General features: G+C 41.0%; 61 protein-coding genes, 1 tRNA gene and 1 pseudogene. 35 read left to right on the top strand and 28 right to left on the bottom strand.

The annotated features are described in order from the left end of the window. Positions 1 to 52: 52 nt before the first annotated feature. The 4 genes from rplM to prfA all read left to right on the top strand — a co-directional run bounded on the left by rplM (position 53) and on the right by prfA (position 2,470). The gene (rplM, locus tag RMY00_RS13750) at positions 53 to 514 is read left to right on the top strand and encodes a 50S ribosomal protein L13 (protein ID WP_012410699.1); all 462 of its coding nucleotides are present in this window, start codon (positions 53 to 55) and stop codon (positions 512 to 514) included. Next, on the top strand, positions 514 to 930 hold the full coding sequence (gene rpsI, locus RMY00_RS13745; protein ID WP_104906415.1) for a 30S ribosomal protein S9: 417 nt from the start codon (positions 514 to 516) through the stop codon (positions 928 to 930). Before rplM ends, rpsI begins: the two co-directional genes overlap by 1 nt. Before the next feature lie 97 nt (positions 931 to 1,027). After that, positions 1,028 to 1,270 (top strand): 50S ribosomal protein L31, encoded by a 243-nt coding sequence (rpmE, locus tag RMY00_RS13740; protein WP_109011936.1) that lies wholly within the window; start codon positions 1,028 to 1,030, stop codon positions 1,268 to 1,270. A gap of 102 nt (positions 1,271 to 1,372) precedes the next feature. Continuing rightward, a complete protein-coding gene (gene prfA / locus RMY00_RS13735) occupies positions 1,373 to 2,470 on the top strand; it encodes a peptide chain release factor 1 (protein WP_322648075.1) in 1,098 nt (365 codons plus the stop codon). A gap of 14 nt (positions 2,471 to 2,484) precedes the next feature. Here the strand turns inward: prfA and RMY00_RS13730 are convergent, their stop codons facing one another. Then, entirely contained in the window at positions 2,485 to 2,931 is a 447-nt protein-coding gene (locus RMY00_RS13730) for a hypothetical protein (protein WP_322648074.1), read from the bottom strand. Between the two features lie 240 nt (positions 2,932 to 3,171). Here RMY00_RS13730 and RMY00_RS13725 point away from each other — a divergent pair, with 240 nt between their 5' ends. Beyond that, entirely contained in the window at positions 3,172 to 3,534 is a 363-nt protein-coding gene (locus tag RMY00_RS13725; RefSeq protein ID WP_012410694.1) for a helix-turn-helix domain-containing protein, read from the top strand. 102 nt (positions 3,535 to 3,636) lie between these two features. Beyond that, positions 3,637 to 4,095, top strand: coding sequence for a DUF29 domain-containing protein (locus RMY00_RS13720; protein WP_322648073.1), 459 nt, complete (start codon positions 3,637 to 3,639; stop codon positions 4,093 to 4,095). A 51-nt stretch (positions 4,096 to 4,146) separates the two neighbouring features. On the opposite strand, the gene RMY00_RS13715 is transcribed toward RMY00_RS13720, so the two are convergent. Together RMY00_RS13715 and RMY00_RS13710 are read right to left on the bottom strand one after the other, a co-directional pair. Then, entirely contained in the window at positions 4,147 to 4,884 is a 738-nt protein-coding gene (locus RMY00_RS13715; RefSeq protein ID WP_322648072.1) for a type I restriction enzyme HsdR N-terminal domain-containing protein, read from the bottom strand. 91 nt (positions 4,885 to 4,975) lie between these two features. Next, positions 4,976 to 6,979 (bottom strand): hypothetical protein, encoded by a 2,004-nt coding sequence (locus RMY00_RS13710; protein ID WP_322648071.1) that lies wholly within the window; start codon positions 6,977 to 6,979, stop codon positions 4,976 to 4,978. A gap of 311 nt (positions 6,980 to 7,290) precedes the next feature. Here RMY00_RS13710 and RMY00_RS13705 point away from each other — a divergent pair, with 311 nt between their 5' ends. The 6 genes from RMY00_RS13705 (at position 7,291) to RMY00_RS13680 (ending at position 13,471) form a co-directional block, all read left to right on the top strand. Then, a complete protein-coding gene (locus RMY00_RS13705) occupies positions 7,291 to 7,833 on the top strand; it encodes a hypothetical protein (RefSeq protein ID WP_322648070.1) in 543 nt (180 codons plus the stop codon). A gap of 31 nt (positions 7,834 to 7,864) precedes the next feature. Next, positions 7,865 to 8,659: an Rpn family recombination-promoting nuclease/putative transposase gene (locus tag RMY00_RS13700; protein ID WP_322648069.1), complete on the top strand. Its 795-nt coding sequence runs from the start codon at positions 7,865 to 7,867 to the stop codon at positions 8,657 to 8,659. Positions 8,660 to 8,814: 155 nt separating this feature from the next. Then, the gene (locus RMY00_RS13695; RefSeq protein WP_322648068.1) at positions 8,815 to 10,500 is read left to right on the top strand and encodes an ABC-F family ATP-binding cassette domain-containing protein; all 1,686 of its coding nucleotides are present in this window, start codon (positions 8,815 to 8,817) and stop codon (positions 10,498 to 10,500) included. A 221-nt stretch (positions 10,501 to 10,721) separates the two neighbouring features. Further along, on the top strand, positions 10,722 to 12,320 hold the full coding sequence (gene gpmI, locus RMY00_RS13690) for a 2,3-bisphosphoglycerate-independent phosphoglycerate mutase (protein ID WP_322648067.1): 1,599 nt from the start codon (positions 10,722 to 10,724) through the stop codon (positions 12,318 to 12,320). Positions 12,321 to 12,411: 91 nt separating this feature from the next. Continuing rightward, the gene (gene secG / locus RMY00_RS13685) at positions 12,412 to 12,645 is read left to right on the top strand and encodes a preprotein translocase subunit SecG (RefSeq protein ID WP_109011945.1); all 234 of its coding nucleotides are present in this window, start codon (positions 12,412 to 12,414) and stop codon (positions 12,643 to 12,645) included. Between the two features lie 10 nt (positions 12,646 to 12,655). Beyond that, positions 12,656 to 13,471 carry a peptidase gene (locus RMY00_RS13680; RefSeq protein WP_322648066.1) on the top strand — a complete coding sequence of 272 codons (816 nt, stop codon included), beginning with the start codon at positions 12,656 to 12,658 and terminating at the stop codon, positions 13,469 to 13,471. 71 nt (positions 13,472 to 13,542) lie between these two features. Here the strand turns inward: RMY00_RS13680 and RMY00_RS13675 are convergent, their stop codons facing one another. The 6 genes from RMY00_RS13675 to RMY00_RS13650 all read right to left on the bottom strand — a co-directional run bounded on the left by RMY00_RS13675 (position 13,543) and on the right by RMY00_RS13650 (position 20,482). Then, complete coding sequence (locus tag RMY00_RS13675; RefSeq protein WP_322648065.1) at positions 13,543 to 13,986, bottom strand: DUF29 domain-containing protein; 444 nt, start codon at positions 13,984 to 13,986, stop codon at positions 13,543 to 13,545. A gap of 248 nt (positions 13,987 to 14,234) precedes the next feature. Further along, positions 14,235 to 15,383 carry a glycosyltransferase family 4 protein gene (locus RMY00_RS13670; RefSeq protein ID WP_322648064.1) on the bottom strand — a complete coding sequence of 383 codons (1,149 nt, stop codon included), beginning with the start codon at positions 15,381 to 15,383 and terminating at the stop codon, positions 14,235 to 14,237. A gap of 353 nt (positions 15,384 to 15,736) precedes the next feature. After that, entirely contained in the window at positions 15,737 to 17,374 is a 1,638-nt protein-coding gene (locus RMY00_RS13665; protein WP_322648112.1) for an MFS transporter, read from the bottom strand. After that, positions 17,361 to 18,290: a DNA repair protein RecO gene (recO, locus tag RMY00_RS13660; protein WP_322648063.1), complete on the bottom strand. Its 930-nt coding sequence runs from the start codon at positions 18,288 to 18,290 to the stop codon at positions 17,361 to 17,363. Before recO ends, RMY00_RS13665 begins: the two co-directional genes overlap by 14 nt. Before the next feature lie 152 nt (positions 18,291 to 18,442). After that, positions 18,443 to 19,123, bottom strand: coding sequence for a deoxyribose-phosphate aldolase (gene deoC, locus RMY00_RS13655; RefSeq protein ID WP_322648062.1), 681 nt, complete (start codon positions 19,121 to 19,123; stop codon positions 18,443 to 18,445). Between the two features lie 180 nt (positions 19,124 to 19,303). Beyond that, entirely contained in the window at positions 19,304 to 20,482 is a 1,179-nt protein-coding gene (locus RMY00_RS13650) for a DNA cytosine methyltransferase (RefSeq protein WP_322648061.1), read from the bottom strand. Between the two features lie 288 nt (positions 20,483 to 20,770). Here RMY00_RS13650 and RMY00_RS13645 point away from each other — a divergent pair, with 288 nt between their 5' ends. The 6 genes from RMY00_RS13645 to RMY00_RS13620 all read left to right on the top strand — a co-directional run bounded on the left by RMY00_RS13645 (position 20,771) and on the right by RMY00_RS13620 (position 26,650). Next, a complete protein-coding gene (locus RMY00_RS13645; protein WP_322648060.1) occupies positions 20,771 to 22,042 on the top strand; it encodes a glycosyltransferase family 4 protein in 1,272 nt (423 codons plus the stop codon). 921 nt (positions 22,043 to 22,963) lie between these two features. Continuing rightward, complete coding sequence (gene rsfS / locus RMY00_RS13640; RefSeq protein ID WP_322648059.1) at positions 22,964 to 23,422, top strand: ribosome silencing factor; 459 nt, start codon at positions 22,964 to 22,966, stop codon at positions 23,420 to 23,422. Next, on the top strand, positions 23,419 to 23,919 hold the full coding sequence (locus RMY00_RS13635; RefSeq protein ID WP_322648058.1) for a CGLD27 family protein: 501 nt from the start codon (positions 23,419 to 23,421) through the stop codon (positions 23,917 to 23,919). The genes rsfS and RMY00_RS13635 overlap by 4 nt, the downstream gene beginning before the upstream one ends. 94 nt (positions 23,920 to 24,013) lie before the next feature. Continuing rightward, on the top strand, positions 24,014 to 24,967 hold the full coding sequence (locus RMY00_RS13630; protein WP_322648057.1) for an asparaginase: 954 nt from the start codon (positions 24,014 to 24,016) through the stop codon (positions 24,965 to 24,967). Between the two features lie 46 nt (positions 24,968 to 25,013). After that, a tRNA-Met gene (locus tag RMY00_RS13625) sits at positions 25,014 to 25,090 on the top strand. A 105-nt stretch (positions 25,091 to 25,195) separates the two neighbouring features. Continuing rightward, on the top strand, positions 25,196 to 26,650 hold the full coding sequence (locus RMY00_RS13620) for a YcjF family protein (RefSeq protein ID WP_322648056.1): 1,455 nt from the start codon (positions 25,196 to 25,198) through the stop codon (positions 26,648 to 26,650). A gap of 153 nt (positions 26,651 to 26,803) precedes the next feature. Here the strand turns inward: RMY00_RS13620 and RMY00_RS13615 are convergent, their stop codons facing one another. Further along, positions 26,804 to 27,853 (bottom strand): anti-sigma factor antagonist, encoded by a 1,050-nt coding sequence (locus tag RMY00_RS13615; RefSeq protein WP_322648055.1) that lies wholly within the window; start codon positions 27,851 to 27,853, stop codon positions 26,804 to 26,806. A gap of 198 nt (positions 27,854 to 28,051) precedes the next feature. Between RMY00_RS13615 and RMY00_RS13610 the strand changes: the two genes are divergently transcribed. After that, the gene (locus RMY00_RS13610; RefSeq protein ID WP_322648054.1) at positions 28,052 to 28,849 is read left to right on the top strand and encodes a 7-carboxy-7-deazaguanine synthase QueE; all 798 of its coding nucleotides are present in this window, start codon (positions 28,052 to 28,054) and stop codon (positions 28,847 to 28,849) included. A gap of 208 nt (positions 28,850 to 29,057) precedes the next feature. On the opposite strand, the gene RMY00_RS13605 is transcribed toward RMY00_RS13610, so the two are convergent. The 4 genes from RMY00_RS13605 to RMY00_RS13590 form a co-directional block, all read right to left on the bottom strand. Next, positions 29,058 to 29,702: a DUF3318 domain-containing protein gene (locus RMY00_RS13605; RefSeq protein ID WP_322648053.1), complete on the bottom strand. Its 645-nt coding sequence runs from the start codon at positions 29,700 to 29,702 to the stop codon at positions 29,058 to 29,060. Between the two features lie 77 nt (positions 29,703 to 29,779). Beyond that, the gene (locus RMY00_RS13600) at positions 29,780 to 30,337 is read right to left on the bottom strand and encodes a hypothetical protein (protein ID WP_322648052.1); all 558 of its coding nucleotides are present in this window, start codon (positions 30,335 to 30,337) and stop codon (positions 29,780 to 29,782) included. A 356-nt stretch (positions 30,338 to 30,693) separates the two neighbouring features. Then, entirely contained in the window at positions 30,694 to 30,903 is a 210-nt protein-coding gene (locus RMY00_RS13595) for a hypothetical protein (protein ID WP_322648051.1), read from the bottom strand. Beyond that, a complete protein-coding gene (locus RMY00_RS13590; protein ID WP_322648050.1) occupies positions 30,854 to 31,648 on the bottom strand; it encodes a methyltransferase domain-containing protein in 795 nt (264 codons plus the stop codon). Before RMY00_RS13590 ends, RMY00_RS13595 begins: the two co-directional genes overlap by 50 nt. A gap of 104 nt (positions 31,649 to 31,752) precedes the next feature. Here RMY00_RS13590 and RMY00_RS13585 point away from each other — a divergent pair, with 104 nt between their 5' ends. Continuing rightward, positions 31,753 to 32,637 (top strand): LysR family transcriptional regulator, encoded by an 885-nt coding sequence (locus tag RMY00_RS13585; protein WP_322648049.1) that lies wholly within the window; start codon positions 31,753 to 31,755, stop codon positions 32,635 to 32,637. 4 nt (positions 32,638 to 32,641) lie between these two features. Here RMY00_RS13585 and RMY00_RS13580 read toward each other — a convergent pair whose 3' ends face one another. Both RMY00_RS13580 and RMY00_RS13575 read right to left on the bottom strand, forming a co-directional pair. Continuing rightward, positions 32,642 to 33,268: a retropepsin-like domain-containing protein gene (locus RMY00_RS13580; protein ID WP_322648048.1), complete on the bottom strand. Its 627-nt coding sequence runs from the start codon at positions 33,266 to 33,268 to the stop codon at positions 32,642 to 32,644. 99 nt (positions 33,269 to 33,367) lie between these two features. Continuing rightward, complete coding sequence (locus tag RMY00_RS13575; protein ID WP_322648047.1) at positions 33,368 to 33,553, bottom strand: hypothetical protein; 186 nt, start codon at positions 33,551 to 33,553, stop codon at positions 33,368 to 33,370. 135 nt (positions 33,554 to 33,688) lie between these two features. Between RMY00_RS13575 and RMY00_RS13570 the strand changes: the two genes are divergently transcribed. Together RMY00_RS13570 and RMY00_RS13565 are read left to right on the top strand one after the other, a co-directional pair. Then, a complete protein-coding gene (locus RMY00_RS13570; RefSeq protein WP_322648046.1) occupies positions 33,689 to 34,102 on the top strand; it encodes a XisH family protein in 414 nt (137 codons plus the stop codon). Further along, on the top strand, positions 34,090 to 34,422 hold the full coding sequence (locus RMY00_RS13565; protein ID WP_322648045.1) for a XisI protein: 333 nt from the start codon (positions 34,090 to 34,092) through the stop codon (positions 34,420 to 34,422). Before RMY00_RS13570 ends, RMY00_RS13565 begins: the two co-directional genes overlap by 13 nt. Positions 34,423 to 34,595: 173 nt before the next feature. Here the strand turns inward: RMY00_RS13565 and RMY00_RS13560 are convergent, their stop codons facing one another. After that, positions 34,596 to 34,856, bottom strand: coding sequence for a Txe/YoeB family addiction module toxin (locus tag RMY00_RS13560; RefSeq protein ID WP_322648111.1), 261 nt, complete (start codon positions 34,854 to 34,856; stop codon positions 34,596 to 34,598). Beyond that, positions 34,837 to 35,088: a hypothetical protein gene (locus RMY00_RS13555; RefSeq protein ID WP_322648044.1), complete on the bottom strand. Its 252-nt coding sequence runs from the start codon at positions 35,086 to 35,088 to the stop codon at positions 34,837 to 34,839. Before RMY00_RS13555 ends, RMY00_RS13560 begins: the two co-directional genes overlap by 20 nt. 237 nt (positions 35,089 to 35,325) lie before the next feature. On the opposite strand from RMY00_RS13555, the gene RMY00_RS13550 reads away from it, so the two are divergent. Together RMY00_RS13550 and RMY00_RS13545 are read left to right on the top strand one after the other, a co-directional pair. Beyond that, on the top strand, positions 35,326 to 36,138 hold the full coding sequence (locus tag RMY00_RS13550) for a hypothetical protein (RefSeq protein ID WP_322648043.1): 813 nt from the start codon (positions 35,326 to 35,328) through the stop codon (positions 36,136 to 36,138). Further along, positions 36,102 to 36,431: a hypothetical protein gene (locus tag RMY00_RS13545; RefSeq protein ID WP_322648042.1), complete on the top strand. Its 330-nt coding sequence runs from the start codon at positions 36,102 to 36,104 to the stop codon at positions 36,429 to 36,431. The genes RMY00_RS13550 and RMY00_RS13545 overlap by 37 nt, the downstream gene beginning before the upstream one ends. A 36-nt stretch (positions 36,432 to 36,467) precedes the next feature. On the opposite strand, the gene RMY00_RS13540 is transcribed toward RMY00_RS13545, so the two are convergent. From RMY00_RS13540 to RMY00_RS13510, 7 genes are all read right to left on the bottom strand, one after another. Then, the gene (locus RMY00_RS13540; protein ID WP_322648041.1) at positions 36,468 to 36,884 is read right to left on the bottom strand and encodes a putative toxin-antitoxin system toxin component, PIN family; all 417 of its coding nucleotides are present in this window, start codon (positions 36,882 to 36,884) and stop codon (positions 36,468 to 36,470) included. Next, positions 36,874 to 37,101 carry a hypothetical protein gene (locus tag RMY00_RS13535; RefSeq protein ID WP_322648040.1) on the bottom strand — a complete coding sequence of 76 codons (228 nt, stop codon included), beginning with the start codon at positions 37,099 to 37,101 and terminating at the stop codon, positions 36,874 to 36,876. Before RMY00_RS13535 ends, RMY00_RS13540 begins: the two co-directional genes overlap by 11 nt. Before the next feature lie 257 nt (positions 37,102 to 37,358). Next, positions 37,359 to 38,762, bottom strand: coding sequence for a ferredoxin:protochlorophyllide reductase (ATP-dependent) subunit N (locus tag RMY00_RS13530; protein ID WP_322648039.1), 1,404 nt, complete (start codon positions 38,760 to 38,762; stop codon positions 37,359 to 37,361). Positions 38,763 to 38,938: 176 nt separating this feature from the next. Beyond that, positions 38,939 to 39,727, bottom strand: coding sequence for a DUF5331 domain-containing protein (locus tag RMY00_RS13525; protein ID WP_322648038.1), 789 nt, complete (start codon positions 39,725 to 39,727; stop codon positions 38,939 to 38,941). 32 nt (positions 39,728 to 39,759) lie between these two features. After that, a complete protein-coding gene (bchL, locus tag RMY00_RS13520; protein ID WP_012410753.1) occupies positions 39,760 to 40,626 on the bottom strand; it encodes a ferredoxin:protochlorophyllide reductase (ATP-dependent) iron-sulfur ATP-binding protein in 867 nt (288 codons plus the stop codon). A 673-nt stretch (positions 40,627 to 41,299) separates the two neighbouring features. Further along, complete coding sequence (locus RMY00_RS13515; RefSeq protein ID WP_322648037.1) at positions 41,300 to 41,554, bottom strand: TIGR02450 family Trp-rich protein; 255 nt, start codon at positions 41,552 to 41,554, stop codon at positions 41,300 to 41,302. Between the two features lie 99 nt (positions 41,555 to 41,653). Beyond that, positions 41,654 to 42,028 (bottom strand): hypothetical protein, encoded by a 375-nt coding sequence (locus tag RMY00_RS13510; protein WP_322648036.1) that lies wholly within the window; start codon positions 42,026 to 42,028, stop codon positions 41,654 to 41,656. Between the two features lie 144 nt (positions 42,029 to 42,172). Between RMY00_RS13510 and RMY00_RS13505 the strand changes: the two genes are divergently transcribed. From RMY00_RS13505 to clpB, 3 genes and pseudogenes are all read left to right on the top strand, one after another. Further along, on the top strand, positions 42,173 to 42,559 hold the full coding sequence (locus RMY00_RS13505; protein ID WP_322648035.1) for a DUF433 domain-containing protein: 387 nt from the start codon (positions 42,173 to 42,175) through the stop codon (positions 42,557 to 42,559). Next, positions 42,556 to 42,952: pseudogene (locus tag RMY00_RS13500) on the top strand (ACP S-malonyltransferase). Before RMY00_RS13505 ends, RMY00_RS13500 begins: the two are co-directional and overlap by 4 nt. A 350-nt stretch (positions 42,953 to 43,302) precedes the next feature. Next, positions 43,303 to 45,921, top strand: coding sequence for an ATP-dependent chaperone ClpB (gene clpB, locus RMY00_RS13495; RefSeq protein ID WP_322648034.1), 2,619 nt, complete (start codon positions 43,303 to 43,305; stop codon positions 45,919 to 45,921). Between the two features lie 250 nt (positions 45,922 to 46,171). Here the strand turns inward: clpB and RMY00_RS13490 are convergent, their stop codons facing one another. Further along, positions 46,172 to 46,738: an SRPBCC family protein gene (locus RMY00_RS13490; protein ID WP_322648033.1), complete on the bottom strand. Its 567-nt coding sequence runs from the start codon at positions 46,736 to 46,738 to the stop codon at positions 46,172 to 46,174. A gap of 422 nt (positions 46,739 to 47,160) precedes the next feature. Between RMY00_RS13490 and RMY00_RS13485 the strand changes: the two genes are divergently transcribed. From RMY00_RS13485 to lpxD, 4 genes are all read left to right on the top strand, one after another. Then, complete coding sequence (locus RMY00_RS13485; RefSeq protein ID WP_322648032.1) at positions 47,161 to 47,355, top strand: hypothetical protein; 195 nt, start codon at positions 47,161 to 47,163, stop codon at positions 47,353 to 47,355. 241 nt (positions 47,356 to 47,596) lie between these two features. After that, on the top strand, positions 47,597 to 47,758 hold the full coding sequence (rd, locus tag RMY00_RS13480) for a rubredoxin (RefSeq protein ID WP_322648031.1): 162 nt from the start codon (positions 47,597 to 47,599) through the stop codon (positions 47,756 to 47,758). Between the two features lie 52 nt (positions 47,759 to 47,810). Further along, the gene (locus tag RMY00_RS13475) at positions 47,811 to 49,043 is read left to right on the top strand and encodes an NAD(P)/FAD-dependent oxidoreductase (protein ID WP_322648030.1); all 1,233 of its coding nucleotides are present in this window, start codon (positions 47,811 to 47,813) and stop codon (positions 49,041 to 49,043) included. A gap of 347 nt (positions 49,044 to 49,390) precedes the next feature. Continuing rightward, positions 49,391 to 50,443: a UDP-3-O-(3-hydroxymyristoyl)glucosamine N-acyltransferase gene (gene lpxD, locus RMY00_RS13470; RefSeq protein ID WP_322648029.1), complete on the top strand. Its 1,053-nt coding sequence runs from the start codon at positions 49,391 to 49,393 to the stop codon at positions 50,441 to 50,443. Positions 50,444 to 50,467: 24 nt separating this feature from the next. On the opposite strand, the gene RMY00_RS13465 is transcribed toward lpxD, so the two are convergent. Next, on the bottom strand, positions 50,468 to 50,680 hold the full coding sequence (locus RMY00_RS13465) for an ATP-binding protein (RefSeq protein ID WP_322648028.1): 213 nt from the start codon (positions 50,678 to 50,680) through the stop codon (positions 50,468 to 50,470). 321 nt (positions 50,681 to 51,001) lie between these two features. On the opposite strand from RMY00_RS13465, the gene RMY00_RS13460 reads away from it, so the two are divergent. After that, positions 51,002 to 51,199: a hypothetical protein gene (locus RMY00_RS13460; RefSeq protein WP_322648027.1), complete on the top strand. Its 198-nt coding sequence runs from the start codon at positions 51,002 to 51,004 to the stop codon at positions 51,197 to 51,199. A gap of 20 nt (positions 51,200 to 51,219) precedes the next feature. Then, positions 51,220 to 52,875 (top strand): PRC-barrel domain-containing protein, encoded by a 1,656-nt coding sequence (locus RMY00_RS13455; protein WP_322648026.1) that lies wholly within the window; start codon positions 51,220 to 51,222, stop codon positions 52,873 to 52,875. Between the two features lie 297 nt (positions 52,876 to 53,172). Here RMY00_RS13455 and RMY00_RS13450 read toward each other — a convergent pair whose 3' ends face one another. Further along, positions 53,173 to 54,078, bottom strand: coding sequence for a CoB--CoM heterodisulfide reductase iron-sulfur subunit B family protein (locus RMY00_RS13450; protein WP_322648025.1), 906 nt, complete (start codon positions 54,076 to 54,078; stop codon positions 53,173 to 53,175). Between the two features lie 422 nt (positions 54,079 to 54,500). Between RMY00_RS13450 and acpP the strand changes: the two genes are divergently transcribed. Both acpP and fabF read left to right on the top strand, forming a co-directional pair. Then, positions 54,501 to 54,755, top strand: a complete 255-nt coding sequence (acpP, locus tag RMY00_RS13445) for an acyl carrier protein (RefSeq protein WP_322648024.1) — start codon at positions 54,501 to 54,503, stop codon at positions 54,753 to 54,755. A 261-nt stretch (positions 54,756 to 55,016) separates the two neighbouring features. Further along, positions 55,017 to 56,267 carry a beta-ketoacyl-ACP synthase II gene (fabF, locus tag RMY00_RS13440; RefSeq protein WP_322648023.1) on the top strand — a complete coding sequence of 417 codons (1,251 nt, stop codon included), beginning with the start codon at positions 55,017 to 55,019 and terminating at the stop codon, positions 56,265 to 56,267. The last annotated feature ends 11 nt before the right edge of the window (positions 56,268 to 56,278 follow it).

Genomic DNA, 56,278 nt, shown 5'->3' with positions numbered 1-56,278 from the left:
CAAAAGACAAATGACTAATGACAAATTAAAAATGACAAAGGACAAATGACAAATGACAACAGTTAAAACATACCTTCCTTCTCAAGCAACCCTTGAGCGTGAGTGGTACATAGTAGACGCCACCGATAAACGTCTTGGTCGCCTCGCCAGCGAAATCGCTCAGGTATTGAGAGGTAAAAAGAAACCCGAATATACACCTCATTTAGATACAGGTGACTTCGTAATCGTCATTAATGCCGAGAAAGTAGCAGTCACAGGCAAAAAGCGTACTCAAAAGCTTTACCGCCGCCATTCTGGTCGTCCCGGTGGGATGAAAACGGAAACTTTCGCTAAACTGCAAGATCGCATACCAGAGCGGATTTTAGAACAAGCTGTTAAAGGTATGCTACCTAAAAATAGCCTGGGTAAGCAGTTGTTCACCAAGCTGAAAGTCTATGCTGGGCCTACGCATCCTCATGATGCTCAAAAACCTAAAGAATTAAAAGTTAGTACAATTCCTGGAGAAGAAAATTAATGGTAGTAGCAGATGCTAATAGCGGTCGCGCCGTATACTGGGGTACTGGACGTCGTAAGAACGCAGTAGCACGGGTACGCTTGGTTCCAGGCACCGGTCAACTGATTGTGAACGGTAAAGATGGAACCTTGTATTTCCAATTTAACCCCAACTACCTGGGAGTGATCAAAGCACCCCTGGAAACTCTGGGACTAGAAAACGAATATGACATTTTGGTAAAAGCAGAAGGCGGCGGCTTGACCGGACAGGCTGATTCTGTTCGTTTGGGAGTTGCTCGTGCTTTGTGCCAACTAGACCCAGACAACCGCCCACCTTTGAAAACCGAAGGTTACTTGACTCGCGATCCGAGAGCAAAAGAGCGGAAGAAATATGGTTTACATAAAGCTCGAAAAGCGCCTCAGTACTCTAAGCGTTAGGGAATTGGACATGGGGCATCTCCCCCAGTCCCTAATTCCCTAGCTCCGATTGAAACCTGAAAGTTATAATTGATATAGATTCATCACAAAAGGAACAATGGCTAAAGCTGATATTCACCCCAAGTGGTATCCAGATGCTAAAGTTTACTGCAACGGTCAAGTTGTTATGACTATTGGCTCTACTAAGCCAGAATTGCATGTAGATGTTTGGTCTGGAAATCACCCATTTTACACCGGCACTCAGAAGATTATTGACACTGAGGGTCGAGTAGAGCGCTTCCTCCGCAAGTACGGCATGAGCAGCACTCAAACATCTGGCGACGATCAAAACAAAAAGTAGCGGGTTGGCTCTGCTGTTAAGACGGCCCTGCATCAGCTGGGTCGATTTTCATTTATATGCTCGAGCCAATTTGTTATTTTTTAAGGAGCGATCGCAATCGTCATGGCTGAATCATACTTACTGGACAAACTAAAATCCGTTGAACAAACTTTTAATGAATTAACACGTCGTCTTGGCGACCCCGATACCGCTAGCAATCCTGATGAGTATCAAGAAATTGCTAAGTCTCGTTCTTCTTTGGAAGAGGTCGTTAATACTTATGAAATTTGGAAAACAGCTCAAGAAGACTTGATCGGAGCGCGTGAGGTTTATAAAGAATCTGCGAGTGATCCAGAGTTGCAAGAAATGGCATCACTGGAAGTAAAAGAACTTGAAGAAAAAATAGAACATTTAGAGTCTCGCTTGAAAGTCTTACTGCTACCACGCGACCCCAATGATGAAAAGAATATCATGTTGGAAATTCGCGCTGGCACAGGTGGTGATGAAGCGAGTATTTGGGCTGGCGATTTGATGCAGATGTACACCCGCTATGCTCAGACTCAAGGTTGGAAAGTTTCTCTAGTGAGCGAATCTCGTGGAGAAATGGGTGGCTGGAAAGAAGTCATTCTCGAAATTAAAGGTAATAACGTTTACAGCCAGCTAAAGTTTGAAGCTGGAGTGCATCGTGTGCAGCGCGTGCCGGCAACTGAATCTGGGGGACGGGTTCATACTTCCACAGCTACGGTGGCGATTATGCCAGAGGTGGATGATGTGGAAATTCACATTGACCCGAAAGATATTGAAATGACTACAGCCCGTTCTGGTGGTGCTGGTGGACAAAACGTCAACAAGGTGGAAACAGCCGTTGACTTGATGCACAAACCGACGGGAATACGCATTTTCTGTACAGAAGAACGCAGTCAGTTGCAAAACAAAGAACGGGCAATGCAAATTCTGCGGGCGAAGTTGTATGAAATCAAGTTAAGCGAACAACAAGAAGCTGTAACTTCCATGCGGCGATCGCAGGTTGGTACTGGCTCGCGATCGGAAAAAATTCGCACCTATAATTATAAAGATAACCGCGCTACCGATCATCGGTTAGGTCAGAATTATTCCCTTACCCCAGTTTTGGATGGTGATTTAGAGACACTTATTCAATCTTGTATATCTCTAGACCAACAGGAACGTCTCGCGGAGTTAGCGACTTCTGCCGCTAACTAAACTAATTTTTGCTGTTAACGATCATGTAAAACCACTTGTTGTACTGTTGCTTTTAACACAGACAAGTGGTTTTGTAATATCGTGTGGAGTGTATCTTCTATTTCACTAGGATAATGGTAATAAGCAAATTCGTACTTCATAAGATAGTTTAGCTTCGCCCATTCCTTCAGCGTTTGACAAGTATAAATTAACTTTTCCGTTTCTTTTTGCCAACGCGCAAAAATCCGGTAGCTAAAAAAGCTGCTGCATATATTGCCTTTTGCATCCCAGTAGGAAATACATACTTGATGCTTCAAAAGGTGGATTTTTTTGATTTGCTTAACATCGTAGCCTTTAACTTTTAAAGCTTCTTTGGTTTCTGCGTCAGAAATGTTCCACTGTTCTGGTTTAATTTTATTAGTGGCTATAAGGTTTTTACCTTTGCGGCGATATTGGTTAATTTTGCGTGGCTTGCGAAACATGATGCACCTTCGATATTATTTCTTCGCAGCAAAGTCTAGCTACTAGCACAAGCGCCGTAGCAAACTAATTTTTTTGGGTTGGTTAAAGATAGATGGGTTAGTCTACTAGCTTGATGCCTTTAGTTGCCGATTTACAACCAGAGATATAGTTTAGTACTAAAACACAAGGCTGTCAATATAAAAGTAAACTTGTATTATTGAAAGTAAACTTGTAAATAAAGTTGGCTAGCTATATAAGCAGTGAAGATCGAAAGCAAACAAAAACTGATTGAAATCATTAAACTAGCTCGCGGTTCAATGAGTCAGCGAGCATTTGGTAAGCTTTTGGGGGTATCTGCTACTGCTGTTCAGATGTGGGAAAAAGGTGTGAAGGTTCCAGATACAGAAAATTTGGCTCGAATCGCATCTAAAGCAGGCTACACAATGGAAGAGTTAATCAGCTGCATTGATGGCAAACCAATTCCAGAAACCTCAGATTTGAGTCTGATTCTTAGACAAATCCAGCACATGCCTTTAGCTCAAGTGGCTCAAATTGTGCAAGCTGCGGCAGATAGATTGGCGGCTGTGGCTGAAGCGTCTGGAGATGAAGCCAAGGCCAGTTAAATAATTCCTAATTCGTAATTCGTAATTAAATTTTTTAAGGGCGATTTAGCGCAAAATCGGATCAAACTAGCTTGTGGTTTCTTGCTGTGAAGATTTAACTCTATGGACAAACCTTTTTTGTACGATCAAGACTTCTATGGCTGGACACAGCAGCAGGCTAAAGCGTTAGAGCAGAGGCTAGTTATGGAACTAGACTGGCAACACCTGCAAGAGGAAATTCAAGCTTTGGGGAGACAGGAATATCGGGAACTCGTAAGCCGTCTGAGTGTATTACTTGGTCATCTTTTGAAGTGGGAATATCAACCCGAACAACGCTCTCGCAGTTGGTTTTTAACGATTCGAGAACAGCGCCGCGCCATTCATAGGCATCTGCGGCAGAACCCTAGCTTAAAATCTCGAATAGAAGAAGCCTTGTTAGATGGCTTTGAAGCGGGTGTTGATTTGGCGCTACGAGAAACTAACTTACCACTACGAATTTTTCCAGAGCATTGCCTTTATTCGTTTGATGATGCGATCGCAGACAATTTCCTGTGCGATACTCGTCAAGACTGGGAAGGATAATTTCTACCATTTTTCTGACGTTCATGTGTTATTTGGATACACATTTATTTGTCAATAAGTAATAGAAATTAGCTTTTCAAAATCTTGAAAATCACAGCTTTGCTGTTGTTGAACATCTTGAATATATATCTTGTAGTACAGCTTGTTGTCTTGAAATCTGAAGAAAGATCCCACTATAGGTAACTGCTCACGTTTAAGCCTGAAAACTATTCTGTTAAGTTGATATTTACCATACTTATTAACAAGATAAATAAAGCTATCAAAACTTCCCCTGACAGCTTTTTCAAATTCCCCTATGTCTTTTTCTAATTTATTAGAACTTTGCAAAATTAAAGGTGGTATATCTTTAAGACTATTGAGATAATTACTCGTAAATACTGCGTTTTGTTTGGTATATAGAAGAATTTGATGATAGTTATATAAAATACCAATCTCTGAACAAGATTTTTTTAGGTATCTTTCAATTTGCTTCTCATGATTACGCAAATTTTCTTCTTCTCGCTTCACTTCTACAATCATTAAAGGAGGACAATATGGTTTAAAATATTCATTTATTACAGTTTTATATAATTCTATATCATGATAATCACATTCCACTTTTATATCAATTTTGCTTGGAAATAATCCACTTTCATTTACCAAAAAGTAGATAAACAATTGTCTAACTTTTTCTTCTGGCCGTCCATCTAGAACAATTTCCCTGCCTTTAATCAAACACTTTGTATATTCTGCATAGTTTCTCTTATATATATTCAGTTTTCTAGATATTTCTTCACTTAAGCTAGTCATAGATAGTTAGGTTGATTTATAAACTGGTTTTAGGGATGCAATAATATTGCATCCCTTCTTATTTTCCATGCAACTTAAAATTGCTTTTTGTCTATTTTTCTCCAAAAAAGCTTAATATTTTAGTAACTAATTCTGCCCAATACTGTCCTGCTTTAATCTCTAAAAATGTATTTAGGCTTTGCTCAGTTTCAAGCTCGTGCTTCAATGTCTGACATACATTATCTACATATTTTTCACCTTGAGGTCTTTCCCTACCTTTTTCATTAATTAAAGCTATCCAGAAATCAGAATTTTCGCTTTGAGGTGATAGTTTTTTGATAGCTTCATATTGAATTTCTACACCTACTTCATTAATAAAATTGTCATAAAATGAATTAAATTGTATGATTAATTCAGGGATAAGTGTTTTTAAAGATTCATTTGCAGATGTAAGCTCATTAAGGATATTTTCTAATTCTTGTTTTACTTGTTTGGTAAACTTTTTTAACATTTCATCTTCATTGATTCCCTCAGCAATAACCCTCATATCGTAATATATATCTATATTCCTTGGCTTATAGTAACCGAAGTTTCTATGAATAGCGTGTTTAGTGTTCCATGCCCGATAAACAGTACGATAATATTCAATATATTTCTCAATAAAATCCTTATAAACAAAACTAGGTACTCTTCTATTCAAATACCGTAAATCCTTGATATTATGAATAGCATTTTCTATTATCTCTATTTCCGATTTTGTCAAAGCATCACCATTTTTTATTCTCGTAAAGCTTTCTTTGATATCCTTGATTTCTTCTAACAAAATTTTTTGTCTACGTTTTACTACACTTGCGATAGCTTCAAGAAATTCATTTTTATCTGCTTGTACATCTTCTTCAGTATAAATGTCAGTATTTAGTTTGACTATATCATTACGATAGTATCTCAAAGCATCATAGAACAAAATATTTTCTAGGAAAAAATCTAGGTTCAAATGCCTGAATGTAGCTTGAATCTCTTCTTTTCTGATTTGAATTCCTGTATCATAATTGCCATTACATCCATGAACTTGTTCAGGTTCATTTTTGTGAGGTAATACCAAAGTTACAAATCTATGATGAAAATCTTTTGATTTAGATGTAAGATAATAGCCTATTAATTTACTAATATTAGCTTCAGGAGCAGCACTAAAGGGAGTTACAAAGAGACAAATGGTATCCTGATTCTCAATATATTTCTGTAAGTCTTTACGAATTGGATTTTCATCAAGCCCTTTTGTATCTACAACTGAGTCGAACTGAGACAAGTTTGAGCCAGATAAAACATCATAGCTCACATAAAGATATATTTTTCTTGGAATAGCAAACTCTTTCAACTCAACATTATTAATGGCAGCAAATGTATTTTTTATCCATTCTTGCTCGTTTCTTTGATTATCAAACTTAATTTTATTATTATTTCTAGATTCAAGCTGTGAATTATTCAAAGCCTTTTTTTTAAACTCATCTAATCCTAACTTATCAAATTCTTCCTTAGCTAGATCAATTTTTTTTACTTCATTGTTAATTGTTGGATAGCGTAACTTCATTTCTGTAACATTTCTAATAGCTCTTTCAATTTCTTGAGAAATAATTATCCTTTTATCCGGGTTAGTATTATCTTTGTCTGCAATATAGTCACAGAATTCAAAAATAAGATTTTCCATCTCATCAACTGTATAAGGCTCTATCTCTATGTAAGTTTTTTCCGCAGCTTTGATAATTACTTCACATATAGTAGTTTTACCTGCTCCAGTTGAGAGCAACTCTTTGGTTTCGACTACATTTCGAGACCTATTAGCAATAGTTTTAGAAACATTGAAGTCGCTTATTAAGTTAAAAAGATGGCAAATAGCTGTCGTCTTCCCTTGACCAATAGTACCTATAAAAGCAATTTTATATTTTTCTATACTAAGAATTTTTTCTATTTCATCTAATCGCTCTAACTTGGATTTCAGGTTATTAATGCAAATATGATTAGGTATATTAATTTCCGAATGTCCTGAAATTTTATTTATTTCCTTCCTCAAATCTTGTTTCAAAGATGCAATCTCTTCTTGCCACGTTATCGTCAACATACTGTTTACCCTGTTTCGATGCTTACTTACTTGATATTTACAGTATGCCCATTATCCTTAAATATCTAACAATAGCCTCATAACACTACCAACCCCTTCTCCAGTAAGCCTTTAGCCAGTTGGTGATCAAGAAGGCGATCGCTAATTTTACTTGATTTCAAGGTTCTGGTAGAAATACATAACAGCTACACAAACTAAGCCCCTCTGCGTGGACTCCACCAAGTTGAAACCCACGGAGGTGAGTTTTGTCTGTATAGCTGCGATTTATAATCGCCAAAGCTAGAGTATTTTTACTGGCAGTTAAGGAATAAATGGTTTTAAAATGGTGCAATCTTAAAATATTTAGGGGTGCAGCTATGTCTCTACGCAACGAACCGTTAGATTGGCATTTTGAATCAAATGAGCCTTATATACCAATTTACCATAAAGGTGATTTGGTGGGATTTTTTAAACCAGAATATGCTGGGGAAATTATTAAGTTTTTAAATGAAGAAGAAGTTTTAAAGAAAGCTCTAAAAATGGCTTGTACTGATTTAATTAAAAAACTAGGAGGCGATAACAGAAAAGTATATTATTTAATGGAGAAATATATAAAAACTAGTGAGCGTCCGAAGCATGGAACTAGAGCGATCGCAGTTTTACTTCAGGATCGGCAAAAAGAGCTTGACTTGAGTAACCAGGAGTTTACTAAATTCTGCGATACATTTAAATTATCTCCAACTGAACTGAATAATATTTATGCTGGAGAAGCATTTGATGATAGTTTATTAGCGCCTTTATCCCGTATATTAGGGATGGCAAAAGAGCAATTGCTGAAAGTGCGAGATGGTTTTGAAGAACAAAGTAATACATGAACAAATCAAAATTTTCAAATGATATAAAATTGTGAAAACAGACATCATCTTTTATCGGCTGTTTCAAGAATTTCCTGATATCTTCTTTGAAATTATTGGTAATTCTCCAGAAGAGGCTAGCCTTTATCAATTTTCATCAGTTGAAATCAAACAAACAGCCTTAAGAATCGATGGTGTGTTTTTGCCTACACAAGGAAGCGAAAACCAGATTTACTTTGTTGAAGTGCAATTTCAAGCGGATAGTGAAATTTATTCACGGCTAATTTCAGAAATATGTTTATACCTCCGTCAAAATCAACCATCAAATGACTGGGGTGCTGTGGTTTTATACCCAAACAGAAATGTAGATACAGGCGAAATCAAACATTACCGTGAGTTTTTCACAAGTGGGCGCATCCGGCGTATTTATTTGGATGAATTAGGTGAAGGTGCATCGCTTCCAATTGGCATTGCAACTGCTAAATTAGTAATTGCAACTGATGATGTAGCGATCGCTAAAGCTTGGGAGTTGATAGACAGAACCAAGTCAGAGATAATCCCACCATCAAAACAGCAACAATTATTACAATTTATCGAGACTATTTTGGCTTACAAGTTTCCTGCAATGAGTAGGGAGGAGATGGAGGAAATGTTTGGCTTAAGCGAGTTAAAGCAAACCAGATTTTATCAGGAAGCCTTTCAGGAAGGTGTTGAACAAGGTGAGATTAAAGGGAAATTAAAAGCAGTACCAGCAATGTTGGCAGCAGGGTTGACTTTAGAACAAGTAGCAGAGGCGTTAGATTTAAGTGTCGAAGAAGTCAGACAAGTAACACAAAGTCAGTCTTAAGATAGATGTGGTAAATTTTATCCGTGGCTCAAGTCAAATTTGGTTTGCGGCTTCCAGACTTTCTCACGACGAATTTATAGTTAATTTTTGTTAAAATTAGAGGCGGTGTTAGTACTTCGTCCTCAACCACCCACTCCCTACCTGAGAGAAACTTAATGCTGCGACTAGAACATATAAGTAAAATTTATCCCACAGGCGAAGTTCTCAAAGATATCAACTGGGAAGTTAAACCAGGCGATCGCATTGGCTTAGTCGGTGTCAACGGTGCTGGAAAATCTACCCAACTCAAAATCATCTCTGGGGAAATTGAACCCACCGCAGGCGAAATTATCCGTCCTAATAGCTTACATATAGCCTACCTCAACCAAGAGTTTGAAGTAGACCCCACCCGCACCGTTAGAGAAGAATTTTGGACTGTCTTCAAAGAAGCCAACGAAGTACAGTTATCTCTAGCGCACATACCACAAGAGATGGAAACGGCTAACTCAGAGGAACTGGAGCGACTGATCGATAAGTTGGATCGGTTGCAGCGCAAATTTGAAGCCTTAGACGGCTACAACTTAGATGCACGCATCGGGAAAATTTTACCAGAGATGGGGTTTGGGCTAGAAGATGGTGATCGCCTCGTTAGTGCCTTCAGTGGTGGTTGGCAAATGCGGATGAGTTTGGGTAAAATTCTGCTGCAAAAACCTGACTTGTTGCTGCTGGATGAACCGACTAACCACCTAGATTTAGAAACTATTGAGTGGTTGGAAAATTACCTCAGAGGGCTGATTACGCCGATGGTAATAGTCTCTCATGACCGGGAGTTCCTTGATCGCCTCTGCACCCAAATTGTGGAAACTGAACGTGGCGTTTCCAGTACTTACCTTGGTAACTACTCGGCATATTTGGAACAAAAAGCCGAAAGTCAATCAGCACAACTGAGTGCTTACGAACGTCAGCAGAAAGAATTAGAGAAACAACAAACCTTTGTTGATAGATTCCGCGCCAGTGCTACGCGCAGTACCCAGGCAAAAAGCCGGGAAAAGCAACTGGAAAAAATTGAACGCATTGAAGCACCAATTGCTGGGGTAAGAACTCTACACTTCCGTTTTCCCCCTGCACCCCGCAGTGGACGTGAAGTAGTAGAAATTAAAGATTTAACTCATCTTTATGGTGATAAAATCCTGTTTTTGGGAGCAAATCTCTTAATTGAAAGAGGCGATCGCATTGCTTTTCTTGGCCCCAACGGTGCTGGAAAATCTACCCTTCTGCGCGTAATTATGGGTATGGAACCACCCACAGAAGGTAGCGTTAAATTAGGGGATCATAACGTTATTCCCGGTTACTTTGAGCAAAATCAAGCTGAAGCTTTGGACTTGAAGAAAACTGTCATGGAAACTATCCATGATGAAGTTCCAGACTGGGATAATCAAGAAGTCCGCACGCTTTTGGGACGCTTCTTATTCACTGGTGATACTGTATTTAAGGCAGTTGGGGCATTAAGTGGAGGAGAAAAAGCTCGTCTGGCGTTGGCAAAAATGCTCTTACGCCCTGCGAACTTACTAATTTTAGATGAGCCGACAAACCACCTAGATATTCCGGCTAAAGAAATGCTGGAAGAAGCGCTTAAAAACTATGATGGGACGGCAATTGTAGTTTCCCATGACCGCTACTTTATTTCTCAAGTAGCTAACAAAATCGTCGAAATTCGTGATGGGGAATTCCGCGTTTACTTAGGAGACTATCATTACTATCTCCAGAAAATTGCCGAAGAAAAAGAACAAGCAAAGTTAGCTGCGATCGCTGCTGAAAAAGCTGCCAAAAAAGCTGCAAAAGCTTCTAGTAAAAAGAAATAAGAGATTGAATACGGACTTAGTAGTAGTGCTAAAATGCTACTACTAAGTAATTATTTATTATTAGCAATAACCGACGTTACATAAAAATTGCTACATTTTAAAAAATCATTCAAAAAACTGGAAGTCTTTCATAAAATAAATTAATAAGCAAAAATTCACTTGCGGCGTGGATTAGCAGTGGTATCATTCGGATATTACAAAAAGTAAAGGGCAATTTTACTATGACCAAAGCACCTGTTGCTCCTGTGGTGCTAGTCATTTTAGACGGATGGGGCTACTGCGAGGAAAAGCGAGGAAACGCTATTGTTGCTGCTAAAACTCCCATTGTGGAAAGTTTATGGGCAGCTTACCCGCATACCCTCATCCGCACATCAGGAAAAGCCGTAGGGTTGCCAGATGGTCAAATGGGCAACTCGGAAGTAGGTCATTTGAACATTGGTGCTGGGCGAGTTGTACCGCAAGAACTGGTACGCATCTCTGATGCGGTCGAAGACGGTTCTATTGCCTTAAACCCAGCACTCGTCAAAATCTGCCAGGAAGTGCGCTCTCGGAATAGCAAGCTGCATCTAGTCGGGCTTTGTTCTGAGGGAGGGGTACATTCGCATATCACCCATCTATTCGGACTACTTGACTTAGCCAAAAACCAGCGAATTCCAGAAGTTTGTATTCACGCCATTACCGATGGTCGTGACACCGCCCCAACTGACGGTATAAGAGCAATCACACTGCTGCAAAATTATATAGACCGCACAGGAATTGGACGCATAGTCACCCTTAGCGGTCGCTACTATGCGATGGATCGCGATCACCGTTGGGATCGGGTCAAACGCGCCTACGACATGATGATACAAGATAGTGTTGGTAATGGTCTCAAGGCTGTGGAAGTCTTGCAAGCATCTTACGACCAAGGGATAAAAGATGAATTTGTCAACCCAATCAGAATTGCTCCCGGCGCAATAGAACCAGGGGATGGGGTGATATTTTTCAACTTCCGCCCCGATCGCTCCAGACAACTGACTCAAGCTTTGGTCAGTCCCACATTTAACGGTTTTGAAAGACAGCAAATCACACCTCTGTCTTTTGTCACTTTTACACAGTATGATTCAGACTTACCCGTAAATGTAGCCTTTGAGCCTCAAAATCTCAGTAATATTCTGGGAGAAGTCATAGCTAATCATGGTCTGAATCAGTTCCGCACCGCCGAAACAGAAAAATATGCCCACGTCACCTATTTCTTTAATGGGGGTCTAGAGGAACCTTTTGCTGGAGAAGATCGGGAACTAGTAAGCAGTCCGATGGTAGCGACTTACGATCACGCCCCAGCAATGTCAGCAGTAGCAGTTACAGATGTAGCGATCGCTGCGATTCAAAAGGGTATATATTCTCTAGTTGTAATTAACTATGCCAACCCAGACATGGTAGGGCATACTGGTAAAATCGAAGCTACCATTACAGCAATCGAAACAGTTGATCGCTGTTTGGGACGCTTGTTAGAGAGCGTTATCAAAGCCGGTGGTACAACAATTATTACTGCCGATCACGGCAACGCTGAGTATATGCTAGATGAAGGGGGTAATCCCTGGACAGCTCATACCACTAACCCAGTCCCCTTCATCTTGGTGGAAGGAGAGAGAGTTAAAATCCCTGGATATGGTACAAATGTAGAACTGCGAAGCGATGGCAAGCTATCCGACATCGCCCCCACAATTCTAGAGATTTTACAGCTGCCTCAGCCACCAGAAATGACCGGGCGATCGCTGCTGAAAACAGCAGAATATGAGTTGCAACGCACTCGCACCCCCGTACAAGTCGGACTTTAAAAAAGTCCTGAATGCTGAGTTAGGAGTTTACTAAAAACTCCTAACTCCTGAATTCTGTTTTTTGAAACTTCTTATAAATGAGATTCCTACCATGACAGTTAGTAATATCGTGCAAGGCATTTGGGCATTTTCCGCCACTGGTTTGATTATTTTAGTTTTACTGCATAGCCCTAAAGGTGATGGCGTTGGCGCTATTGGCGGACAAGCCCAGCTATTTAGCAGCACCAAGAGTGCAGAAAATACCTTAAATAGAATTACTTGGGCATTGACAGTAATTTTTCTCGGTTTAACAGTAGTTTTAAGTGCTGGTTGGCTACCTAAATAAGGATAGGTAAATGGGGAGAAAAACCAAACATTCCATACTTAACACCTTAATAAATTTAATTTCACAACGGTTAATTACAGCTCCTGCCTTTTTTATTGGCACAGGGCTATTAATCATTTTTACTAATCTTCAGTCGAGTGATGGGTTTACAAGAATAGCAAAATCTGAATATTCAGAATTAATAATCTCTCTCCCTTCATCATCTCCCTTAAAACCCCATCCCCTACCGTCCACACTTGCACAGTGGCAAGATAACACTAACAGTGGTGACTACTTTTCCCAAGTCACAACAACCGAAGTGGGTTACTTAGTTTGGTCGCAATTTCCTGTTCGAGTTTACGTAGAACCACCAAAAACTGCTAACGAAAAACAAGCTCAAGCATGGGTTAATGCTGTCTTACAGGGTGTAGAGGAGTGGAGTAATTATTTACCTTTAAGAAGAGTCGAACAGCCGGAAATTGCTGATATTACAATTGTGCGAAAAGCGCCACCTCTACAAATTTCCCCTGGTAGTAATATAACTCGTGCGCGATCGGCACAAACTACTTACGAGTTATACACTAGCAACAAAGTTTTATACCACCGCTTCACCATCTTGTTAAGCCCCAGTCAAACAGGTGAGTATCTCATTGCAGCAGCCCGCCACGAATTTGGTCATGCACTAGGAATTTGGGGTCATAGTCCGCAACAAACTGATGCGCTATATTTTTCTCAAGTTCGTAACCCGTCGCCTATTTCTCATAGAGATGTAAATACTCTAAAGCGGGTTTATGAACAGCCAACTACTTTAGGATGGTCTTTAGTGGATAATTCAAAGATTAATTGATCGATAGGTATATCAATAAGTTCGTCACTACGGAAAAAATGCTACTAATAGCGAAGAATAAAAACTTAAGATTAAGGCAACCAATTTTTATCTAAAATTTGCTCTAAGGTATAAGGACATAATTCGGGTAAATTGGTTAAATTTGTTTTAGCCATAACATAATCTAAAGCATTGCTATAAATTATGCTTAAATTCTCTTCTAAATGATTGCGTAAATTGCCACTTAAGTCTTCATTTAGTTGGTTTCGAAAACTAATAATTTCCGCAGCCCAATGATTAGAATTTATTGGCTTTTCTAAATCCCAATATTGAGAAAGTAATAAATGTCTAATAATCTGTTCTAATAAACTTCTTACTCGCCTTTTTTCCTTCTTAGCCAAATCTTCCAATTCTTCTATTAAGTTTTCATAGTCAACATCTGCTAATTGTCGATTTTTGAGACATTTAATAGTCTCCTCTAACCATTGCAGGTAATTGGATTCATATAATGTTTTTATGTCGATGATTGTAGTCATTTGTTAATTTTTTAGCTTTAATTTACTATTATTTATTCTTTTATGCTAACTAATATATTAATTTTCGCCGATAATTATTTACATTTTAGCTTAGACGAAAAGTATCGTTAAAATCAAAAACTCCACAGATATAATCTGTAGAGCTTTATCGGATCTTGTAGGGGATTAAGAGCAATTTCACGATGCCAGTCTTTTCTTAAGCACTTTTCCGTTAACGCTGCGCTATCTGTTGTAACAACTGGCGTTCCCTACGCTCTACGACTTAGCGGTAGAGGTCGTTGTGCTAAAACTTCTTTATAAAGTTCTTCGAGCAGAGTAATATTTTTACTAAGGGTATAGCGTTCTAATACACGCACTCTAGCTTTTTGCCCCAGTAAGGTTGTTAACTCAGGATGGTCTTGCAATACTGGCAAGAGGGTTCTTAATTGCGATCGCGCTGTTTTAGTATTAATAACTATACCTGCGCCCTTTTCCAAAACTTCTCCATCTGCACCCACATCTGTTGCTAAACAAGCCAAGCCACATGACATTCCTTCTAACAAAGATAGAGACAAACCCTCTACCAATGAAGGCAAAATAAATACATCTGCGCCTCGCAAAATCTCAATGCGTCGGTCTTCATCAGCGACAAATCCCAACCAGATAATGCCGTATTCTGAACCATAAAATTGCTCTAAGGAAGACTTTAAAGGGCCGTCGCCAACAATTAGCAACTTAGTACCAGGCCCCATTGCCGACTGCTTCCAAGCCCGGAGGAGGGCTTCGACGTTTTTCTCTGGGGCTATTCGACCCTGATAGACAAACAAACGTTCGGCTTTAAATTCTGTTTTGACTTGAGAAAACCCTGGACAATACTTCGCGGTATCGACACCATTGGGGATTACGGCTATATTTTCTTTCCTTACACCCATCCCTGCCAATAATTCTCGCTGAATTTGAGAAAATACAATCACGCGATCGTAGTTAACCAAAAAAGGCGCGTAGAGTTGATAAGCCAAAAGTTGTGTTCCCGATATCAGCTTTGCTCCCTTGCCAGCAAAAGGTGTGTGAAAAGTGGCAATTAGGGGCAACCTCAGTTCCTCACAGATTTCCGGTAGAAAAAAGTCTAGAGGAGATAGCGTCAAGGAAGCATGGACTATATCTGGCTTAATTTTCCGCAGCGACTCCGTTAAAAGTTTGGTCGCTTTAAAAGTGGGAATTGTATAAACCTGGGACTTGTAAATGAAAGGGAGGGAAACCTCTCGAAGATTTGGCCAATTATCAGGTTCAGACTCTTCTTGAGCGAAGTGAAGAAAGCTAACTTGATGTCCCCTATCTAGCAAGGCATTTGTAATTTCTCGACTGTAGGTTACATTGCCGCAAAAGGGTGATTTTTTTCCAATCCAGGCTATACGCATTCTTTATTTAACTGTAAGAAAAGCGGGTTTGATCTATTACTTGTGTGTCCTTGGTGATTTTTATTTTATCTAGCTATACTTGCTGGTTTTTTTAGTTATTACAGATTTCCAACAGAATCTAGTTCAAAAAGCCTATTTTAAGCTGATTAAACCAGGGGATTTATGGCTTTATTTATTCTACTTATAAGTTGTTAATTTCTAATATTTAAACAACTTATTTTGACTAATGTCAGATTGATATCCCGCAAGTATGTGATAAATTTTCACTGACCATAGTTTACCATGAACAGAAAAGCTTTAAGTAAATATTAGTTACTTAAAAGTAATTAATAATAGCTCCTGTTAGCTGATAACTACTTGTGTGAGTTATACCAGGTTAAAATACCTCCTAAAAAGACGATCGCAGCTAATCCCAAAAAAACTGCCTCTAATCCTACAAAGGTTTCTGCCACACCTGCTAATGCCAAAGGTAAGGATAGAGCAATATTAATTACATTATTTTGTAGACCAAAAACTTTACCACGCATTTCTGGAGGTGTTTCTGTTTGAATCGCTGTTTGCATAGGAATACCCACTAGTGCCCCAAAGATACCTAATAGCGCTATCAGTAACAGGACTAGCCACAGTTGGGTTGTAAAAATTGATAGACCAATCAGGGATGCTGCCACGCCCATACAACCGTACAGACTTAGTTGGGTGTAGGAGAAGCGTTGACCAAATTGACCCAGAAGTGCTGCTCCCGCAGCGATGCCAACACCGCCAGCTGCTAGCAAAAAGCCAAACTGGGAGGCTTTCATGTTGGGAATGATTTCCGCCATGCGAACCGCTAGAACAGTTAATGCTGCAAAAACAGAAAATAAGATAATCAACTGAAGCAAAGCATTGCGGACACGATGATTTGCTTTAAGGTAGGCAAAACCATCTCGCAAATCAGAAAATACGTGAGGGAATTCTGTATCAGGGTGGTAGTGTTTTTCCTTAGTTGCTAGGAGGAATAAAATTATTCCTGCGATCGCATAACTACCACCTACTAAAAATTCTTTGCCCAAACTACCACTACCACCAATTTGCAGCCAAAGTCCATCGGCGATCGCTAACAATGGTTCCCCGACAGCAAACCCAACAATCACCGATGCCATCATCGTTGTCGTATAAAGCGAATTTGCCGAGAGTAAATCCTGTTCTTGTACTATTAAGGGAATTGCCGCCTGTTCTGCCGGTGCAAAAAACTGCGTCAGCGTAGAAACTAAAAAAGTTACACCCAGAATGATCAAAAAACCAACTGGCAAAACTCCTATGGGTTTCCAGTCATGAGTCAACCACAGCAGGAAGGGAATTGACAAAACCAGGATACCGCGCCAAATATTTGTTGCCACCAGCACAGCCTTTTTCGACCAGCGATCAACAAACACACCAGCAACTGAACCAAACAATACGGCGGGAATCGTAAAAGCCATCATCAAGGCTGATACCCAACCACTAATACTTTGATTACTAGCTTGAAACTGAGTATTAATCAAAGCAATCATCAGCACCAAATAAACTTTATCTGCTAGTTGCGAGAAAACTTGACCACCCCAAAGAGCCAGAAAATTAGGGTTTTTTAATACAGGCAAAAACCCTTGCCGTTTGATATTTCCTGAACCAGCTTCTCCACCAGAACCAGATCCATTTAATGTTGGTGATTCTTTTTCTGGGATAGTAGCTAATGGCAAATGCCCGTTGCTATTTTCTTGGGCAGTAGTTAATTTGTCCTCAGATTGTTTTTCTGATTGACTTAGAATATCAGCTTTTGGAATCTGGTCTGTGCAATTTTGCTCGTTTTTAGAAACGTCTTTTGGGGACATTTCTTGTCCATTTATTTGACTAGATGTACACTTTGAAACAGCACTCAAGTGATTCCTAACTGTAGGATCTGATACCCTATTTTGTTTTTTCGCGAGGCTTGGTGACAAAGGTAGGATTTTTTTATCCAAATCAGACGGTTGCATCATGGTTGGCAGCAAAATAAGAGTCGATCAAGGTAGCAGAGCGAATAGGGCGACCTAATTGATACTGAGCATACTGGCGCAAAATCTGTTCAACAGATAACCAGTCATGATCTCTAGCACCATCAATTTGCATTATCTCTGGTTGTGACAGATGTTGAAGCAAAGCCAGTTCCATAGCACCCGGACGACTAGAAATCACAGGTATTTCTTGCCGATGCACAACAACTGTTTGGGAGCCAGGTTTTGGAGGTAATGGGATAATGGGGTGATTGGGTGATGGAGAAAAAGATGAATTTCTTTGTATTTCCCTCTCCCTCTCACCCTCTCTTCGCAAACGTTCCCAAGCTTCTAAAGAAACCGTTCCACCCGCAGGGATACTAAATCCTACCTGCCAGTTTGGGTCTGTAAAATTTGGTTTGAGGAGGTGTCCAGATAGGCAGCAGACTTGTACTTGTGGCGTTACTCCTGCTAACGCTAAAAGGTGAAACACCCCATGAGCCAGATGAGCCAAAACCCCAGATGGATTTGCACTAGATAACGCCTCCAACCGATGGAGATGTTCATTGAACAACTCATAAAGTTCTTCTTGGGGTTGTTCGCTCAAAGCTTGACACAAGACTATTTCTGCTAAATACTGGCTGGCAGCTAATTTTCCCAAATCTTTAGCTAAACCAGGATAAGTTTTTAACGTCTGTGCTTGGGTAATTTTATCAAGCGATCGCCCTTTCGCAATCAATAGTTCATTCACAACAAACATACCACTCCTGCCGCCCAGGCTGGAGTTGTGCTTGCGTGCCCCTGGAGCCACTGCTCGAATCAGACCGAATTCTGGTGTCAAAATCGTCACTATTTTATCCGATTCTCCTAGCACTTGGGTTTTAAGATTAATTCCCGTTGCTTTATAGGTTCTACTCATTAGTCATTAGTCACTAGTCATTAGTAGTTATTAGTCATTAGTCATTGCTTAAGGGTCATTAGCTTAGGACAAATGACAAATGACAAAGCGCAAAGTCTGAGCGGAGGTTTCCTCCGATCAGAACTTTGTAAGAGAGGACAAAGGACAAATGACTATTCACCCTTTCCCAGGTTATCGCGCTGGCGGATCAAATCGATACCGCGAGATGTGCCTAATCTAGTAGCACCCGCTACGATTAAGTCTAGAGCTTGATTGATAGTGCGGATACCACCTGAGGCTTTAATTCCTACTTTTTCTTTGGCAAATTCTTGCAAAAGTCGTACATCTGCCACTGTTGCACCACCATTCCAACCTGTACTAGTTTTTAAGAAAGCCGCTCCCGCCTCCATAGCTATTTCAGCAGCTATTTTTTTTTCCGCATCTGTCAACAGGTTGGTTTCCAAAATTACCTTGACAGTTTGCCCAGTCTCTTCACAAATTTCGGCAATTTCCCGGTGGACTTGTTCAGTTTTACCAGCTTTCAACCAGCCCAAGTTCATTACCACATCTAATTCAGTAGCGCCATTATCCGCCGCTTCTTGAGCCTCATACAGTTTTACTGCTGAAGTCGTCGCACCAGAAGGAAAGCCAATTACCGTACAGACTTTCGGGTTCTTGCCGTGCAGGAGTTCGACTGCTTGTTTGACATAAACGGGAAATAGGCAAACCGCCGCAAAATTGAATCTGTATGCTTCTTCACACCACTGCTCAACCTGCTCTAGACTAGCAGTTGGCATTAAGAGGGAGTGATCGATAAATGGCGCAATATCAATGTTTGGATAGTCTGCTGCCATCGTGTCTTCTGCCAGGGATTGATTATTAAACTTTATAAAAAATTAAAACATTTCTTATATATATATTAAACCATATTTATGACAAGTTTATTCTGAAAAGAAGCTGCTGACTTTTTTAGGATGTCATAGGATGTCAGCTTTGTAGATGTCGCAGAGTTATTGTAAGTGTTTAAGTTGACATTAAAGATTAGTAAGCTTAGAAATATCAACAGCGTTTTTCACACCAGCTGCTAAGAAATCCAAAATAGTTTTAGCTAACGCCTTAGATGCTAAATATGGTACGCCATTACTAATAGTTTTAAACATATTCGTAAGCGACATATTTTCAGGAAGTACAAAATTCGTAGGCAAAGATTGTATTGCTAAAGCTTCCGCCACAGATATTCGCCGGATTTTATAGGGATGCAAATGTACTTCATTATTTCCATAGCAAGCTGTCGGAGAATAACGCCATCTATGCAGACGCTTGAAAGACTTTTTAGAATCATCTCCTTCATTAATAGCAGCAAATCGTGTGATACCTGCCCTTGGTTGAAAACAGTTTTCAGCATTGGGATGCTTTAGCACATTATTTTTTCTAAACCAGTATTCAACTGTTAATTCTTCAGGGATGTCGTCAGGGCAAGGCATGATGGAATTTTCTTGGAATGGTTCGCACTGACGCCAAGGGTAAGCAAAAACCTTTGCTTGAGGATATAAAATATGATTTTTCCAAGGAAAAGCCTCTTCATGTAGTAACTTTTCACTACCGACTTTTATTCCTATATCCTTAATAAAACTATTTCGGAAACCAATGAGAATAATTCTTTCTCTATCTTGGGGTACGCCATATTCGATAGCATTAATTAATCGCTCTGTTAATATATAGCCTGCTTCCAGTAATTGTTGCTTGAGCGATTCAAAAAATAAACGGTGCTTTTTTGTTCTCCACAATCCCTTAACGTTTTCAAATAAAAAGAAATCTGGAAGATTGCGACAAATTAATTCAACGTAAGAAGCGGAAAGCTTGCCATTATCTCCTAAATTCCCTCTATTTTTCCCGCCAATAGAAAAATCAGGGCAGGGAGGCCCGCCAATGAAGCCGACAATATTACTAGATTTACGGCAGTCTTGTACTAGCTCCCGGAGATGTTGTGTTTGTAACCCATAGAGAAGTTGGGTTACATCTCCTACTTCTCCATCATGATACCCGTATTCTGGTAACGGTAAATTGAGAATCTGCCGTGAATAGCGGTATGCAGTCATGAATGGCGGAAAGATTTCATTGACGTAAACAACCTTAAAACCGTTGGTTTCAAAACCTAAATCTAAAAAACCTGAACCAGCAAAAAAGGAGAAAATACAAGGGCGATCGCTCATTCAATAACTACTGCCGTAAAGCAGTCTTAATTAATATCAAAATATATAGGGTTTATACTTACGTACTGAATAAAAATGAACAATTTTAAGATTGGTTCAATAGTAAAAAAATTCACACTTTCTCTAAGTGTTGAATATCAAAATTTACTCAATCTTTAAGGAAAATACCTGACAGAAAAAGAGTCTGAAGTCACAATTAATAAATATAGGAGTTTGAAAACTCCAAATCATGTTTAAGACAAATATTTGTCATTAAATAAAAAACCGGGGTAATACGGGCTAATTTTTATGCGAATTTTAATTTACTCCTATAACTACTATCCAGAACCGATTGGTATTGCCCCACTGATGACTGAATTAGCAGAGGGACTAGTGAAGCGTGGGCATCAAGTGCGCGTAGTCACCGCTATGCCCAACTACCCTGAGCGTCAAATTTACCAGGAATATCGGGGGAAGTGGTATCTAAACGAATATAAAAATGGCGTTCAAATTCAACGCAGTTACGTTTGGATTCGTCCCCAACCCAATCTATTAGATCGGGTGTTACTAGATGCTAGTTTCGTTGTCACTAGTTTTGTGCCCGCCCTCGTCGGTTGGCGTCCAGATGTTATTCTCTCAACATCGCCATCCTTACCAAGCTGTGTACCAGTTGCTCTTTTAGGATGGTTACGTGCTTGTCCTGTAATCTTAAATTTACAAGATATATTACCAGAAGCAGCTGTCCATGTCGGTCTACTGAAAAATAAATTACTTATAAAGTTATTTACAGTGTTGGAAAAATTTGCTTACCACACTGCCAGTAAAATTAGCGTTATCGCCGATGGGTTTGTGGACAATTTGCGAGCTAAGGGCGTAGAAGCTGACAAAATTGTGCAAATTCCCAACTGGGTTGATGTCAATTTTATCCGCCCTTTGCCTAAAGAAAATAACCCTTTCCGCGCTGCACATAACCTGAATGGAAAATTTGTAGTACTTTATTCTGGCAACATTGCCCTAACCCAAGGCTTAGAAAGCGTTGTTAAAGCTGCTTCTGCGTTACGCCATATCCCAGATATTGTTTTTGTCATCGTTGGAGAAGCAAAAGGGTTACAGCGATTGCAACAGGAATGTCTAGACTGCGGTGCAGATAATGTTTTGCTACTGCCATTTCAAGCCCGCAAATCTTTGCCACAAATGTTGGCAGCTGCCGATGTTGGCTTGGTGGTGCAAAAGAAAAATGTTGTATCCTTCAATATGCCATCAAAAATTCAAGTGCTACTTGCCAGTGGACGAGCTTTGGTTGCTTCTGTGCCCGATAATGGTACGGCAGCAAAAGCTATTAGGCAAAGTGGCGGCGGAGTTATCGTTCCTCCAGAAGATCCCCAAGCTTTAGCAATGGCAATTTTAGATTTGTATCAAAACCCCGAAAAAGTCAAAACTCTGGGTTATAAAAGTCGCCAATATGCCGTTGAGAACTATGCTTTTGAGCAAGCTTTAAATCAGTATGAGTCCTTGTGTTACTCATTGACGGCAGAACGTGGAGCAATTCAGTCTAGAAGAATTACCAAACAAGAAGTTTAATTGACAGCACTGGGGTTAGATTATCTAAAGCTTGCCAAGCAGCTTCTGCACCAAATGAATTAGCAATGATCGCATCTGCCTCATGATTAAATGGATCGTTGGTTAATTCACTAAACTAAACTGTGTAAAGAAAAGTAAACAAGGCTCAAACTCTCTTTCCCCTGCTTCCTGCTCCCTGCCTTATCCCAACGATAATTACTTACGCCGACCTACTTAGCTTATCGACTTCCACCTCATTTTCATCGTCACCATCAAGTTTCAAATTTGTCATTTGGTTCCAGTCACATCTTCTAATACTGGTGTGTTCCTTGCTTGTAAGCGCAGTTTTAACAAAATGTAGGGGTTTAAGTCCCCGGCTTCTATCAAGCCGCAAGTGTTGGGCTGCTTGTCTTTATCCCCGTTACAACACGTAATTGTTCTCCTCGTAGCGGGGCGTTCGCTTTTAGCGTCTCCAAGAGTTGCCCATTGCGAAAAAGCGAATTGCGAATTGGTTTAATTTATCTTTTCCAGTAAAACTGCTTACGAAGCTTAGACGGACGCGATCGCTCAGTACTAAATTTTCATTTATTGGTTTCTACAACAATAGCCATCCGCAACTGCTGATTACTGATATCAAAATCTAAGCAGTCAATTATCAAGCTATGACAGGTCTACGGTAATAAACCTACCTATTTCATTACAGCCAAAAACCCCGATTTTAAAGCATGAGTGAGTTTTGATTTTTGAGAGCCAGTTGGTTAAACGCTCTTAACCCGCGCAACATACTGGCTCTTTTTGACTTCCGCTTTGCAGTACTAGCCCCATAGACACCCGTTTTTTTGTTAGTATTCAAAAAAACCTATTGACACATTTTCAGATCAATTGTTTGTGATTTGTAAGTAAATGTAAACAATTGTTTCAAAAGAAAGCACATGAGGTTTAATGACTGATTATTTCCAAGGAAATTTCCCATTACAATCTGTCTCACTGACGAAGAGTGTGGCAAAGAGCCACGCCCATACCGAAGAGGAGAGCGGAAAATTAGCTGCAACGATCGCCGAAGCTGGATCAGACCGCAAAGCGGGTGAGATTATATTGCTCAAAGTAGCAGAGGTATCTTACCTGGCTGATTACTTTGTGATGATGACTGGCTATTCTAAAGTACAAGTCAGGGCGATCGCTCAAGCAATTGAAGGAAAAGTTGAAACTGAGTTGCAACGGCGTCCCATAAGGACAGAAGGAAAAGTAGAAGGTAGTTGGGTACTACAAGACTATGGTGATGTGATCGTTCACATTATGATGCCCAAGGAACGGGAGTTTTATAATTTAGAAGCGTTCTGGATTCATGCAGAGCGTATTTCCCTTCCAGAATCTGATGAGGGTGAGGGTAAGCCAACATGATTAGGTCTTCGGTTTCAAATTGCCCAGTTCCCACAGACCAACAACCGCTCAACGAGTACGAAGAGTTAAAAAATTCCTGGCTATTTCGTGATAGCACTTTAGATTTGCGCGAGTATATCACGAAAATAGCTTGGATTTGGGGTTTGTCTTGGCTCTTAGCTGGGCCTGTGGCAGCAGCAAGTTTTCCTCCGAACAAGTATATTGCACATTTTATCCTCTGTGGTGCGGCCGCCGCGAGTGTTGGCGTAGTGCTGGCACTAGTAAGGTTGTACTTAGGCTGGTTCTACGTGTGCGATCGCCTTTGTAGTCCCACAGTCTTTTATGAGGAGTCAGGCTGGTACGACGGTCAAACTTGGACAAAACCAGAGGAAATCCTCAACCGCGATCGCTTGATTGTCGCATACGAAATCAAACCTATTCTGCGGCGGTTACAATTTACCTTTGCTGGGTTGGCGGGAATGTACGTTATTGGTAGTATAGTTTGGCATTTGTTTTAAAAAGTCATTGGTCATTGGTCATTAGTCATTAGCTAAGGACTAATGACTAATAACTAATGACTAATTAATTAAAAAAGGTAATAAATATAAACCCATGACAATGGGAAAACGAACTCAAGCCACAGCACTGGAAGTCCGGTTGCTGCGGGAAGGTATTATTGAATCCAGGCATATAGTCCAAGCTGTTGTATGCGACGAACGAGGACGGGTTTTAACCGTTGCCGGAAATTCTGAAACTGCTGCATTTATCCGTTCAGCCCTCAAACCATTTCAGGCACTCGCAGTCACCACCACAGGTACACTGGAACGCTATGACCTCAGCGATCGCGACTTAGCAATTATCACAAGTTCCCATAAAGGAAGAATAGATCAAGTCCGACAGGTATTTAACATCCTTTGGCGGGCCGATCTTGACCCGACTATACTCCAGTGTCCAATTCCTGAAGGTAAGCACAGTCCTCTGGAATACAATTGCTCTGGTAAACATGCGGGAATGTTAGCTGTTTGTCAACAACGTCGTTGGCCTTTGAATAACTACTTGGATCGCAAGCACCCAGTACAGCAGTTGATTTTGGGCAAAGTAGCAGAATTGCTGCGAATGCCAGCTGAAGAATTTATCAGCGCTCATGATGACTGTGGCGCACCAACTTATCTGATGCAACTCGGTCACATGGCATCTTTATATGCACTGTTAGCCTCTAGTACAAACTTGGATATGGAGCGCATTGTCCGGGCGATGACTCACCACCCCGCAATGGTCGCTGGAGATGGAGAATTTGATACGGAACTGATGCGCTTAACTCCAGGGGAACTCGTAAGTAAAACTGGTGCCGAAGGAGTGCAGTGCATTGGTAGACTCGGTGAAGGCTTGGGATTGGCAATCAAAGTTATGGATGGGGCAAAACGAGCAAAATACGCCGTGGCTATTCACTTACTCCAGCAAATGGGTTGGATTAGTCCCAGCGCCGCCGAAAGCCTCTGTGAAAAGTTTGTCACCTTGGGAAAATATAAGCGTTTAGAAGTAATTGGAGAATTATCATTTTTGTAGTTGCCAAACTCTTGACTATAGGTTATGATAAAAAAGTCAAGAGCGACGCGGGATAGAGCAGCCTGGTAGCTCGTCGGGCTCATAACCCGAAGGTCAGTGGTTCAAATCCACTTCCCGCCACCAAATAAAAGATAAAATAAAAACCCTACAATCTTCACCGATTGTAGGGTTTTTATTTTATTTTGATCTATTCTGGAAGAAATAGCCATCTAAAAGGCGCAAAAAATCATGGTTGTGAAGTTGCAGCGACCAATTTTAGTAGGAGGATTAGGACTGTCCTTTTCTCTGTGGATGTTGGACAGTTGGCACGATTCTATAGTACAGGTGGGTGAGTTTGGTTTATTGAGTGCTTTAGCTGTAGGCGGTGGTTTGTGGTTATTCCAAAAAAATCGCTTAAAAGACAGTTTAGAGCAGCTAGATGGTATGGTGGTGGATCGGACGACTGTCGAAAGTGCGATCGCTAAAACTGAAACTGTAATTAATCAACTAGCACAAGAAGCTGAAAACCACACAGCATTAGAGACACTTAGAGAACAAGTTGCCCAACTGTTGTTGGAGTTAGACAGACAAGAAATTAAAGTTGCTGTGACTGGCGGTAAATCCGTAGGTAAAAGCACTTTAATTAAAGTGCTAAAAGAAAATGTCGAGACACGAAACTTAGTGTCTTTAGAAGAAACAGCACCTTTATTTAGAGAAGCAGGTGACAATTCAGATGCAGCTGTTTTAGCCGAAGTGGCAAAATCTGATTTTGTTCTGTTCTTGACAAACGGTGATTTGACAGACTCAGAATTTCAAGCTTTACAGCAGCTAAAAGCAGCAAATCAGCCCACAATTCTGGTTTTGAACAAACAAGATCAGTATTTAGCCGATGAAAGCGCCAGCGTCTTGCTGTCATTAAAACAGCGAATGCAGGGAAATGTAGTTGCAACTGCGGCCTCTCCCATTCCCATCAAAGTCCGAAAGCATGAGACTGATGGTTCTATGCAAGAGTGGATGGAACAACCAGCGCCAAATATCCAACAGTTGACGCAGCAGTTGGGTGAATTGACACAGCAGGGACAACGGCTAGTTTGGTTAACAACCATGAGAAAAGCTGGGTTGTTGAAAGCTGACGCGAAAAACTGGTTGAATGGAACTAGACGCGATCGCGCCACCCCAATTATTGAACAATATCAATGGATAGCTGCTGCTGCTGCTTTTGCTAACCCAGTCCCAGCCCTTGATATCCTAGCGACTGCGGCAATTAATGCTCAGATGGTAATGGATTTAGGTAATATCTATCAGCAGAAATTTTCCTTGGAACAAGCGCAAACTGTAGCTGGAACAATGGGAAGTTTGATGCTGAAACTGGGTTTAGTTGAACTTTCTACAAATGCTATTAGTACTGTCCTCAAAAGTAATGCCATTACCTTTGTTGCTGGCGGCGTAGCGCAGGGAGTAAGTGCAGCTTATCTGACCAGGGTAGCAGGGTTAAGTCTAGTTGAGTATTTCCAACAGCAGGAAATAGCAATAAATTCTGGGACTGGTTTAAATTTGGAGAATTTGCGACAAACCTTACAAAAGGTATTTGGGCAAAATCAGCAGATTGGTTTTTTGCAAGGTTTTGTTAAGCAAAGCATGAAGCATTTGTTACCAGAAGCACAGCAGGTTGAAGTCGTTAGTATTCAGAAAGGGGTGGGATAATTTCATGCAGAAGATTACCAAATTTTAGATTTTAGATTTCTAAAATTAGCTGTAGGTGAACCTAAAATTTACCCAAGCCTAATTTAGGCTTGGGTATATCTAACAATTATTGTGATTAGGAGTTACCAAAAAATTGTGAATAAGGATATTTAGCTAAACAGCACCACTATTTCTATTAAACAGAATAGCTATAGTTTTGAAAATTAGCTTTAAATCGTACACCAAACTCCAATTTTTTTGATACTGCAAATCTAGGCGAATTACATCTTCAAAACTCCGGACTGTAGAACGGCCATTGACTTGCCATTCGCCAGTCATACCGGGTTTAACATCTAAACGTTGCCACTCCGGTACTTCGTAGCGCTCTACTTCATCAGGTGTAGGTGGTCGAGTGCCTACTAAACTCATTTCTCCTTTGAGGACATTCCAAAATTGGGGTAATTCATCAAGACTAGTTCGCCGTAAAAAGCGCCCTATTTTGATAATTCTGGGGTCATTCTCATTTTTGAAAAAAGCACCTTCCACTTGGTTTTGAACTTGGGATTTTTTCGCTTCCGCATCCACACACATAGAGCGGAATTTCCAAATCTTAAACCGTTTTCCCATCCAACCACAACGGATTTGACTAAAGAAAATGGGCCCGGGATCATTAATTTGAATAGCGATCGCAATCGGAATAAATAAAACTCCTGTAATTAATAAACCGACCACAGACCCCACAATGTCTAACAACCGTTTCATCCAAGATGCCACAGAAGGGTGTGTAGTGGGTAACTGCTCTACTTTACGGGAAGTTGTCTTGCGATTATCTACTAAGTCTTCCTGTTGTATTAGCGGCGCATCATCTACAAGCTCTAAGGGGAAAACCTGATCCAATCCCGTGAGTTTTAGGACTGCCATAATTTGAGGTGTTACATTCCGCAGTGTTAATGTAATCCCTTGAGTCTGGGCATATTTAAAATTACTGACTAGAGCACCTAAGCCACTACTATCCATAAAAGTAGTTTGGTGAAAGTCAATAATGATTTGCTTAGGATGTGAATTGGGCTGGATTAAGCTTTGGCAGGTTTGTTTAAAGCCTAAGGCCTCCAGCACACTCAACCGCTTAGGCATTTGCACTATAGCCGTGTCGTTTAGGGAATTAACTGGAAAATCGGCCTCTGTCGGTTGGCTAGTCATGAAGCTCTGCACTTTCGTTGCCATGTATAATGTAATCTGCCAAATATTATTTTGTCCTAGAAAATTACCTAACCTAATATTGGAATCAGTAGTAATAAGGACTAATTTCGATTTACCGGGGCTGAGATTGGAGATCGCTAGCGACGATTCACAATAGAACAAGAAGCCAAAAAACATCCTTGTTGTTGTGCCGACGCAGCGCGATCGCGTTGCTCTCATCAAATGATTACTAAAAATACGGTTACACCTACCGCACGCCTGATTGAAATCTTTTCTGCCATTCAAGGGGAAGGACTAAATGTAGGGACGCGTCAGATATTTATTCGTTTTGCTTTGTGTGATTTGCGCTGTAACTTTTGTGATAGTGTCCACACTTGGAATGCACCTACTAGTTGTCGGATAGAGCGATCGCCTGGATTGCGCGACTTTGAAATCCACTCTAACCCTGTCTCTCTACCCATATTAATTGAATGGATTGAACGACAAAATGTACCTTCTCTACACGATAGCATTAGCTTAACTGGAGGCGAACCACTTCTTCATGCCCCATTTCTAACCCAGTTTCTCCCCGAAGTGCGAGCCATAACTGGTCTACCTATATACTTAGAAACTGGCGGACATCGCCCAGAACAACTAGCAATGATTCTCCCTTACTTAGACTCTGTAGGTATGGATTTAAAATTGCCCAGTGTTAGTGGCGAAAGTCATTGGCAAGAACATGCTAAATTTCTCCAATTATGTCATGACTCATATTTAAATGTTTTTGTCAAGATAATTGTGTCTCAAAACACAGATCCAGCCGAGTTGGAACGTTCAGCTTTGTTGGTGGCAGAGGTTAGTCCAGATATCTCAGTATTTTTACAACCTGTTACGCCTTTAGCAGTATCTGAACAATTCTCATCCATACCTGTGTTTGCCCCGACGGCTGATCAAGTTTTAACGTGGCAAGCTTTGATGAAGGGCTTTCTCAGGTATGTACGTGTGATCCCACAGACGCATAAAATGCTGAACCAACTGTAAAATTTGAGTTTGATAAAGATGTAATCAAGAAAAAAGTAAGATTTAATGAAATCGTCATTGCTGCCGCTAATCAGGGAGGCAGCAGCCCCCTTAGTAGGCATTCCCACTCGGAGGCTGTTAACGAGGAAAACAGTAAGGAGTTTGAAGTTCACTCATAATTCATAACTCATAACTCCTGTACAGACGCGATTAATCGAGTCTCTCCTAATTACAACCCGCCCTCATCTGGAGTTTTGGATTTAGCTTTTGCCTTATTAGCACTGCGTTTAAGGGCAGAGAGCCTTGCTTCGTACTTCGACCGTTGGCGCTTACTAGGAGTATTGTCAATCAGGGTTTTCAAGGCGCTACCTAGACTCTTGTAGGCATTGGGGAGGGTATAACCAAACCGAGTTGCCAAAGCGATCGCTTTCTCATCAGCATTCAGCAATTCTCTCAGTTGTTTTTCTCCACTATTTTTTTGGTACAATCGCCAGCCTGACACGCCACACAGCGACAAAGCTAACACCAGAAGCAATCCATCTTGTACCCACAATTCGCCGACAGCACCACCTAAACCGATGGCTAATGCTGCCATTTCCCAACCATCTTTAGGAATCGTGTCATTTTGAACGCGAGCAACTTCATGCCAGAACAGCAGATTACGCTGATCCATTGCGAGGGCATCCCATTTCACCAGGTCAATTTGAATTTCTACCTGGTCTTTACCAATTTCTTCGCAACGAACCAGGGGTGGATTGACTTCAGTTGTGCCTTCAACCGTGACCCAGCTCTGTAATTCTGGCGGTAGTAAGCCTTTCAACCGCCGTAGTTCACTCATTTCCGCTTTGGCAGAGGAGGTTGCATAGGATGTCATAATATCCAGCCCCAGAAAATTTCAGTATATAGTGAGGGTATCACTTTGGAGTATAGCGATTTAAGTGATGATCCGTCTCACTCACCCTTAAAACTTCCTCGCTTTTTTCTCGCTTCCATTGCCTTTTCTAGCAAATCTAGCAATCCTGGAGCTTCTTCTTGGATACTGAGTAACAGTCTTTCCCCAAGTTCTATATTCCCCGGATCAAAACCTGTTGCCATAACTTCTTTCAGGCGAGGTATTGCTATGCTATCGACAATCTGGATTAACCCACTGAGACAACGGTGAAATTGTTTTTCTGTGAGAATCGAGTCTTCTAAAGGAAACTCAATAATGGCACGAATTTCGCCATCAGATGGGTCATACTCCCATTGCAACATTTTGGTTTCCCAGGAAATGGCAAGCATTGTCTGGAGGATAACTGCCTTGTGAGGATGGTCTTGAATTCCTGCTAGAACTTGAGGGGCAAATACCCGGAAAAATTTTCCCTCTTCATCCAGTTGGACAACTATTAGAAAATCTTCTAAGTTATCAGCCTCCACACCTGTTATAATTCGGTCTTCTTGATCATCAAAACGGTAGTCCCAACCAAGGTTATCTAAATAGTTGGCAATCTGTTTGAGGTTAGCTCCCATAAAAGCCTCATAAGGAACGTGGAGCAGTTGTTACCAGACCTAGTTTAACCTGCTAGGGGTAGTTGTTTAGGTTGGTTTGGCTACTTGCGATGTCTCCGACGGGCTACGCCTACGCATAGAAGTATGCAATTAGGGTATTGGACATTGAAAATAATAAAAATAGATGATCGTTCGGCGCTGTGAATGATATTTCCTGAAGGAATTTTGTTAATTATTAAAGAAGCAAAAATCACTATTTTTACAAATCTTAGCCAGTGAAGGATATAGTACTAACTCACTGAAATTTTAATATTTTATTTACAAGCAACAAATCGTTTTCACTGAATGATTGTAGTGAGCAATATTTTTTTGATTATCTAGTAAGTTATGAAGTTCATGCGTAACTCAGCTTTAATTCTAGCGATCGCAAAGACTAGAGATGCGATCGCTCCTTGTGTTGAAGAGTCAGGACAAACAGCAAGTATATTTGCCACTCCAAGCAGTAATCCAGCAGCAGTAGCAACTCGAAATATTAATTTAACCTTTCCATCCCACAACTTCACACCAAGCAGCAGCAAAAAATCCATCTGGGTGCTGACTCCATTCTCGTAAAGCACGACTCATTGCTGTAAGCGCTCCCTCATCAGTCCAACCTTTCTCTACAGCTCCATCCAACTTTCCAGAAGCCTCAATTCGCAGCGCCAAATATTCTGTAGCTTCACTCAGTGGCTCAGAACATTGATAAGAAGCCGAAGCTTGGATATTAGTAAACCCACTTTGGCGCAGCAAGGCGCGTAACTCTCTACCTACGTAAGGATTACCAAAATTTTGCTGCTGGAGCCACTTGTAATAAGCAAATGCTTTTTCCAGTTCTGGTGTAGACGGTGCAATCAAAAACCCGCCCCAGTCAGGACTACGAAGCCCAACAATTCCCCCCGGTTTCAAAACTCGCCACAGTTCTCGTAACGCCTGCGCTGGTTCTTGGAGATGCTCAAACAGCGCATGGGAAAAGATTGCATCAAATGAGTTATCTGGGAAGGGTAAAGCATATATATTTCCCTCCAGAAAATTAGCATTACTAACACCTTGAGTAAAAGCACTCTCAGCAGCTATCTGGATTTGAGAGGCTTCTCGATCAATACCTGTAAGCGTACCAGGGAAAATTGCTTTTGCTAAACCCAAAGCGATCGTCCCAGGCCCGCAACCGCAATCTAACAATTTTATACCTGGACGTAAATAAGGCTTGAAAAACGCACCATGAGTATCTAAGCTGCGTTTTGCCATAAAATTCGTCGCATTACTTGAATAGCCTGGAGTATACTTTTCCTGCATTGCTCTGATTCCCCGCAATATTTGTATGAGTATCATAAGCAGGGGCTTTTCAGATGTCCAATATATATTTAAATAAAATTGAAACTTATAAAATATAAAAAAAAATGGAATTGCGACATTTGCGCTACTTTATTGCTGTCGCTGAAGAACTGCACTTCAGTAGAGCCGCCGAGCGATTGCACATTGCTCAACCGCCTTTAAGCCAACAAATTCAGCAACTAGAAACACAATTGGGAGTAGAACTGTTTCAGCGTAAAACCAAGCGACAGGTGCAGTTGACGGAAGCTGGACAAGTATTTTTGCAAGAAACTTATCAACTTTTGTCTCAACTAGAAAAAGCAATTGAGCTAACCCAAAAAACGGGAAGAGGTGAAAAGGGACAACTACGAATTGGGTTTACCAGTTTGGTAACTTATGATTTACTTCCTGTAATTTTGCGACACTTTCGAGAACAGTTTCCAGAAGTAGAGTTGATTTTGCAAGAATTAACTACAACTCAGCAGGAACAAGCGCTACAAGAACGCCGCATCCATGTGGGTTTTGCCCATCCACCGTTAGAAGACAACACACTCAATCAAAAGTGCATTCAGCAAGAAGCTTTAATTGTGGCTATGTTAGAAACTCATCCCTTAGCTGAACAAGAAAAGATTTTAGTGCGATCGCTAGTAAACGAAAACTTTATCATGTTCCCTCGCCATTTGGGCCCCGGACTTTACGACCAAATCGTAAGTCTTTGCCAGCAAGGAAATTTCAGCCCGAAAGTGACTCAAGAAGCGATTCAGATGCAGACAATTATCGGATTGGTTTCAGCAGGAATGGGGATTGCGATCGTACCGTCTTCATTGAAAAATCTTCAAAGGGTTGGTGTAGTTTATCGCGCTGTAGAGGAGAAAACACCATTAGTAGAAACGGCTATAGTGTGGCGGGAAGAAGATATGACACCTATACTAAGGGAATTTCTGCAACTTGTCAGAAGTATCTGTGGTTAATTGATTAGTTGTCTCCACGCCAGGTAAAAATAATTTGTTCATCAGCTTGCCTAAACTCAATATTAAATTTATCAAATACAACTTCTCTTCCTAGAAGTAATTGTTCTCCACCTGTATTAGTTTGTAACCATGCCACAGTCGCAATAAAACTGTGTTCATCAATTGTCATTTCAACATTACGTAAAACATACTCAACTCTTCCGCCAATGGTTTCTGCTAATAACGTTGATTCAGCATCAGCCAAAGCGTAGCCTAAATCTTGACCGACTTTTAAGGAAATTAAACTTAATTCAGCACCAGAGTCTACTAACATTATTGTAAAAACTTCTATATCTCTATGCTTCAGCTTTACATGATAATTTGGTTGCCAGTCATGCCGAGCAATTGTACGAAAGCGAATTGGTAGAATTTGGATAGAAGCGGTGCGACGTGGAACTAAGTAAATTACAAATAGCTGTTTTGAAGCCTCTGCCAATTCTATAACTTCACGCAGATTTTCACTGTGAGCGATTAAGCCATTAGCATTGTAAGCAATATATTGATTTTTATATAAATCTAATAACATTTGGCGATTCTGGTTTAGCCACTTCAGCATTTGCTGACTTTCATCGGGAGAGGGCGTTTTATTCATAGATTTTTTTATGAGTTTTTGATTTTAGAAGATAGTTTTATCTTCTGCATTTGGTGTTTTAATTAACACGATCATTTTTATAACAGTTTCCAATACTGCTCAGTTAAGAATATTGGTAGGTTGGGCTGAACGAAGTGAAACCCAATAAACCCAGCAAAATATTGGGTTTCGTTCCTCAACCCAACCTACACATTTTGATTTACTCGCGTCTTTATTACCATATTCTAACTGTATCTGACTGAGATAGGCTTTGAGCGATCGCTCTATCATCTGCGGTTTGTTCAATCCTCTCGATCATTACAATCGATCTTTTTTTGTGTTAATCTACTTATTTAGTTAAGAAAATTTCGCTAGCTTGTCAATGTATTATTAAAATAGAAATTCTTATATCAAGCGCCGCCATAAATTGGAATTAAACCTGTGTCTGCTAAAGATGCTTTTCATACAATTGTAAAAACAGCACTTCAGAAAGAAGGGTGGTTAATCACTCACGATCCTTATACTCTCCAGGCGGGAACCCTTGAGCTATATATTGATTTAGGAGCAGAAAAAGTTATTGCAGCCGAAAAACAAGGACAAAAAATAGCTGTTGAAATTAAGAGTTTTCTAAGTCCGTCAAAAATAACAGAACTTTATGCTGCATTAGGACAATTTATTATTTACCGAATTGCTTTACAAAAACAAGAAGCTAATCGTACTTTATATTTAGCAGTTCCTAGTACTGTTTATAATGATTTTTTTATACTTCCATTTATCCAATCTGTAATTAAAACTAATCAATGTTTACTAATTTATAATATTGAACAGGAGGCAATAGACCAATGGCAAAGCTAGACGAATATCGACAATATATTAAGAATTTACTTCAACAACACGCTAGTATTGTTTGGGATAATCGCATTCAAGCACAGACAATTTTTGATACAGAACACGATCGTTATCAATTAGTTTATGTAGGTTGGCGCGATCAAAACCGCATATATGGGCCTGTTCTCCATCTAGATATTATTGACGAAAAAATCTGGATTCAGCAAGATGGAACAGAGATAGGAATTGCGAATGAATTGGTTGATTTAGGTGTCCCAAAAGAGGATATTGTTTTAGGTTTTCAGTTACCTTCTGTGCGTAAATATACAGATTTTGCTATTAATTAAGGGTGGGTTTCAAGCCGCGTTCAACAGTCACCTTTAAGGCTTTTGATAATAATTTCAGCCATTTCTACCAGCTTGCCTTTTACTTATGATTGTATCTGCGATTGCTCTGCATCTTCTGGTTAAAAAGAGCGATCACCTGAACTAAAACAATATCCCAGCCTTAATAACCTTTATTACTCATAATGATATTTGCAAGTCAAAATAATCAATAAATCTTCTTGCACTTTGTAAACTAATCTATGTTCATCTGTGATCCGCCTTGACCAGTAACCTTGTAGTTCATATTTTAATGGTTCTGGCTTCCCCATACCCGCAAAAGGATCTCTTTGTATATCTCTAATCAGTGCTAATATTTTTTTGAAAATTTTCTTGTCTTCTGTTGCCCACTGTGCTAATTGTTCAAAAGCTTCTGGTTCAAAGGCAACTTTTTTCATATTCATCTAAATCTACATAAATTAGGTTTCCTTCTTCTACATTCTCTAAAGCTTTGAGCAAATGTTTTTTATTAGTTTTGGATTTCAAAAGATAGGTAGTTTCATCTTCTTCAATTGTTGTTTCAACTAACACGATGACTTCTACAACAGTTCCTTCTGGTAATTCCGTTGAAGACAGTTCAATCTTGCCATCTTTTCCAACAATAGTCTTTTGTTTAATTCCACTAAGCATAATTCATATTTACTCTCATCTTTACACCCTATTTTAACTGTATATGACTTAGATGAGATTTTAGCGATCGCTTTTCTTTGTTAGCGTGGGCGGTTCGTTAAAAAGAGCGATCGCTATTGCGTAAACTACAACTTAAATTGTGAATACTGAGTAAAGCGTAGGTATTTGCTGTGCAGAATCGAAGCGACTACCTTCCAGACATTACGATACTGAAATTTTAGCAAATAGGAGAAAATTATGAGTTTACCAGTTACAGTCACCTTTATGCTTGCTGATTGGATTGTCAAAGGACTAACAGATGGAACTCTTGAACGGGTTGGAGGTGTAATTAGGGAAGTAGGCAGTAAGCGAGTAATTACTTGGTTAAGAGAGGTTAATTCATCTCCTTCTAAAGATTTAGCTTTGCAGGTAACTAGTGCAGCCAGTATATTAAACCTGGGTGTCTCAGTTATAGGCTTTGTTGTAATAGCACAACGGCTTAAGGAATTAGAACAACGCTTACAACAAGCACAAAAAGTCTTAAATAACATCAATCGCAAACTTGACCTTAGTTTCTATGCAAATTTTCGTGCTGCAATCGAATTAGCAAATAATGCTTTTACAATGACCAACACTGAAAATCGTAGAAACAGCGCCCTACAAGCTATTAACCGTTTTTTAGAAACAGAGCATATTTATGCTGAATACACCGATATTGAAATTGAGCAAAAAAGCCAAATTATTAATGAATATCTACTAACTTTATCTTTAGCTTACCTAGCTGAAGCACGTTGCTATTTAGAATTAGAAGAACATGATACAGCACTTCGCCGCTTTCAAGAAGGAGCAAAAGTTCTCCGTTCACGTATTAAAAAATATATTGACATTGTACTCACTTCTAACCCAGCAGCATACTTACAACCTTGTTACAAAGGTCAGATAGATTTGCGTAGGCTAACACGAATTTACCAGTGGAGTAACCCCAATTTAGATGAAAATGCAGTTTTTGATTGCAACGAGAGAACTTATTTAAAATGGGAGAAAAGTTATATTCTACATATAAATGGGTAGATTCACTCCCACCAGCAATTTTAACTCGTGATGAAGTTCAAGGAGGTTGGTTCGGCCTAGATCATAAGGATTTAAAACAGGAAGCAGATAAACGTCTTCCTAAAGTTATGGAAGCGGTAGAATCTATGATAGAAACCCATTACCGTTTTAAATCTTACCAAATAGAATTGCAAGCAATTTCCCAATTAGGAATCAGCTTTCATGACTGGCTTAAATTAACTCCGTCTACAGAAATTAAACCAGACGGTGCAGAATTAATGTATATAATTCCATCCAACCCTTTAGAGTTATAACCTTCCATCTGAACTAATTACAGGATTAAAGATGAATTAATCAAGGTCAATAAAGTCTCTGGTAGTAATAATCTGGTTTTGATATTCAACTAGGGTCTTGAGTGATAAAAGGTCTTGATCTCCTGTAATTAGAAATTCTGCATTGGCATCTTTAGCAAGTTCTAAAAATTTGTTGTCATCTGGATCTCTACAGGTGTTTATTTGAGATTTTATTTCTATAAATTGACTATACTTTTTAACTATGTTCAAAAAATCTTGTCGGTCTTCATCTGAGATATATTTATCAAACTTAGGTTTATAAATTCGTGTGTTTAATTCTTGATAAGTTTCATCGCTTTGAGCAATTTTGAATTCTTTATAGACTTTATCTAGGGCTTTACGGGCTGTTCCATTAGGGCTTAGAGCAGCACTAATTAACACATTTGTGTCAATGACAAGTAGTTTATGATTCATCGGCGAGTAATTCTTCTAGAATTTCTTCGGTTAATCCTTTGGCTTGAGCATTTCTGCCGATTCTGTCAAAAACACTAAGTAAATCTTCATCTTTATTATTTGAAGAGGTTTTCTTTATTTCTTGAATAAGTTGTTCTTGTTCTTGTACAGAAAGTTGTAGGACAAGATTAAGAATTTGCTCGAAGGTTAGGGGAAGTTGATAGGTTTTTTGAGTCATGGTGAGTTCTGGAGTTAGGAAATAGAAACTTGTTAGTTTTTTTAATCACGTTTGACCTAACTTAAGAAGTAAAAAACTAAGAGTAATATAAAAATTTTAACATTGTTGATTATCCCCATTTCTCCTCTTCTCTGCGTTCTCTATGCCTGGAGCGGTAGCCTACGGCAAGCCGCTTTGCGGTCTACGTAAAAAAAAGGACGAACCCAAAAGTTCGCCCATAACATAGTATTATGCTGTTGCTCAATCCAAACCCAAATCTAAATCTTCGCTTCTTCTCTCACCAACTTATCCCAACCCAAATCTTTCAAATTATTATTCCGACGTAGCGGACGAGTCACCAACTCTAATATGTCACGCGCATTCGTAAAGCCGTGAATTTGAGCAAAAGTGAACTCCACCGACCACTTTGTATTAATACCGCGTGCTTCCAATGGGTTAGCGTGAGCCATACCAGTAATTACCAAATCTGGTTTCAACTCATAAATTCGCTGAAGTTGATTGTAATTATCCGGCTTTTCTACAATCTTTGGCAGAGGTGAATTCATTTCCTGACAAGTTTTCTCCAGCAATGCCAACTCAGCAGCTTGATAGCGCTTATCCATGTACGGAATGCCGATTTCGTGAACTGTCATTCCACAACGGATTAAGAATCTTGCTTGGGAAATCTCCAGCAAGTTATCACCCATGAAGAATACAGATTTGCCACGAATCAGTTTTACGTAATCTTCCAAGCCTGCCCAAATTTGTGCTTCCCGTTCATCTAAACCCTTAGGAGTAATACCGAACACCGAGCAGATTTTCTCAATCCAAGCGCGGGTTCCATCGGGGCCAATGGGGAAGGGTGCGCCAATGAGTTTACACTTGCGGCGGCGCATTAAGGTGGTAGCTGTACGGCTGAGGAAGGGGTTGACACCAGCGACATAATACCCTTCTTCTAATACTGGCAGTTCAGTGAAGCGTTTCGCAGGTAGCCAGCCGGAAACTTTGATGCCTTGTTTTTTCAGTTCCAAGGTTAACTGAGTAACTACGGGATCGGGAAGGGAGCCAAAGAGAACTAAGGGTGGATGATCTACGTATTCAGATTCATCTTGGGCGACATCTTCTTTCTTCTTACCGAAGTTGAGCAACTTAGCGATCGCATTACGTTCACTTTTCTCTGTTTCCGCCACCGGAGCCTTATCAGGACAACGGTTAGCCATTGCTGCTAATACGGTGTCTTCCCCTTGGGTAAAGGCGTAATCTAGACCATTTGCTCGCGCTACAACGATGGGAATCCCAATTTCAGATTCTAATTTTGGTGCTAAACCTTCCAAATCTGTTTTGATAATTTCGGTAGTGCAAGTGCCAATCCAGACAATTACACTAGGATTGCGATCGCGTTTAATTTGCAAGCACAACCGCTTTAACTCTTCATAATCATTCAGCTGTGCTGAAATATCGCCCTCTTCCAACTCTGCCATTGCATAGCGGGGTTCAGCAAAAATCATCACCCCCATCGCATTTTGCAGGAAGTAGCCACAAGTTTTTGTCCCAATTACCAAAAAGAAGCTATCTTCAATTTTTTGGTATAACCACGCCACGCAGCTAATTGGGCAAAAGGTATGGTAATTTCCAGTTTCACATTCAAAGCTTAAAGCTTCTGGTTGTTGAGCGACAGTCATTTTGGTTTTTTCTCCCCTTGATATTTAATGGCAGGTCAACCAATTTTAGATTTTAGATTGATAATTTTGGATTGAAGACTGGGACAACAAAAGTATCCTTTGCCTGACGACAATTTCCCTAATTCCTCATCCAAAATCCCAAATTTAAAACTTAAAATTGCGAGGAACGGCAATAATTAAGCGTTGGGGAAGAGACGGGCAATTTCTGATTCATCAAAAACGCCTGCTGGCAGTTCTTCCCCTAAAAAATCGTTACTTTCTTCAGCTTTTTTTTGCAAAGCTGTTTCATCACTCCAGACATCTGACAACACGTCTTTAAACGCATTCTCATCTAGTGGACTATCTTCAAGCGCCTCGTCTTCATCGAGCTTGATTTCCATTGCATCTGTTGTACCGAAGCCCATGTCCCCAAACTCATCTGCTTCTAAAGTAGAGGTTTTGAGAGACTCTTCTTTTGAGTCGTGTCCGTTTGATAATGAAATATCACCAAAGGCATCTTCGGTTTCCTGTAAATCGCTGAGTTCTAGGCTTTGCTCCTCAGAATCCCCAATTGTGACTTCTTGAATTACCGCCACCGCCGCAAAGCTATTTGTATGAGAATGTGCCAATGTTTCATATTCAGGCTTTTCATCAATGACAGCTGCTGCTTCTTCTACAAATCTCTCTACTTCTGGGTTGGCAAAGCGATTACCAAGAGCGAAATCTGGGTCAAAATGCAAATCCAGTACTTCAATCAGGGTATCAGCATCAGGATTGAGTTTGGCAAAGGGCAACATTAACTGCGCTAGTTTTGGCTCTAGGGCGTTAACAACTCCCAGGATGAGGTAAGAAGGTGGTCGCTTCCCGCCATCAGGTGTGTATACCGATTCTACTTGCATGTGCAGCGTGATCCAGTCCCGATTGTTCTGGAAAAATTGCAACCACTTTTGCTTTAATGAGCCTGTAAAGCTGTGAAAGAATGCCATGTTATTGTCCCCCATCCTGAGAACTTGGTGATTTATACAATCATCAAGTCTAGTTCCTCTTCTGAATTAGGAACCTGGGGTTTTCCCGGATTTAGATAAAAATCAGATAACAAAGAGAACAACTCACGATCTGGTGTGTCATTAGGCACAACACCTTCTGGACGCGCTAGAATTTGGTCGGCGATGTTGAGATAGTAGTCGCAAACGTAGTCTAGGGAAGGATCTTGCTCTGCCATCTCAAACAAAGTCTTACCTTTTACACGAGAAACACGGATATCCTCAATTAAAGGTAAAACTTCTAGAACTGGCATGGGCACAGCTTCTATATATTTTTCGATCAAGTCGCGCTTGGAGGTGCGATTGCCAATTAACCCAGCTAAACGCAGTGGGTGAGTTCGTGCTTTTTCACGGACTGAAGCCGCAATCCGATTTGCCGCAAACAAAGCATCAAAGCCGTTGTCTGTAACGATCAGGCAGTAATCTGCATAGTTGAGTGGTGCTGCAAAACCACCACAAACTACGTCACCCAGAACGTCAAAGAGAATTACATCGTACTCATCAAAGGCGTTGAGTTCTTTAAGTAATTTTACGGTTTCACCGACTACGTATCCACCGCATCCAGCACCCGCAGGAGGCCCACCAGCTTCTACGCAATCCACGCCGCCGTAGCCTTTATAAATTACATCTTCAGGCCAGACATCTTCGTAGTGATAATCCTTTTCTTGGAGGGTGTCGATAATTGTGGGAATCAAAAACCCAGTCAGGGTAAAGGTACTGTCATGTTTGGGGTCGCAACCAATTTGCAGCACTTTTTTGCCACGTTTAGCTAGGGCGACTGATATGTTACAGCTAGTTGTGGATTTACCGATACCACCTTTTCCGTAGACTGCTAGTTTCACTTTTATTTGCCTCTTATAGCTTCTTGTCTAACTTGTGGCTCAAACATTTGCCTTCACCTTTCCTGAGATGGCGATGCGTGAGGTCTGTGAATGTCATTATTGGGCAAATTACATAGAAAAGAAAGTGGCTCTTAATTTGGAAAACGGTCTTATGTGATGAATTAATTCACAATTAGATTTATTTGGGTTTTTATCGCACTTAAAGGCTTTATTAGCTCTAAAAACTAGAAATAAACAATTTTTATTACTTATTTTTATAAAAATAGTTACAAAAAACAAAAAGCTAAAATTGGCTTTTTTGAACGCTTTTCATAGAATTAGCTAATGGTCGAACAACGTGTTTTCAAGGCATTGGGGCGCTGGGTCAAGATTAAGGAGAAGTATATGCAGCCTTATGCTGGAAATATTACTGAAATTTGCGTTAGCGTAGCTCACCAAAGCTATAGCAGATAAATTGCCAGTTTTCAGTCGGTAGTCACAAGCATTTAATTGCTGCTTGAGAGTAAGTTACTCTGATTTTGTAAAAAATTATTAAATTGTCAAATATTTTCCAAGAGCCACGGCAATAGAATTCACGGCTACACAAAACAAAGCCCACCTCCGTGGGCTAAGAGAATAATTTGAGAGTGTGCGTAAGTCCTAAAATTTATTTCAGTCGAGCTATAGAAAGGAATCAGGACACCTCTGTTTCAAGTCCGTGGATTTCCTGTAATGTTTGCCAGCCAGCTTGCCACTGTGAGTTATCTTGTAATAATTTGGCATTTATCCAAAAACGGACTTTCGGATCGCAAGCAGCAACCATTTCGGCGTAAACCCAGTTAGCCTGATTTTTCCGATTTACTACTTGAAAGTGGCGCCAGCCATCAACTTGTTGCTGTGCCGTCCACTTAGAACCAACTAGGTAAGGAAATTTCTGTTTTTTAGTCATTTTTTATTAGTCATTAGTCATTTGTCATTGGGCATTGGGTATTAGTTATTCGACTCTTGCTCCCTCTGCCTCCCCTGTTCCTCATCCCCCACTCTCCAGCTAAGATGTCACTAAATCGCCGTTACGGGTAAACTTGTGGCAATGCAACTCATTATCTTGCTGAACACATAGCGAAAACCATCTAATATGGCTCCAGCAGGTGTTGATGTTGTTGGTAATTTTGCGCTTTTTCTTGGAAAGGCGTTGTCTTACGACTTCATTAGGGCAAAGAATTTCTAACGTACCCGTACCATCTTCGTAATTGACGATGCGAAATAGACAGTCTTGCAACATGGCACGGCTACTGCTGTCGAAGAACCGCTTAAATCGTTGTAGCTTTTCCCCTTCAGTCATTTGGCTGATGGGTTTTATTTTCAAGAAATCTTCATCCTCAAAATCAAAGTCATCATTTTCAAAGTCGTAGGGGTCAATCATTTTCAGCATCCACTAGGCGACCTGGGATTATGGTAACTCTGTGTGGAGGCAAGAGGAGAATGTTGGAAGCAACGTAGAAGAACTTTAAATCAATTCGATAAATGACTAAGGTAAGATATGAAAAGCTTTTGAGAGGCAAGGGGTATGACTTCAGCATCTAATCAAAAAGCAATGATCACTCGCACAGAAAGAGGACTGACGATCGCAGGCACGCGCATTACTCTATACGATGTGATGGACTATGTGACACAGCAATATCCGCCAAAGTTCATTCGTGCCATGCTTCACTTGACGGATGAGCAAGTTAATGCTGCTCTGTCTTACATTGAGACATATCGTCAAGAGGTTGAAGCAGAGTATAAACTCGTTCTCAAGGAAGCCGAAGAGCTGCGGCAGTACTACGAAGAACAGAATCGTGAGTTGGTTGAGAAAATTGCCAAAATGCCGCCACCACCAGGACGAGAAGCAGCTTGGGAAAAACTTCAGGCGCAGAAAGCCAGACTTAGAGCCAAACTTGAACCCCAGACATGATTTTTCTTGTTGATCATAATCTTGAGGGACACGCACTGCTTTTGTCAGGCAGTATCACAAATCAAGGTTGGCAAGATTTGTTTTCAATCCGCTTTGTTCTTCTCGAACAGATGTCACTATCAGTTAATAGCAGTGACAGAGTTGTGTGGAGATTTGCTCAAAGCTTATCAAATGCTCCTACTCACTGCGAATCGCAGAATGAAAGGAGAGGATTCTTTAGAGCAAGTATTGCAGGAAGAAAACACGCCGACTTCGTTTCCGGTTGTCACAATTGGAGATGCTAATCGAGTTTTGAATGACCCTGACTACCGGGATCTCTGTGTTAATCGCCTACTTGAAATTGTACTTTACATTGAGAATTACATGGGGACACGTCGAATTTTTATTCTGTAAGTTGCTCTGTTTGTTAGGCAATGAACAAAAATTGCAGATGGGAAATCACAACTACGGGAAAATACGACTTTTACAAGACGTGAACACCGATCTAGGCGATCGCTCTGCTCTTCATACAATATCTATTAACAACAGAAATTTTATTTACTTGGTGTTCTGGTGCTAGCCTGCAACAAGCCCTCCGAGTGACGCTCCTAACGTCGCTAATACTGCGCTAACAGCAGTTGCTCATGGGGGAAACCCCCAGACGCTCGCGGACTGGCTAACGCTGCGCTATCGCCCTTGGCGTCTCCCCTTGGGAGAAGACCGCGCTGCTTCACCACTGCGCCTTTACTTTCCTGAAAAAGCCTATGCAACCTACTAATCCTAACCAATTTACAGAAAAAGCCTGGGAAGCGATCGCCCATACCCCAGATATTGTTAAACAATATCAACAACAGCAAATTGAAAGTGAACACCTGATGAAAGCGCTGCTAGAACAAGATGGTCTAGCAACTGGGATTCTCACTAAAGCGGGTGTTAATCTTCAAAAACTGCGCGATCGCACTGAACAATTTTTTCAACGTCAGCCGAAAGTATCTGGTACTAGCAGTTCTGTCTACTTAGGACGCAGCTTGGATACACTTCTAGATCGAGCAGACGGATATCGTAAAGAGTTTCAAGACGAATATATTTCAATTGAACACTTATTACTGGCTTACGCTAAAGATGACCGCTTTGGCAAAGCTTTATTCCAAGAGTTTGGTTTAGACGAAGGCAAACTCAAAAATATTATTAAACAAATTCGGGGGAGCCAAAAAGTGACCGACCAAAATCCAGAAGGCAAATATGAAGCACTGGAAAAATACGGGCGTGACCTTACAGAAGCTGCGCGTAAAGGTCAACTCGATCCAGTGATTGGGCGAGATGATGAGATTCGTCGGACTGTGCAAATTCTCTCTCGCCGTACTAAGAATAACCCTGTGCTAATTGGTGAACCAGGTGTTGGTAAAACTGCGATCGCCGAAGGATTAGCACAACGTATTATTGCAGGTGATGTTCCCCAATCCCTTAAAGACCGCAAGCTAATCGCTTTAGATATGGGTGCTTTGATTGCAGGGGCAAAATTCCGGGGTGAATTTGAAGAACGCCTGAAAGCAGTATTAAAAGAAGTTACTGAATCTGGTGGCAATATTGTTTTATTTATTGATGAAATTCACACCGTTGTTGGCGCTGGTGCAACCCAAGGCGCGATGGATGCGGGTAACTTATTAAAACCAATGTTGGCGCGGGGCGAACTGCGCTGTATTGGGGCGACAACTCTAGATGAATACCGCAAATATATTGAAAAAGATGCGGCATTAGAAAGACGTTTCCAGCAAGTTTATGTCGATCAGCCTAGTGTAGAAGATAGTATTTCGATTCTGCGCGGGTTGAGAGAACGTTATGAAAACCACCACGGGGTGAAAATTTCTGATAGTGCTTTAGTTGCAGCAGCCGTATTGTCGAGTCGTTATATTAGCGATCGCTTCCTCCCTGATAAAGCTATTGACTTGGTAGACGAAGCCGCCGCGAGATTAAAAATGGAGATTACCTCCAAACCTGAAGAACTCGACGAAATTGATCGCAAGATTCTGCAATTGGAAATGGAGAAGTTATCGCTGCAAAAGGAAAGCGATGCTGCTTCTCGTGAACGTCTAGGAAGATTGGAAAAAGAAATTGCCGATCTTAAAGAAGAACAAAAAACGCTGAATACTCAATGGCAGTCTGAAAAAGATATCATTGACAAAATTCAGTCCGTTAAGAAAGAGATTGAACGGGTTAACTTAGAGATTCAGCAAGCAGAACGCGACTACGACCTTAACCGTGCTGCGGAGTTGAAATATGGCAATTTAACCAGTTTGCACCGTCAATTGGAAACAGTAGAATCTGAATTGGCAAGCGCCCAAAGAAGCGGTAAATCACTATTACGGGAAGAAGTCACAGAAGGTGATATTGCCGAAATTATTTCTAAATGGACAGGAATTCCCATCAGCAAGTTAGTGGAATCTGAGAAAGAAAAACTGCTGCATTTAGAAGATGAACTACACCGTCGGGTGGTTGGACAAGAAGAAGCAGTCACAGCTGTAGCCGATGCAATTCAGCGATCGCGGGCTGGATTGGCTGATCCCAATCGTCCCATTGCTAGTTTTATTTTCCTTGGGCCTACAGGTGTGGGTAAAACCGAGTTGGCGAAGGCGCTGGCGGCGTATATGTTCGATAGCGAAGACGCGCTGGTGCGAATCGATATGTCGGAGTATATGGAGAAACACGCCGTCTCTCGTTTAATCGGTGCGCCTCCAGGATACGTAGGTTACGAAGAAGGCGGACAACTTACAGAAGCGATTCGTCGCCGTCCTTATTCAGTGATTCTTTTCGATGAAATCGAGAAAGCACACCCCGATGTATTTAATATCTTCTTGCAAATTCTTGATGATGGTCGCGTCACTGATGCCCAAGGTCATAAGGTAGACTTCAAAAACGCTATTATCATCATGACTAGCAACATCGGTTCGCAGTACATTCTTGATGTCGCCGGAGATAACACCCACTACGACGAAATGCGCCGTAGAGTCATGGAAGCAATGCGAAATAGTTTCCGTCCAGAGTTTCTCAACCGACTTGACGAAATCATCATCTTCCACGGTTTAGATAAGAAAGAATTGCGCCATATTGTGCTATTGCAAGTGGAAAGATTGCGGCAAAGATTGAGCGATCGCAAAATATCCCTCAAGCTCTCGGATGCTGCACTTGACTTTTTAGCCGAAGTAGGGTATGACCCAGTTTATGGGGCACGTCCACTGAAGCGAGCGATTCAGCGAGAGTTAGAAACTCAAATCGCTAAAGCCATCTTGCGCGGTGAATTTACCGATGGCAACACCATCTTTGTAGATGTGCAAAATGAGCGTCTTTCCTTTAGTCGCTTACCTGCTGAGGTATTTACCAGCTAATTGAGAAAGAGGCAGGGACAAGGGGACAAGGGGACAAGGGGACAAGAGGTGAGAACTTGAAACAAGTCTTTTCCCTTATCCCCAAGTCCTCTTGTCTATGCCCCGTTTCCCGTTGCCTGTTCGTTAAAGATCATCTCACGCTAAAACGCCAAGTCAAGCAAGAGCGTCTTGGCGTTTTTTTGTGAAACATTCGTAGGGTAATAATTACGAATTACGGATTACGTAGCTTGCTTCTCGCCCTTGGCGAGTATTACGAATTATTTTGACCCTTACAAAGTACTTGTCGCATTTTACGCATATTTGCAGGCAACTCAAAATTCATTGCTTGTTGAATGAAAATTGATGGAATTGGAATCAGAGGTGTAGCTTGCACAGTATAAGCAAGCAACGTCCCATTACCGCAATCTTTTAGTTCTAAATGAGCGTTAAAATCCTCAAAAGTCCCTTTTTCCATGCGAAATTGGACTTGTTGCCCCAGCACTTCTACAACGTTGAGGTAAATTTCGACTTGAGCTGTGAAAAAGAAAAAGGCTTTTTGTGCTGCTTGATATAGGCGTTTGACTTCCCCTTTGTGTAATATCTCGCTTTTAGTGATATCAGGAAAATATTGCACCCACCGAGGATAATCAGTTAATTGTTGCCAGACTTGCGATCGCACCATCGGCACATACATCCAGGCTGTCACTGCGCCACCCCAGGTTTTGTGCGATCGTGTTTCTATTAAAATTTCACCCTGTACCAGCAACTTTTGCTTGTCTTGATTCCAAGCCATATCTGAACCTGCAATAATTGAGTCTGAGATATGAGACGCAGACATAATGATTTTAGTTACTCCTCAACTCATCCACCTAAATGGAGTTGAAACTACAAGCATAAAACTTGATTTAGATTCCAACTCACTAAATTTTAGTTCCAGTGTAATGCCTATTCTTTCCAGAAACGGCAATTTTTTGGTTATTATTTCAGTTATATTACTGGAAAAACTGTAGTTATTATCACAATTAACACAATTAATATTTAAGTAAAGTTTATAACAAGGATATTTATAAATTAAAAACTTAAGTTTTTAACAGCTAGAATGGCACAAATACGACCGAATATCAAGTATTTTACCCCAACGTTTGGATAGTATATCTCTATTTTTACGTGTTATTTCTGATGAAACTGCAACTTCATCGTAATTTCATATTTTATTATCAATATCAAGTGTAATCTCTGTTGAGTTGAGAGGAAAATTAGGTGAGCCAATCTTCTTTAAATCGTCGATTAATCCAGATTTTTGGTATCCTTTTAGGCATCAGTGTAGCCGTTTGGGTACTGAGAGGTTTTGGTATTCTCACTTTTATTCCAGGTGGAATAATTTTGCTACTGCTACTAGGGGCGATCGCGATCGCGATTATCAGTTACGTTCAAAGAACTTGGTGGCGTTTTTAGTCATTTGTCATTGGTCATTGGTCATTTGTATAAGATACAAGAGTTTTTGGTAAATACCGCGCCACTCCTGGGCAAAAAAACTAATGATATCGAACTGATTTAAACCATGTCCCAAGGATGCCCGTAGCTCTGCTATTGGGTAGTGTGGTTTCTTTTGGACTGATGACTAAGCCTATTTTGACTAACTACCAGAAGTATTTAATACTGAAGCAATGCCAACAATTTACTAAGGGAAAGGAATATGGCAAAGTATATATGTACTGTTTGCGCTTATGAATATGACCCAGAAGTAGGCGATCCAGATAGCGATATAGCGCCAGGGACAGCCTTTGAAGATATACCAGATGATTGGGTATGTCCGACTTGCGGGGCCACCAAAGATCAATTTGAAGTAGTTGAATAGTGAAGATAACCGCTAGCCTAGTAGAGTACGTGCTATTGAGAAATTTTAGAACTTGCTACCGTTACGAATCGTAGTTATTGGGGGTGGGGCAGCAGGATTTTTTGGTGCGATCGCTTGTGCTAAAGCCAATCCTGATGCCCAAGTTACTTTACTTGAAGCCAGTCGCCAACCCCTAGCGAAAGTGTTAATTTCTGGTGGCGGACGCTGCAACGTTACTCACGCTTGCTTTTTGCCTGAAGAGTTGGTGCAAAATTACCCCAGAGGTGCAAAAGCTTTGCGGGGTGCTTTGACTCGGTTTGGGCCTCAAGACACAGTAGCTTGGTTTGCTGCTGCTGGAGTCTATCTAAAAACTGAAGCCGATGGCCGGATGTTTCCTGTCACCAACACTTCAGAAACCATTGTGGAATGTCTGATTAGAGCGGTGGCGACATCTGGGGTAAAACTCCGTATCGGTACACACGTAACTTCAGTGACCGCAGCAGATGGCGGGTTTGATATCCTTCTGAAATCGGGAGAGCAGATTAAATGCGATCGCCTACTTCTTGCGACCGGCAGTAGCCTTATCGGTTATAAAATTGTCAAAGAGTTAGGTCATCAAATAGAACCGCCAGCACCCTCTTTATTTACCTTCAATATTGCTGATCTTCAATTACAAGCTCTAGCTGGAGTTAGCGTTAACCCTGTGCAATTGCGGTTATCTGGGGATAGAAAATCCCAATTACAACAAACTGGCCCATTGCTAATTACTCACTGGGGTTTGAGTGGTCCCGCAGTTCTGAAGCTTTCTGCTTGGGGTGCAAGAGTTCTGCATGAAAAACGCTATCAAGCCACATTATTGATTAATTGGCTGCCTGATTTGCACCAAGAACAAGTGCGAGAAAAAATTTTAGCAGTTAAGGATGAATGGGGAAAGAAAGCGATCGCATTGCATCGCGGCGTCGATCTACCCCATCGTCTGTGGCAATATATCATTGCCCGTGCAGGCATTACCACAGAAGACCGTTGGGCAGAAATATCTAGTAAAACCTTAAATAAACTGGTGCAAGAACTGACTCAGGGGCAATACTTAATTAACGGCAAAGGAGCCTTTAAAGAAGAATTTGTTACCTGTGGCGGTGTCAACCTTAAAGAAGTCAACTTTAAGACGATGGAAAGTAGGTTAGTTCCTGGTCTTTATTTTGCCGGAGAAATCTTAGATATTGATGGCGTTACCGGTGGGTTTAACTTCCAAAGTGCTTGGACAACCGGGTATTTAGCAGGCATAGCAATGGCAACTAGCGACTAGTTCCGCTTAGGGAGGAGCGAAGAGGCAGGGGGCAGGGGGAAATGACCATGCGTGTCAACTTAATGTAAAACTTATGTCACACCAGGAACTGAAGTTCCTTGCTAATAGCTTAAGTCTTCTTTTAATGACTAAATAATCTGAAAAATCTTTAGTCTACTTCAGTAGACTTGGGCTATTAGCCCTGAAATTTATTTCTGGGCGAGCGTGGAAGTCAACAAGCGATTTCTAGCTTAAGTTGACACCTGGGAAATGACTCCATCAAGAACTACTGCAAAATAATTACTAATTCGTAATCCGTAATGGGAAAATTGTCTTGCCTTTGTAGATAATTTTGAATACACCCAACAATGAAATTCAGCGAAATTCTCCGCCAATTTGGTAATGCCGCTACCAATCATAGCCTGACGAGCAACCCAGACCATGACCCAGAAATTACCGGAGTAGCAGCTATTGATGAAGCTACCACTGGTAGTCTCAGCTACGTGGAAGGGGCAAAATTTGGGTCTTTTGTTGCTAAGACCAATGCTAGTGCTTTAATTTTGCCTCAAGACGAAAAATTACAGGTGCTTGCACAGGAGAGCGGTATTGTCTGGCTAGCAACCCCAGATCCGCGACTGTTGTTTGCCAAAGCGATCGCACTTTTTTACCAACCATATCGCCCTATCCCAGAAATTCATCCCACTGCTGTGATTCACTCTACGGCAAAAGTTGGGAATGATGTTTACATTGGCCCCCATGCTGTGATTCAACAAGGGGTGGAAATTGGCGATGGCGCAATTATCCATCCTAATGTGGTGATTTATCCAGATGCCAAAATAGGCGATCGCACCACCTTACACGCTAACTGTACCATCCACGAACGCACCCACATTGGTGCAGATTGTGTGATTCACAGTGGTGCTGTCATCGGCGCAGAAGGCTTTGGTTTTGTTCCTACCCGGACTGGTTGGTTAAAAATGGAACAATCCGGCTATACAGTTTTAGAAGATGGCGTGGAAGTTGGCTGCAATAGTGCAATTGACCGCCCAGCTGTTGGAGAAACACGGGTCGGTCGCAATACAGTAATTGATAACTTAGTGCAAATAGGTCACGGTTGCCAAATCGGTTCTGGCTGTGCGATCGCAGGTCAGGTTGGCATGGCGGGAGGTGTTAAACTGGGAAATCGCGTTATTTTAGCTGGACAAACAGGAATAGCCAATCAAGTAAAGATTGGAGATGGGGCAATGACATCTGCTCAAACTGGAATTCACAGCGATGTTGCATCAGGAGAAGTTATCTGCGGATCTCCAGCCATTCCTTACAAACTATATCTCAAGGTATGTGCTGTTTATAGTCGCCTGCCAGATATGTATCAATCGCTAAAGCAATTGCAACGTAAATCTAAAAATAGCAATGATTAATCAATAAAATTTGGGAATGGGAATTCACAATTCCCTACCAAAGGGTTTTGTAAATTCTAAATAGGAATGGCGATCGCAAATTGCGTCACCGACTCCAGACTCCACAACAAGTTGACCACCGTGTTTTTCTACCACAATTTGACGAGCGATCGCTAATCCTAATCCTGTACCTTTACCAACTCCTTTAGTTGTAAATAAATAGTCAGCAAAAATTAATGACTCTATAAGATTTAACATCAGGAGAAGAACCAATTTTTACTAGTTCAGTTCCTAACCGGATTTCTATAATTCATAAAACATATTAACCAAAGTTATCATTAGACTATTACAATTTAAATATTATTAAAGATATAAATAAAAATATATTTATTTTTCAAAAAAGTTTGGCTAATAGATAGCAAATACATGTACTTTTAGAAACATCTTTTTGAAGAGTAAACTGGTAAATACCATATTCCGAAAGGTATATATGTACGGATAACTAATAATGATATAAATAAAGATGCATGATTTTTATAGCAAGGTTCACGATAAAAAACAAGAAATAAGAGGTAAAAAATGCCCAGGCTTGTAGGACAGCGCTCTAATACTGGAGCAAACATCACCGTTCTCATCACCCTTGTCGCTATCTTTGGGATATTTCTCGAATACTTTGGCGTTATTGATATTGTCCCTGGTTTTGGCAGAGAGGGACGGTATTTTCAGCTAAAAATTCAGCCAACTAACGAACAAGTTACCGGACAACCGAATAAATAAAACCTATAAGGAATAGATAAATGCGTAAAGGTAGTGATGTTATCGATAAAGTAGTCGTCACATACGACAATGGTAAGAAAATTGAGCGAATTATAGATTTAATTTTTGATCAAAAACATAATCAACTTTTGGGTTTCCTGGTTGAAGAAAAGGGACTATTTCGGGATGCTAAAGTCATTCCATTGGAAGAAGTGCAAGCGATCGGGTTAGATGCGCTCGTCGTTAAATCGAAAAAATCTGTTGTTAAGGCACATCGTGTACCTGCAATTAAAGAGATTCTGCACCAGAATATGATCCTAAAAGGAACGAGAATTCTAACCACTGAGGGACTCGACCTTGGTGGATTAGTTGATTTGTTCTTCGATGAACACAGTGGACTGGTGGAAGGATACGAAGTTTCTGGCGGTGTATTTGCAGATGCTTATTCTGGGCGATCGTTCGTTCCCGCTCCCGAAACGCTGACAATTGGTTACGATGTTGCCTTTGTGCCTCCACAAACTGCTCAGATGATGGAAGAACAGGTCGGTGGTATCCGGGGAGCCGTCCAAGCAACTGAAGAGAGCTTGCAAGAATCGGCCCAAATGGCTAACCGCAGACTACAAAAAGCCAGCCAGTCAGCAGGTGAGCATATACAAAACTCAGTAGAGAATGTAAACCGCAGGTTACAGTCAGTAAGCGATAATGCAGGTGAGCAACTGCAAGCTGCAACTGATGTAACTAGCAGCAAACTACAAGACCTCAATCGAGATGCATTTGCCTCCCTGACAAACAATCTGGTTGACCCTGCGGAGCAAAAAATATACGTGATTGGCAAGCATGTTGAGTGGGATGTGCTAACTCCAGACGGTAATGTACTACTACTACAGGGGCAAGAAGTCACACTAGTTGACGCAGAAGCTGCCGATCGCATGAGTATCCTCGATGAACTCTATCGAGCTACGGGTGGCAGTTTGACTGCAAACATTAGCCGCAATTTGAAAGCAGCAACAGAATCTACTGGTAATCAAATTCAGAGCGCAACTCATAGCGTTGCTGCCAACTTGCGTCAATCGGTTGATGGGCTAACAGAATATGTGGCGATCCAGCAGGCAAAAGGGCGTAGAGTCTTGCAAACAGTGCGTGCTGACGATGGCTTAATTATTGCAGCATCTGGGCAAATTGTAACTGAATCCGTCCTTGCTCGTGCCCAAACTTACCGTAAAGAAGCAGAATTACTAAATGCTGCTGGTCTGGCTGTGGTAAGTGCAGTTAGTTCTAGCGCAAGTGACACATGGTTAGAAACCAAAGTTCAACTGCGCGATCAAGCAAGCGTTGCCCAAAAGAACCTCAACACTTTCTGGCAAGCTTTGAAAGATCAGGCAGAAAAGTTACAAGGACGCAGCACACGGGCGCTGAAGAAGCAACGAATTGAACAAGCACTGGGTCGTCCAGTTACCCGCGTCATTCTCGATCCACAAGACAATGTGATTTTGAATGTGGGTGAATTAATTACGCATCGCGCTGTCCGTCAGGCTGAAGAAAGTGGAGTCTTGAATATCTTAGTGAGTTCGGTCTATATTAAAGAGCCAGAAATATCCGATCAAGAACTGCGGGCCTCAGAACATGGAATGGCGGCTCTGGCGCATCACACTAATGGGCGATCGCAAATTGAAGTCAAATCAATCTCAGTCAATTAATCCTCGCATTTAACACTATCGTTTACATCCCCCTAAATCCCCCGATAAATTGGGGGACTTTGTTTGATTCCGGTTCCCCCCTTTTTAGCTACGGTGTAGACACAAGTCTGAAATAGCTTACTCATCTGGGTTTAAGCGTTATTTTTACCCCACCCTAACCCTCCCTGATATATTGGGGAGGGAACTAGATTTTCTGTTTCCCCCCTTGGAAAAGGGGGATTAAGGGGGGATCTATCTAACAGTATTTAAAGTCACAGTAAAATACTTTTCAAACAGGCTCTAAGGTATATCTACATACTAAAATCCTAATTTATCTAGCACTGGCTTGGTAGAAACAACGTGGCGTTCTAAACCCAGTTCTTTTGGACTAACCCCAAGTGCCAAAGCAATCAACTGGGGTAAATGCAACACTGGTAAACCTAACTTTTGCTCAATCACCTTTTCCACCTCTGGCTGACGCGAATCTAAATTCAAGTGGCACAAAGGACAAGGTGTAACTATACAGTCAGCACCAGATGTCAAAGCATCCTGAATATGCATCCCCGCCATCTTGAAAGATTGGGTAGTGGCATAACTAGCAAGGGGCCAACCACAACATTGTGTCCGGCCTCGGTAATAAATTGGTGTCGCACCCACCGCCCGAAACATATTTTCCATCGCTTCCGGTTTGAACGGGTCATCATAGGGCATGGACTTTTGGGCGCGGAGAAGATAACAGCCATAAAAAGCCGCACATTTTAATCCAGTTAACTTCCGGGTGACACGTTTAGTAATTTCCTCTAAACCGTAATCTGTTACCAAGGCGTAAAGAAGATGTTTAACATCGGTAGTGCCGCGATAAGGCGAACAGCCTTCTTTATTCAGCAAGCCATTAACTTGTTGAATGTAAGCAGGGTCATTTGTTTGGCATTCTTTCAGGTGTTCGTTCACATGACCGATAACACCTTGACAAGTGCTGCAATGGGTAAGTAAGGGCAAATTTAATTCTTCTGCTAGGGCAATATTTCTGGCGTTGACTGTATCTTCTAGCAGTTTAGAATCTTCTTTAAATGTGCCAGAACCGCAGCAAGCAGCTTTTTTAAGTTCAACCAGTTCAATACCCAGTGCTTGGGTAAGTGCTTGAGTTGACTGGTAAAGTTCCCGACAGGCTCCTTGGGCAACACAACCGGGGAAGTAAGCATATTTAAGTGTCTGAGATAGCATAGAGGTATGTTTGGGTTAGAGCGATCGCTCTAAAACAATAACTGTTTTATTATTCCTTGTTAGCACTTAAGCTAGGTATGTTTGACGTTCAGTGTCTCTTTAACCGTCTAGGTTCAAAGCCTCAGCGTCTATATATTTTGATTGCTAGCAAGGCTGTAAATACTGACCGAGACATTGTAAAAAAAGTTAGTAATAATTGGACAACCGAAACATTTACATCCTGTTGGCAATGGCATAGTCCGCTCCTATACCCAATTCTAAGAAAACTTACCCGCTTATTTTGAAGAAAAGGAAGGATTTTCTAACAGAAAAATCCTTGGTAGTATACGGGCGATCGCGCTTGACGATAAGATGTATATGCTCAAAACAATGTTTCCCGTAAAGAGCAGAACCTAGCAACTGGTTAAGGACTTTTATTATTTATGAGCCAAACGGAAATTTTTGATAAGGTCAAGGATATCGTCGCCGAGCAACTGAGTGTTGAAGATAAGACCAAAATCACTCCCCAGTCCAAATTTATGGAGGATCTCAACGCTGATTCCCTGGATACCGTTGAACTGGTGATGGCCTTGGAAGAAGAATTTGATATTGAAATTCCCGACGAAGCTGCCGAGCAGATTTTAACGGTTCAAGACGCAGTAGATTACATCAATAACAAAGTTGCCGCATCAGCTTAAAACTTGTTTTGAGTCTTTGAAGTTTAGATGGCAATGCCATGCCCCCTCTGGGTATCTAGGCAAAAACCACTGCTTTGACTTTTCACTGAGTGCTGAGAGATGCGATTAACCCTTGTCTGTACAGAGTTTAGGAATTAGAGTTTTCGGAGGCAAAAGTTTGGAGTTCTCTTCATCTTTAGGCGCTTCCAAAACTCAGAACTCAGGACTAGAAACTCAGTACTATTTAATGCCTGCTGCTTTTTCGCCACCTTTAACTGAATCATGACAGATTATACACGTAAACGCGTTGTTGTAACTGGTGTTGGCGCGATTACACCTATCGGTAACACAGCAACAGAATTTTGGGATGGATTATTGAGTGGACGTAATGGCATTGACCGCATCACATTTTTTGATGCGTCTCGCCATGATTGCCGCATTGCTGGTGAAGTAAAAAACTTCGATCCACATGATTACTTGGAGCGCAAAGAGGCCAAGCGCATGGATCGATTTGCCCAATTTGGGGTTTCGGCAGCAAAACAGGCTCTAGCTAACGCGCAGTTAGTTATTAATGAACTGAATGCAGAACAGGTAGGTGTCATGATCGGTTCTGGCGTTGGTGGCATTAAGGTATTAGAAGACCAGCAAACTATCTACCTCAACCGTGGGCCCGATCGCTGTAGTCCATTCATGATACCGATGATGATCGCCAATATGGCAGCAGGATTAACGGCAATTCACACGGGTGCTAAAGGGCCAAATTCCTGCCCAGTAACTGCCTGCGCTGCTGGCTCTAACGCTGTAGGCGATGCTTTTCGCTTAATTCAAGGGGGATATGCCCAGGCGATGATTTGCGGCGGAACAGAGTCTGCTGTGACACCATTATCGATGGCTGGGTTTGCCGCTTGCAAAGCCCTCTCTTTTCGCAATGACGATCCGGCTCATGCTTGCCGTCCGTTTGATCGCGATCGCGATGGATTTGTCTTGGGTGAAGGTTCAGGAATTTTAATTCTCGAAGAACTGCAACACGCTCTCAGTCGCGGCGCTCACATTTATGCCGAAATGATCGGCTATGGTATGACCTGTGACGCTTACCATATCACTTCCCCCGTCCCTGGTGGACTTGGAGCCGCTAGAGCAATCGAACTAGCGCTCAAAGATGCCAACATAACTCCCGAACAGATTAGCTATATTAATGCTCACGGCACTAGTACCCCAGCTAATGATTCAACTGAAACCTCAGCAATCAAAAAAGCTTTGGGAGAACATGCCTATAAGGTGGCAATTAGCTCCACCAAATCTATGACAGGTCATTTATTGGGCGGTTCTGGAGGTATTGAAGCAGTCGCAACAGTGCTGGCGATCGCTAATGACCAAATTCCACCGACAATCAATCTGGAAAATCCCGATCCAGAGTGTGACTTAGATTACGTGCCTAACTATAGCCGCGCTCAAAAAGTTGAGGTAGCAATATCCAATTCTTTTGGGTTTGGCGGTCATAATGTCACACTGGCCTTTAAGAAATACGTTTAAAAGAAGTCAGG

The organism is Nostoc sp. ChiVER01, from assembly GCF_034531155.1.
Lineage (GTDB): Bacteria > Cyanobacteriota > Cyanobacteriia > Cyanobacteriales > Nostocaceae > Nostoc.
This window is presented reverse-complemented; position numbering and strand designations above follow the sequence as displayed.

Bases quoted from the DNA above. Each gene is read 5' to 3' on its own strand.
- rplM (WP_012410699.1), top strand. From the start codon at position 53: ATGACAACAGTTAAAACATACCTTCCTTCTCAAGCAACCCTTGAGCGT.
- rpsI (WP_104906415.1), top strand. From the start codon at position 514: ATGGTAGTAGCAGATGCTAATAGCGGTCGCGCCGTATACTGGGGTACT.
- rpmE (WP_109011936.1), top strand. From the start codon at position 1,028: ATGGCTAAAGCTGATATTCACCCCAAGTGGTATCCAGATGCTAAAGTT.
- prfA (WP_322648075.1), top strand. From the start codon at position 1,373: ATGGCTGAATCATACTTACTGGACAAACTAAAATCCGTTGAACAAACT.
- RMY00_RS13730 (WP_322648074.1), bottom strand. From the start codon at position 2,931: ATGTTTCGCAAGCCACGCAAAATTAACCAATATCGCCGCAAAGGTAAA.
- RMY00_RS13720 (WP_322648073.1), top strand. From the start codon at position 3,637: ATGGACAAACCTTTTTTGTACGATCAAGACTTCTATGGCTGGACACAG.
- RMY00_RS13715 (WP_322648072.1), bottom strand. From the start codon at position 4,884: ATGACTAGCTTAAGTGAAGAAATATCTAGAAAACTGAATATATATAAG.
- RMY00_RS13710 (WP_322648071.1), bottom strand. From the start codon at position 6,979: ATGTTGACGATAACGTGGCAAGAAGAGATTGCATCTTTGAAACAAGAT.
- RMY00_RS13705 (WP_322648070.1), top strand. From the start codon at position 7,291: ATGGTTTTAAAATGGTGCAATCTTAAAATATTTAGGGGTGCAGCTATG.
- RMY00_RS13695 (WP_322648068.1), top strand. From the start codon at position 8,815: ATGCTGCGACTAGAACATATAAGTAAAATTTATCCCACAGGCGAAGTT.
- gpmI (WP_322648067.1), top strand. From the start codon at position 10,722: ATGACCAAAGCACCTGTTGCTCCTGTGGTGCTAGTCATTTTAGACGGA.
- secG (WP_109011945.1), top strand. From the start codon at position 12,412: ATGACAGTTAGTAATATCGTGCAAGGCATTTGGGCATTTTCCGCCACT.
- RMY00_RS13680 (WP_322648066.1), top strand. From the start codon at position 12,656: ATGGGGAGAAAAACCAAACATTCCATACTTAACACCTTAATAAATTTA.
- RMY00_RS13675 (WP_322648065.1), bottom strand. From the start codon at position 13,986: ATGACTACAATCATCGACATAAAAACATTATATGAATCCAATTACCTG.
- RMY00_RS13670 (WP_322648064.1), bottom strand. From the start codon at position 15,383: ATGCGTATAGCCTGGATTGGAAAAAAATCACCCTTTTGCGGCAATGTA.
- RMY00_RS13665 (WP_322648112.1), bottom strand. From the start codon at position 17,374: ATGCAACCGTCTGATTTGGATAAAAAAATCCTACCTTTGTCACCAAGC.
- recO (WP_322648063.1), bottom strand. From the start codon at position 18,290: ATGAGTAGAACCTATAAAGCAACGGGAATTAATCTTAAAACCCAAGTG.
- deoC (WP_322648062.1), bottom strand. From the start codon at position 19,123: ATGGCAGCAGACTATCCAAACATTGATATTGCGCCATTTATCGATCAC.
- RMY00_RS13650 (WP_322648061.1), bottom strand. From the start codon at position 20,482: ATGAGCGATCGCCCTTGTATTTTCTCCTTTTTTGCTGGTTCAGGTTTT.
- RMY00_RS13645 (WP_322648060.1), top strand. From the start codon at position 20,771: ATGCGAATTTTAATTTACTCCTATAACTACTATCCAGAACCGATTGGT.
- rsfS (WP_322648059.1), top strand. From the start codon at position 22,964: ATGACTGATTATTTCCAAGGAAATTTCCCATTACAATCTGTCTCACTG.
- RMY00_RS13635 (WP_322648058.1), top strand. From the start codon at position 23,419: ATGATTAGGTCTTCGGTTTCAAATTGCCCAGTTCCCACAGACCAACAA.
- RMY00_RS13630 (WP_322648057.1), top strand. From the start codon at position 24,014: ATGACAATGGGAAAACGAACTCAAGCCACAGCACTGGAAGTCCGGTTG.
- RMY00_RS13620 (WP_322648056.1), top strand. From the start codon at position 25,196: ATGGTTGTGAAGTTGCAGCGACCAATTTTAGTAGGAGGATTAGGACTG.
- RMY00_RS13615 (WP_322648055.1), bottom strand. From the start codon at position 27,853: ATGGCAACGAAAGTGCAGAGCTTCATGACTAGCCAACCGACAGAGGCC.
- RMY00_RS13610 (WP_322648054.1), top strand. From the start codon at position 28,052: ATGATTACTAAAAATACGGTTACACCTACCGCACGCCTGATTGAAATC.
- RMY00_RS13605 (WP_322648053.1), bottom strand. From the start codon at position 29,702: ATGACATCCTATGCAACCTCCTCTGCCAAAGCGGAAATGAGTGAACTA.
- RMY00_RS13600 (WP_322648052.1), bottom strand. From the start codon at position 30,337: ATGGGAGCTAACCTCAAACAGATTGCCAACTATTTAGATAACCTTGGT.
- RMY00_RS13595 (WP_322648051.1), bottom strand. From the start codon at position 30,903: ATGGATTTTTTGCTGCTGCTTGGTGTGAAGTTGTGGGATGGAAAGGTT.
- RMY00_RS13590 (WP_322648050.1), bottom strand. From the start codon at position 31,648: ATGCAGGAAAAGTATACTCCAGGCTATTCAAGTAATGCGACGAATTTT.
- RMY00_RS13585 (WP_322648049.1), top strand. From the start codon at position 31,753: ATGGAATTGCGACATTTGCGCTACTTTATTGCTGTCGCTGAAGAACTG.
- RMY00_RS13580 (WP_322648048.1), bottom strand. From the start codon at position 33,268: ATGAATAAAACGCCCTCTCCCGATGAAAGTCAGCAAATGCTGAAGTGG.
- RMY00_RS13565 (WP_322648045.1), top strand. From the start codon at position 34,090: ATGGCAAAGCTAGACGAATATCGACAATATATTAAGAATTTACTTCAA.
- RMY00_RS13560 (WP_322648111.1), bottom strand. From the start codon at position 34,856: ATGAAAAAAGTTGCCTTTGAACCAGAAGCTTTTGAACAATTAGCACAG.
- RMY00_RS13555 (WP_322648044.1), bottom strand. From the start codon at position 35,088: ATGCTTAGTGGAATTAAACAAAAGACTATTGTTGGAAAAGATGGCAAG.
- RMY00_RS13550 (WP_322648043.1), top strand. From the start codon at position 35,326: ATGAGTTTACCAGTTACAGTCACCTTTATGCTTGCTGATTGGATTGTC.
- RMY00_RS13545 (WP_322648042.1), top strand. From the start codon at position 36,102: ATGGGAGAAAAGTTATATTCTACATATAAATGGGTAGATTCACTCCCA.
- RMY00_RS13540 (WP_322648041.1), bottom strand. From the start codon at position 36,884: ATGAATCATAAACTACTTGTCATTGACACAAATGTGTTAATTAGTGCT.
- RMY00_RS13535 (WP_322648040.1), bottom strand. From the start codon at position 37,101: ATGACTCAAAAAACCTATCAACTTCCCCTAACCTTCGAGCAAATTCTT.
- RMY00_RS13530 (WP_322648039.1), bottom strand. From the start codon at position 38,762: ATGACTGTCGCTCAACAACCAGAAGCTTTAAGCTTTGAATGTGAAACT.
- RMY00_RS13525 (WP_322648038.1), bottom strand. From the start codon at position 39,727: ATGGCATTCTTTCACAGCTTTACAGGCTCATTAAAGCAAAAGTGGTTG.
- RMY00_RS13515 (WP_322648037.1), bottom strand. From the start codon at position 41,554: ATGACTAAAAAACAGAAATTTCCTTACCTAGTTGGTTCTAAGTGGACG.
- RMY00_RS13510 (WP_322648036.1), bottom strand. From the start codon at position 42,028: ATGATTGACCCCTACGACTTTGAAAATGATGACTTTGATTTTGAGGAT.
- RMY00_RS13505 (WP_322648035.1), top strand. From the start codon at position 42,173: ATGACTTCAGCATCTAATCAAAAAGCAATGATCACTCGCACAGAAAGA.
- clpB (WP_322648034.1), top strand. From the start codon at position 43,303: ATGCAACCTACTAATCCTAACCAATTTACAGAAAAAGCCTGGGAAGCG.
- RMY00_RS13490 (WP_322648033.1), bottom strand. From the start codon at position 46,738: ATGTCTGCGTCTCATATCTCAGACTCAATTATTGCAGGTTCAGATATG.
- rd (WP_322648031.1), top strand. From the start codon at position 47,597: ATGGCAAAGTATATATGTACTGTTTGCGCTTATGAATATGACCCAGAA.
- lpxD (WP_322648029.1), top strand. From the start codon at position 49,391: ATGAAATTCAGCGAAATTCTCCGCCAATTTGGTAATGCCGCTACCAAT.
- RMY00_RS13465 (WP_322648028.1), bottom strand. From the start codon at position 50,680: ATGTTAAATCTTATAGAGTCATTAATTTTTGCTGACTATTTATTTACA.
- RMY00_RS13460 (WP_322648027.1), top strand. From the start codon at position 51,002: ATGCCCAGGCTTGTAGGACAGCGCTCTAATACTGGAGCAAACATCACC.
- RMY00_RS13455 (WP_322648026.1), top strand. From the start codon at position 51,220: ATGCGTAAAGGTAGTGATGTTATCGATAAAGTAGTCGTCACATACGAC.
- RMY00_RS13450 (WP_322648025.1), bottom strand. From the start codon at position 54,078: ATGCTATCTCAGACACTTAAATATGCTTACTTCCCCGGTTGTGTTGCC.
- acpP (WP_322648024.1), top strand. From the start codon at position 54,501: ATGAGCCAAACGGAAATTTTTGATAAGGTCAAGGATATCGTCGCCGAG.
- fabF (WP_322648023.1), top strand. From the start codon at position 55,017: ATGACAGATTATACACGTAAACGCGTTGTTGTAACTGGTGTTGGCGCG.